Genomic DNA, 57,671 nt, shown 5'->3' with positions numbered 1-57,671 from the left:
CATCGACATAATCTGAAGCAACCATATAACCTAATATTAAAGCCATCGCCCTGCTTACATTCTTATATAAGCAAGGGGATGGCTTTTTTTGCGGAATGAAGGATGGTTGGACAGGTTTAAAATATGATACAATAAAAGACATGACTTTGTGGAAGCGAGAGGAAAGTGAGAATGAGCAAAGCATTGGAACAAGTGCTGGGGCAGGAAGTAGATAAACGAAGAACGTTTGCGATCATTTCCCACCCGGATGCAGGGAAAACGACATTAACTGAAAAGCTGCTTCTGTTTGGCGGAGCTATTCGTCTGGCAGGTTCAGTAAAAGCTCGTAAAGCGAGCAAGCATGCAACAAGTGACTGGATGGAAATTGAGAAGCAACGTGGTATCTCTGTTACTTCTTCAGTTATGCAGTTTGATTATAATGGCCACCGGATCAACATTTTGGATACGCCAGGACACCAAGATTTCAGTGAAGATACTTATCGTACTCTTACAGCCGCTGACAGCGCTGTGATGCTGATCGACGTGGCGAAGGGTGTCGAGGCTCAGACGATCAAGCTTTTTCAGGTTTGTGCCAAACGTGGAATTCCGATCTTTACCTTTATAAATAAACTTGACCGTGAAGGCAGAAGTCCATTTGAATTGATGGAGGAAATTGAGCAGGTACTGGGTATTCGTTCCGTGCCTATGAACTGGCCGATCGGTATGGGTCGTGAACTGTGCGGAGTGTATGACCGGATGAATGATCAAGTTGAGTTATTTCAAGGCGATGACCACACAACGATTCAGCTTAAAAAAGTGGATGGTTATGAAGATCCGGTCATTCGTGAAATGGCGGGGGATTTTCTGCATGATCAGCTGTGTCAGGATTTAGAGCTGCTTGATGTAGCTGGAGACCCGTTTGATCTTGAGAAAGTAAAACGCGGCGAGCTTACGCCTGTGTTCTTTGGCAGTGCGGTCAACAATTTTGGTGTTCAGACGTTTCTGGAGAATTTCCTGAAGCTAGCTCCTAAACCTGAACCACGCCGCAGCACGGAAGGACTTGTAGAACCGACTAATGAGAAGTTCTCAGGTTATGTTTTCAAAATTCAGGCCAACATGAACCCGGCTCACCGGGATCGTATCGCTTTTTTACGGATCGTTTCGGGCAAATTCGAACGCGGGATGACGGTGAAGCATGTAAGAGCAGGTAAAGAAATTAAGCTGTCTCAACCACAGCAATTTTTGGCGCAGGATCGCGATATCGTATCAGAGGCATATCCTGGTGATATTATCGGTTTATTTGACCCGGGTATTTTTCGGATTGGAGATTCTTTAAGTCAAGGTAGTGAAATTGTATTTGATGAGCTTCCTACGTTCTCTCCTGAAATTTTTGCAAAGGTAACGGTTAAAAATGCGCTCAAACATAAGCAGTATCAAAAAGGGATCGATCAGTTGACGGAAGAAGGAACGATCCAGGTGTTCACGACGGTTGGCTTCGAGGATACGCTGCTTGGCGTGGTCGGTCAGCTTCAATTCGAGGTGTTCGAATACCGAATGAAGGGTGAATACGGGGTTGATGTACAGCTTCAACGTATGCCGTTCCAGTTCGCGCGCTGGATCATTGCTGACAAGATTGATCCTTCCAAGTTCCGTATTAACTCGACTTTGGTGAAGGACAAAAAGGGTAACTATGTGGCTCTTTTCGAGAATGAGTATGCAATGCGTACGGCTATGGAAAAAAATCCGGATGCTAAATTCCAGGAGATGGCTCCATAATCATAATCATAAGAACAATTCAGCATGATGTTTAAATTAATAACAAGCCTTCTAATTGGCCGGGTATGGCCTGAAGAAGGCTTGTTATTTTTAAGACGGGCATTGTTTATTTCAGCGGTCTGAGATTCGTGGCTTCAAGCTGGTTGCTGAGAACAGAGACTAATTCATCCTGCTTGGTGTGATCGATATTTTTCCAGATGACCTCAAAAACAACCCCTAATCCGGGTAATGCTGCTTCTTGAGCATCGATGGAACCTTCAATCATATCCTTTAGTCCATCCTGGTTTTTACCTTGGATTTTGTGCATAACGGCTTGACGCAAGTCCATTGTGATTGGCACGGAGTATCCCTCCTTGAAATAGTAATTGCCCAAAATTTAATGTTCCCGATCTGCGTCCTGGAAATTCAGGACTATAAAGGGGCAAATACGCAATTCATTGGTGATTGTGGTATACTTAGTCGAATCCATTTTGTCATGGGGTGATGAAAGTTATGGCACACAAAGCTGCGAAAAAACAATATGCCGTTATCGGCATGGGGCGGTTCGGTTTTAGTGTTGCTAATGCGCTAAGCAGTATGGGATTTGATGTTCTAGCTATTGACTCTGATGAACATAGTACCCAAGCGGTATCCAATATTGTAACACATGCGGTAACTGCAGATTCTACGGATGAAGAGGCGCTGCGCGCCCTTGGTATTCGGAATTTTGACGTTGTCGTTGTAGCGATTGGTGAAGATATTCAAGCAAGTATTTTGACCACGTTGATACTGAAGGATCTTGGTGGGCCATTGATTGTTGTTAAAGCTCAGAACGAGCTGCATGGTAAAGTGCTTAATAAAATTGGTGCAGATAAAGTTATTTTTCCAGAGCGTGATATGGGGCTTCGGGTTGCGCATCATTTGACCTCGCCTAATATCCTTGATTATATTGAGCTGTCGGATGAGTACAGCATTGTTGAGCTAAAGGCAACGAAAGCGATGTTTGGACAAAACCTGAAAGAGCTTGATATTCGTGCACGCTTTGGCTGTAACGTTATGGCGATTAAACGAGGGACCAAGATGAATATTTCACCTGCCGCAAGTGATAAGCTTGCTGATGGAGATATTCTAATTATTGTTGGTGAAAAGAGCGACTTAACGAAGCTCGAACTAGCTTATTCCGAAGAATAAATACAGATATAAGGATGAACAAAGTGATGGAAATATTGTCATCGCAAAATTCCCGGGTTAAGGAATGGGCGGCTCTGCTTGAAAAGAAGCACAGGGACAAGCAAGGTAAATATATAATTGAAGGCATTCATCTCGTGAAGGAAGCGCTGACTGCCAAAGCGGATATTGAATGTATTTGTTATGATTTGGAAAAAGGGATTCCCAGTGAACTTTCAGAGGTTTCAGCGGGCGGTCTTGATGTAGAGTGGATTGGCGTATCCGCAGCTGTTATTGGAAAGTGCAGCGATACTTTGTCACCTCAACCTGTCTTTGCCGTAGTACACAAAGGCAATCCATCGCCAGATGGGCTGTTGAAGATTCCTAATGGACTAGTTGTTGTATTGGACGGAGTTCAGGACCCCGGCAATGTGGGTACAATTATTCGCAGTGCAGATGCAGTTGGAGCAGATGGGGTCATTGTTGGACGAGGTTGCGCTGACATCTATGGTCCGAAGGTTATACGTTCAACGATGGGATCTTTGTTCCATTTGCCTGTTGTGCCGTGTGATTTGAAAGAGATTTTGCCACAGGCGAAAGAGCAGGGCATTCGTCTTGCCGGGACAAGTCTGCAGGCGAGCGGGAACTGCTTCACCTACGACTTCACAGGAGCAGTCTGGTTGCTGTTCGGTAGTGAAGCGAAGGGGCTGAGTGAGGAAGTTCGTGAATTAATGGACGACGGCTTGCTCATCCCGATGCATGGACAGGCTGAGTCATTGAATGTGGCGATGGCAGCTTCTGTGCTGCTGTATGAGGCATTGCGGCAGCGGTGTTATAATTAATAAAAAAATCCTGATGTGAGTTATATCGTAAACCGAGACTTATTTTAAGATAGTTTGAGAAAATTGCAACATCAGAATGAGACAATCAAATGGCGGCAAAATCTTGTAACACAAGGATTTGCTGCCATTTGGTTTGCTATAAAACGTTAATTTGATAAAGTAATCAAGGATTATTTGCAACGTAACGATATTTTCATGCAATGTCATCCAAGCAACCTATCTTACATTTGCACAGGTAAAAAAATCTATTATAATTTAATTAAAATTTAGAAAATAAAGGAAGAGTGGAGCGCAATGATGATAGTCTTATATATTTTCATGGGAATCTTTGCACTGTTCCTTCTGTTAGTCTTATTACTTATAGTACTTAAAAAAATAAATGATAAAAAAACAGAGCAGGATGTCCTGAAGTTTATTGTGAAAAATCCGGATCGGGCATCTTTTTATGTTATGGAAAATGGTAAGATATTGGTCAATACGGGTGCTGAGATTAAACGTCCTTTAGCGAGTGTTGTCAAAATAATGGTGCTTGCTGAATTTGCTGAACAGGTTAGTGCAGGGATGATCGATGTGGCTGAAGAGGTACACTTGTCATCCTTAAATCGATTTTATATCCCCAAAACAGATGGTGGAGCACATTCGAAGTGGTTAGATAATCTTAAAGAACAAGGTTTAGATTTGGAAGCTAAGTGTACATTGAAGGAAGTAGCTCGCGGAATGATTCTGTATAGCTCTAACGCTAACACAGAGTTTTTAATTGAGAAACTTGGACTTGAAGCTATTAATCATAGAATTCAGGAATGGGGGTTAGAGCAGCATGATCTGATTTATCCCTTATCTTCTTCAATGCTGATCCCTTCTTATTTAATGGATACGTTAGATTTATCAAAAAAACAGGTTGCTGCTTATATTGCAGACATATCTTATTCCGATTATGCAAACAAAGCTTCAGAAATATTTAATTTATTGCAAAGTGATGAAGAAGGCAAGTGGATTGATCAATTGAATCGGCAAGAAACGAGTGGATTGAAGCTACAGGAATTGTGGTCAGCAAAATTACCAGGATCAACCGTTCAGGAGTATGCACATATGCTGGCGGATATTCAGGAAGGGAAGCTACTCAGCGAGCAAGCGCAGCCTATTTTTCATGAGCTTATGGAGATTAAGCTGAAGAATCCCGAGCCCTTCATTTATGTAGGCCAAAAAGGAGGATCATCGATCAGTATAATTAATCAGGTAATCTATTCTGAGGATATGAATGGAAATAAGATTCAATTTGCTTTATTTATTCATGATCCATTTGGCGCGGATCGAATTTGGCTGAACAAGAAATTTGACTTGTTTATTAATAAATTTTTTAAGGATGAGCCCTTTAAACAGCAAGTGGTTGAGGCCTTGGCGTAAGAGGGGCTGTCCCAAAAGTAGGGTTAGTGTCAAAACTAGAAATAGCGGTGCAAGGAAGATGATCCCTGCACCGCTTGATCCTGCCACACATTCTATGACCGTATCTCAAGTGTAATAGTGTCATGATGCGGAATTCCTGAAATTGCTGCAAATGTGCAGGCTTTCTCTAAGGATTCTCTTCAAACTAGTCTATTCTGAAACATATTCCTGCATTTTTGCATCCTTTTCCTGATATCTTGCCATTACACTGCTAAACAAGAAGCGTCCCTCAAAGTTATCTTAGATAACTTTTGGGACAGCCTCTTCATTCACCTAAAGTACTCAATACCGTTGCGATTAGAGCTAGAATTTCCGCTATTTAGGTACTAACTGCGGCTATCTCACTGTACGGACAGCCCTTTTTGAATGTTAGTGCTACTTCCACCACTCATCAAAAGGCGTAGTAGGCAACTCCCGTTTGTGCTGTGTAATGTTGTAGCGTTGCTCGATTTTTGCTTGAACCTCAGGATCAACAGTTTTGCCCAGGAGATAATCGTCGAGAACATTATAGCTAATGCCAAGCTCGGTTTCATCGGCTTGTTGCGGTTTGTTGTCCAGCAGGTCAGCGGTTGGTGTTTTCAAATAAATTCGCTCTGCGGCGCCAAGCTCTTTCAACAGCTCGCGTCCTTGACCTTTAGTAAGTCCGGTAAGTGGAAGGATGTCAGCACCGCCGTCACCAAATTTGGTGTAAAATCCAGTGACGGCTTCTGCTGCATGGTCAGTTCCTACAACGAGACATCCGCGTTCTCCTCCAATGGCGTATTGAGCGATCATGCGCATTCTGGCTTTGACATTACCTTTGTGGTAGTCAGATATAGGACCTGTCGTGGATTCAACAAAGGTGTCTGCCAAGGCAACTACGGATTTTTCAATGTTGAATGTTAAGGATTGGTCCGGCTTAATAAATTTCAGCGCCTCTTGTGCATCGTCTTCATCGTGTTGAACTCCATAAGGCAAACGAACGGCGTAGAAGATAGCTTCATATCCTTCAGCACGAAGCTCTTCAACAGCAAGCTGAGACAAGCGTCCGGCAAGAGAGGAATCCTGACCTCCGCTAATTCCGAGTACAAAACCTTTGGCATGTGCTTTTTTGCAATAAGCTTTTAAGAAGTCAATACGGTTGCGAATTTCCTCTTGTGCATCAATGACCGGTTTAACATTCAATGCCTTAATAATTTGTTGTTGTACGCTCATGATCAACACTCCTATCATTTATTTATATAAGTTGTGAGCTTTCATATAATCGTAGCATTCATCAGGAACTAAATACCGGGGTTCTCCGCCTTTTTTGAATTCATCCCTAATGTAGCTTGAGCTAATTTCCATCGCTAGACCTTTATCTATGAGGTGGAAGGTATGTCCGTCATCTGCATTTCTCAGGATCGGGGACTTACTGATCGCAGACAGCATGTTAATGCCATCCCTGGCCATAACGATAAATTTGTTTTCCTGAATTAACTCTTCGGATTTCTTCCATTTTCCTTCCCCGATATCAAGCAGCAGATCAGCCCCCATTATAAAATAGATCTCATCATCAGGAAATTCCTCTTTAAAATGCTTGAGAGTTAAATAGGTGGCGATTTCCCACACCATTTGCTTCATTTCATAATCATCGGCTACAAATTTATCGTTCCCTCTGATAGCCATTAATATCATGTTCCAGCGATGCTCGTCACTGATATTCATCACTTTGTCCGGACGTTTGTTGGAGCAAGGCAGGAAGATTATCTTATCCAGCTTGCAGCGGTGGGCAACTGTGCTTGCAGTCCAAAGATGGACATTTGTGATGGGGTCAAATGATGAACCGTATATCCCGATTTTCGCCATAGTGACCTCCTTAAAGACTTATTCCTGAATCCGTTGATACACTTTTTCCCGAACTTCTTCGATCAGTTTCATTTTATTATTCCAGCAATTCTGACTTAAATTGACCGGATATTCCGCTGGATTCAGCAGGCGTTTATATTCATCCCACAGCACATTCAGGTTTTCCAGTACAAAGCTTTGAATCTCCTGAATCGTAGGTATTTGATACACTAATCTGCCGTTTTCAATGATGGTGTGATGAAGCTCTACTGCTTCGAAATTAGTGACGAATTTGGCTATAAAAGTATGAACTGGATGGAACATTTTGAGGCGATTTTCGTTTTGCGGATTTTCGTCCTCCAAGGCAATGTAGTCGCCTTCCGATTTATGATTTGTTTTGTTCATAATACGGTAGACTTTTTTACGACCAGGTGTCGAAATTTTTTCAGGATTGGCGCTAATTTTAATGGTATCCACCATGTTGCCCTGTTCATCTTCAATGGAAATGAGTTTGTACACGGCTCCGAGAGCAGGTTGATCATACGCTGTAATTAGCTTAGTGCCAATGCCCCAAACATCGATTCTTGCACCTTGCGTCTTCAAGTTCATAATGGTCCCTTCGTCGAGATCGTTCGAAGCGTATATTTTTGCCTCAGGAAAACCTGCTTCGTCCAGCATTCTACGAGCTTCTTTCGACAAATAAGCAAGATCACCGCTATCCAGGCGAATGCCTTTAAAATTGATTCTGTCACCAAACTCCTTAGCCACCTGAATGGCAGTAGGTACTCCAGATTTGAGCGTGTCATACGTATCGACGAGAAATACACAGTCTTTATGGCATTCTGCGTATTTGCGGAAAGCTGTGTATTCGTCGCGATAAGCCTGAACCATCGCATGGGCATGTGTGCCAGCGGTTGGAATACCGAAAACTTTACCCGCTCTCATGTTCGATGTTGCTTCGAATCCTGCGATATAAGCAGCTCTGGTTCCCCAAATAGCCGCATCCATTTCTTGCGCCCTGCGAGTGCCGAATTCCATGCTGATTTCATCGCCAATAACCTGTTTGATCCGCGAAGCCTTAGTGGCTATAAGTGTCTGGTAATTGATGATGTTTAGAACAGCAGTTTCGATCAGCTGAGCCTCTGCTAAGGGAGCTTCAATACACATGATGGGTTCATTCGCAAAAACAAGCTCTCCTTCTTTCATGGACCGGACGGTTCCCGTAAAACGAAGCGATTCCAGATAAGCAAGAAAATTCTCTTCATATCCTTCTTCTCTTAAATAAACCAGGTCACTGTCTGTGAAGCGAAAGTCATGCAAGTAACTAATTACTCTCTCGAGGCCCGCAAAAATGGCATAGCCGTTCTGGAAGGGAAGTTTGCGGAAATAGACTTCGAATACAGCTTTTCGTTCATGTATGCCATCCTGCCAATAGGCTTGAGTCATATTGATTTGGTATTTATCTGTGTGTAGTGCCAGGCTGTCGTCAGCATATAGCGGCTGAGGGGGGTGAATATTCGCTTGAGTGTTCATATGAAATATCCTCCTTTACTATTGAATGCTCTTACTGAATTTGAATGGTCGCACCAAGCGAGCCTTTAAAATGCCGCAATGCCCATGCATGACCTTCTTGGTCAAAGCTAGCTACCGCATCCTCGTGAATAACTAGATTAAAACCTTTGTTGTAGGCATCCACTGCTGTGTGAAGAACACAAATATCGGTGCAAACTCCTACGAGATGCAACTCAGTAATTCCTCTAGCACGAAGCTGAAGCTCCAGATCGGTACCTGCAAATGCACTATATCTCGTTTTATCCATCCAATAGACGTTATCAGCATTTTTGTTGTCCTGATACACACGTTCCAGCTCTCCATACAGCTTGCGTCCATCCGTCCCTTCAATGTTGTGAGGAGGGAACAGCCTGGTTTCAGGGTGAAGAGTATCTCCGAGCTTATGAATATCGATGGCGAAAACGACGTAATCATTGTTTTTGATAAACTCGTTAGCAATGTCCACAATCCGTCTTTCGATCGCTTGCCCCGGCTCTCCACAGGTTAAAGCACCGTCAGCAGCCACAAAATCATAAGTGTAATCAATATTGATTAAAGCTTTTTTGGCGTTCATTTTAATCCCTCCCTATTATAAAAACTTGATTTACTTTTTTGCATGATAGATCGTGTTGTTTACCTCTGCGTCCACAAATCGGTATAGCTGAGTCGGTTTTTTGGATGTACGGGTTGTCTTTTGGCCTGATATTTCTTGGATAAAAGGTAATGATTTTATTTTTCTTGCAAAAGAAGCATCTGACGAAATAGCAGAATCATTAGTGACGGTCAACAGAACGGCTTGCAGCTCAGAGTAAGTAAAATGTTCGGGCAAAAACTCTTTAGCTACGGTTGTACTAAGTAACTTTTGCTCGATGATAGAAATCGCATCTTTGATGATCCCCTCATGATCAAATGCAAGATCCAGCTCCAGTACATCTTTTACAGAGAATAACTCAACTGCACTTGCGTCATCATTAGCCTGTCGGCCTGCAAGCTGGTGTTCGGGAACAATTGCGTAATGGGCATTGGAGATAATCCATCCTCTTGGATCGCGTCCAGGTTTATCATAAACTCCAAAATGCTCCAGATGAATATGATCTACTCCGGTTTCTTCTCTTAGTTCTCTTATAGCTGATTGAAAAGCGGTTTCGTTAGGATCAACAAATCCGCCGGGCAATGCCCATTTGCCTGCTTCAATATTAGGTCGACCTTCACTATCTACCATACTGCGCTGGATGAGCATAATTTTAAGATCCATGCTAGGTGGCTTAAAGGCTTCTGTGTGTGTAGAAATAATGGTGAATATTGCAATATCTGAAGTGTAACCGTCAGGTGTTCTGTATTTTTTCACATCATATTGTTCGAGCGCTTGTTCGTTTGACATGAGTCCAATACTCCTTTATTGGTTTTTAGTTAACATTTAACATATTGTTAATTGAAGTATAGCAAGTTGAATCCTTATTGTCAACCACATTTTCCCATTGTTAGGACAACCTCGACGTAGTATCCTCTTTAGGAGCTAGGTAAATTCATGGTATTATTAAGCTATTAAACTCTTATTAGATTGATATGAAGGGAATAGACAGATGAACTATAAAATGATCGTACTTGATTTGGATGATACGCTACTTCGTGATGATCGGACAATCTCTCCCCGTACGAAACAAGCATTAATGGACGCACAAGAGGCAGGAGTAAAGGTGGTCCTGGCATCAGGTCGTCCTACATTTGCGATGAGACATATTGCTCAAGAATTAGAGCTTGAGAAATACGGAAGCTTTATTCTATCTTTTAACGGAGCCAGCATTATAAATTGTGCAACTAACGAGCAATTATTCAGCAGTACCTTATCACCAGCTACTGTACATGAACTTTATAATATGAGTAAAAAAGAACAGGTCTGGATTCATACTTACGTAGGGGATGACATCGTAACACCCGCCAATAACAAATATACCGATATCGAAGCTGATATTACGGGAATGCCTATTATAGAAACAGATCAGTTTATCGAAGCGATTCAAGAACCCGTGGTAAAAGTTCTGATGGTAGAGGCACCTGAAAAACTTGTCTTATTGGAACAGAAATTACAACAACAGCTCCAAGGAAAATTGAATGTAATGCGTTCGAAGCCATATTTCTTAGAATTCACTGAAGTGGGTGTAGATAAAGGGACAAGCTTGCATCATCTCAGCCAGCAACTAGGTATTGAGCAGCATGAAGTCATTGCTATCGGAGACAGTTATAATGACCTTGCGATGATTGAGTTTGCCGGATTAGGTGTGGCTATGGGAAATGCACCTGATGATATTAAACAAATTGCCAACTATGTAACAGATAGTAATATGGAAGATGGCGTGGCCAAGGTAGTGGAGGAGTTTATTCTAAGGGAGCAGGTATTGCCCCGAAGTTGACTTGCTGAACATCTGTTTGCGAAGTTTAACCGGAGATTTGGGTAGCACAGGATTGAACTATGGATATATATTTTAAGGCCAGCGCTAGGGGATATCCCAAGCCTGGCCTTTGTTTTCTAGCTCGAAGGATTCATTATGCTTAGTACTTTTTTATAACAACTTTTGATGGAATAGATGAAATTTGAATTAACTTTCTTTTGATCCCCTAGATAGTGGGATTTCGGTTGCTTTTTTACTACTTAATAAATATTTATTCATCTATAATCTCTGTATATTATGTAGCGTTGTTCTATCTACATATTTCATATAAGTAGGGGGGGAATTTATGAGGCGCAGTGTTGGAACCAAAATTGGTATGATCGTGATTGGAATGATGATCGTATTTGCTGCCGCGATAGCTGTTGTGGCTATAGAACAGATGGAGCAGGGAATTAAGACGTTTGCTGAGGAAAAGGCAAAAAGTGATCTAGAATTAGCTAGTCAGTTTATCGATAGTAAATACGCGGGTGATTGGCTGATTCAAGACGGAGAGCTCTATAAAGGTAGTTTGAAGATAAATGGAAATTTTGATCTTGTTGATGAAATTGGTGAAATGACAGGCGACACTGTGACGATTTTTCAAGGAAATACAAGGGTAGCCACAAATGTGATGAATGAGGGCGAAAGAGCGGTAGGAACGACCGTATCCGGGAAAGTGGAGAAGACCGTTTTAAAAAGTGGGCAAAAATACTATGGCGAAGCGGTTGTGGTTGGTCATACATATCAAGCTGCTTATGAGCCTATCATAGGCGCAGACGGCCAAATTATCGGTATTTTCTATGTAGGGGCGTCGCAAAGTTTGATCAACGAGATTACATCTTCGTTTATTAGCTGGTTTTTTGTAGTTATAGTTATCGCAATTGTTGTTGCGATTGTCCTGATCGTGTGGTATATCGGCAGAATGAAAAACAGGCTCAGAACATTAACTAAGGCTATGGAACGCGCGGGTGAGGGGGATTTCACTACAACTATCGATGGGCTTGGCAAAGATGAGATAGGGGAGTTGGCCTATAGCTTTAATAGAATGGGTGAGAATCTAAAGGAGCTTGTTCAGCACGGATTGCATGCTTCCGGAAAAGTAACGACAGCTACGGATCAACTTGGGGAGATAGCCAAGAAGACAACTGAAGAATCGTCTCGGATCGTTAACTCCATTGAGCAGGTAGCTAAAGGAGCAGACAGTCAGACACAGAGTACGGCTGAGAATGCAAAGGCTGTTGAGGAAATCGCTTTTGGGATACAAAGTATAGCTGAACATGCAGTCGATGTCTCCGAAGAGATGGGACTGGCTCAGCAACATGCGTTAGTTGGTAACGGCTATGTAAAGAAGACCGTACAGCAGATGCATATAATTGATCGATCTGTTCGGAATACTGAGTTTATGATAAGACAGCTTGATGAGAAATCGCAAGAAATTACAGAAATGCTAGGGATGATTCAAAATATTGCGCAGCAGACAGGCCTGCTGGCTTTGAATGCTTCTATTGAAGCTGCCCGAGCGGGTGAAGATGGAAGAGGATTTGCGGTCGTTGCTTCCGAAGTGCGGAAGCTCGCTGATCAAACAAATCAGGTATCTGAAACGATCGGAAATTTGCTAGGTGATATTAATTCGAATACGAAGTCTTCGATAAGAGCCATGACTGAAGCAACACAAGAAGTACAGCTTGGATTAGAGTTAACGAACAAGACAGAGGAGAGTTTTGACGAGATTGTTGAATCGAGTACACAAATAGCAGAGCAGATGGAGCAGCTTGCCGCTACGGCAGAGCAAATGTCTGCGGGAATTGAACAAATTACTGCTTCGGTCACTATGATTTCAGAGATTGCTCAAGCTGCTAGTGCAAGCTCTCGGCAGGTGGCGTCAGCAACAACTAGCCAGCAGGGAGCGATCGAAGAGATAAATTCCGCCTCATCCAGTCTGCACGAAGTTTCCAATGAACTGAAATTAGCGTTAGGAAAATTCAAAATAATAAGTTAATCCAGGAGAATCTTCTTTTTTTACCCTGTCCCGCATAACTTGTATAAGTAGTAATCGGCTGCCGGGGGAGGGAGAAGATGTTTAGAAGACGAGGGTGGCGTAGCCGAAGAAGAAGACCGCGTGGAAGAAGAAAATGGTGGCTCATTATTACAATCATCATGATCTTCAGCTTTATATATTTTTTTCAATATGTCGAGAGCCGGATGAGAGAACCGATTATGCATTTGGCCAAAATACGTGTAAAACAAATCGCCACTGAATCGATTAATGATGCGATTGCTGCACAAGTAGCGAATCACGGTAATATTGATGAACTCATTAATTGGAAGACGGATGCATCGGGTAAAGTGTCTGGTTTTATGCTGAATTATTCATCACATATGAAAATTACTTCTGATACGATCCAGACGGTTCGTTCGGCGTTGGATGAGGTATCCGGATTATCGGAGCATATTCCGCTTGGTCAGGCATTAGGGAGTCCGATTATTGCCTCCTTTGGACCGAGTATTCCGATTAAGATCGAGCCCAAAGGTGATGTGAAGGTAGATTTGAACACCCGGCAAGAGGATGCGGGAATTAATATGATTCTTGTTGAAGTGTATTTGCGTGTAAAGACCGAGCTTGCAGTTGTAGTTCCTTTTGATATGGAGCCACAGTCTGTTGAGACAGAAATTCCAGTGTCTTATTTGCTCGTTGTTGGTGATGTTCCGATGTATTATTACGATAGCAAAGGCAACCCGGTTGGGGATAAGGCCAATGCTCCAAATATCTCTATTCCGGCACTTCCTAATAACAACCAGCAGTCAGAGACTGGTCTGAATTCAAATCCGCAGCAGAGTAATGATCAGAAAGAAGGGAAGAATGGAAGTAGAGAGCATTAGAGTGGGTGCTTAATGGGATGAAAGATAAATTAAATGGTAAATTGTGAGATTTTATGCCGACTAACAGCTCGTGCAGAGAAATTGTTGTAAAAGAGAAAGTGCATCTTTTTTCTCCTCAGTAGCCTATCTCCTTTAAAATTCGCTTCTTGTTTAGCAGTGTAAAGGCAAGATATCAGGAAAAGGATGCAAAAATACAGTTTTTTTAAAGTAGCCATGAAAGGATGAACCATATTCCTGCAAAAATGCAGGAATATGGTTCAGAATAGACTAGTTTGAAGAGAATCCTTAGAGAATGCCTGCACATTTGCAGCAATTCAGGGCGTTTAGAGGCTTTACATAAACAAAGCCTGTATATTTGCAGGAATTTCAGAAATTCCGCATCATGACACTATTACACATGAGATACAGTCATGGAATGTGGCGGAATCAAGCGGTGCAGGGATCATCTTCCTTGCACCGCTATTTCTAGTTTTGACACTAACTCTACTTTTGGGACAACCCCTTTTCTTTATGGAGAGTGTTGCTGCTCATAAAAACTGTAGGTTTGCAGTTTTTTGTCCCTACTTCTTTCCTTTCTTGATACGAACCCACTCTTCCTTCTCCCATTGACGTAACAGTGGATAAGGATTAAACGCCCACTCGGTTGATCCGGTGTCACGGTATATTCCGTAGTGGAGATGAGGGGGGAATCTGCCTTGCGTTCCGGGAGGACCGTACCCACTGCTGCCTACCCAGCCAACTCCTTGTCCAGGCTTCACTACATCACCGATTTCAATATTTTTTTCGTAGCCTTGTAGATGGGCATAATAATGATATCGGTTGGACAGGTCGCGAATACCGATTCGCCATCCGCCGTAAGGGTTCCAGCCTTTAGTCTCAACAATTCCGTAGCAGACGCTGCGAACAGGAACTCCATAAGAGGCGAAAAGATCTGTTCCTTCATGAGTTCGCAGCCCGCCCCATCCCCGTCGATCTCCCCAAGTATCCCGGAAAGTGTAGATACTCTTCACGGGAAGCGGAAATGCGCTGGCTGACAGGTCGATCTGGTTAAAGGTTTTGTAAATTTTGGCGAATTGACGGATTCGGGAGACAGAAGAGTCGTTTTGGTAGTACCGCCACAAAGCGATACGAAAATCCTCATCATCAAAGCCAAAGCCAAGCAAATAGGAAGCCATTGTAAATAAGGCGTCCCGGTCATTTCCGGGATCTGCATTTCCGTCAGCAGTAGCGTCTCTGCCAAGTCCCCCAAACAGACTGATCGTCGCAGGATTCATATCACCGGGATTCGGATTGAGTGCGCCGGCCCATACTTCATCCTTAAATTGAAGTCCTACCAGTCGCTCCTTATCCTTTTTCGCTACCTTGCCACGAGGTGTTATCGTACGCTCATATTGATCGACTGCGGCGAGCCAATACCATGGAACTTGCGTGAGGATACCGATTTCCTCGTACAGGCTTCGTCTTAGTTCGTAAACACTTTTGCTGTGTGTTGAATCTGGAGTTCCAGGAGCTTCGGCTGCAACTGCTCCAAATCCGGAAATGGTGCACAGGAAAGAGATCATGACTGTGCAAATGAGACAGCGGATACTTTTTTTGCCGAACTGAACATAAGATCTCAACGGAAGATGTCCTCCTTTGAATTTTAAAACTCGCACCCCTTAGGTTGGACAAAACTTGTGTTTTTATTCCAATTCAAACAGTAGGTTTTTCCATCTGATTCATGGTATAATAAATGGCGCTATAGCTATTCCACGAGAAGGAAGGTCTCTTGCCTTGTCTAAACATGTCAAAGAACCTAAACCGGATTGGATCCGAATCAAACTGACAACCGGAGATAACTATCAGAACATCAAAGAAATGATGCGATCCAAAACGTTGCATACTGTATGTGAGGAAGCACGTTGTCCGAATATTTATGAATGTTGGGCAAATCGAACAGCTACTTTTATGATTTTGGGTGATATTTGTACGAGAGCATGTCGTTTTTGCGCTGTTAATACAGGGATGCCGACGGAGCTTGATTTGGAAGAGCCGAAGCGAGTTGCTGAAGCTGCCGAGAATATGAACCTGCGTCATTGCGTTGTGACTAGTGTTGCTCGAGATGATTTGAATGATGGGGGAGCCTTCATTTTTGCGGAGACAATTAAAGCTATACGAGGACGCCTGCCACTATGCTCTGTTGAGGTGCTAATACCGGATTTCCTAGGAAATGAAGAATCGCTTCGTGTTGTGATGGAAGCTAACCCTGATATTCTCAATCATAATATTGAGACTGTGGAGCGCATGTCTGACCGAGTGAGAGCCAAGGCTAAATATCGTCGTTCTCTTGAGCTTCTTAAGCGGGCAAAGGCGATGAAGCCGAACATACCAACGAAATCCAGTATTATGCTGGGTGTAGGTGAAGAATGGGATGAAATACTGCAGGCAATGGATGATTTGCGCGAGATAGACTGCGATATTTTGACGATAGGTCAGTATTTACAGCCATCACCGCAGCATTTGCATGTTGAGAAATATTATACACCTGAGCAATTTGCCGAGCTTAAGAAAGAGGGCATGAAACGTGGATTCAGTCACGTAGAATCGGGACCATTGGTTCGTAGTTCTTATCATGCGCATGAGCAGGTTAATTCGGCAAAAAGCCGTCGAGAAGGCGCAGCTGCACCCAATTAGGTGATGGTGATAAGGGAGGTAGGCCAGTGATTCAAATTGGCGGCAGAACCTATGAATTGATTCAAAACTACAAGGATGCCTGGGATGCAGAGGCATTTAAGCAGAGATATAGTGAAGTGTTAGACCGATACGATTACATTATTGGTGATTGGGGCTACGAGAAGCTTCGTCTGAAGGGCTTTTTGCGGGATAATCATCCAAAGGTAAACCGTGATACCGCTTTTTCAGGTATTACAGATTACATTAATGAGTATTGTAATTTTGGATGCAAGTACTTTGTACTGCAGAAGACCAAAGACAATTCAAAAGATCAGGCAAATTCTAAAGTAGCTCCTAACGGAGAAGAAACAACAACGGTTCCCGAATAAGGAACCGTTGTTTTATTGTGAATTATTATTTTGATAGTTTAAGTACTCCTTGTTGATAGCTCCATTTGACGTCCGTAAATTTTTTCTGAAAATCATGCAGTTCAATATAGGATTGACTATCCACCATTTTGGCGCTTTTCGCAGCAATGCTGAAGCCGCTTTTCTTGCCGCTGGAGTCGGTAATGATCAGCTTTTGGTTAATGTTGTCCCAAGTGACAGAACCTTTTACGAGCGAACCGAGAACGCGGGAAGAGACGTATACTTTATTGCCGCTCTGAATGATATCGATAAATTCTCCACCGAATGAAGCACCGTTAACACTGAACGATGAAGCAGTTGCTTGAATATCGATGGTTCTTAATCCTGCTTTATATAATCCAGTAATTAGCTGAGCGACTGAGCTGTTGCTAACTTCAATATCTGGTGTAAGCCCGGTATGGTTAAAGTCCAACTTGTTTGGAGTCAGATAACGCTGAACAGTCAGCTTCAGAGAACTTCCATTGGATAGTGTAAACAAATTCTGAATACGCGCTTTGCCATAGGTTTGAGAACCGATGACCGTGGCTACACCGTTGTCATGCAGTGCACCTGTCAGTATTTCAGATGCACTGGCGGTCAATTCGTTGGTTAATACTACAACCGGCATCCCGATGTTTTCTCCATCTGTGATCGGAATCTCTTCCAACACTCCACTTTGATCAGCGGTATACATCAATGTTCCATTCTTTATGAAGCGTTTGGCGATATTCTGAGCAACCTCAACATATCCGCCAAGATTATCACGAAGGTCCAGCACAATAGATTTCATTCCTGCCTTGCGAAGCTTGTCCAACTCACTGTCAAACTCCTGATCGGCGGTGTCCGAGAAGGAAGTGATTGCAATATAGCCAATTCGGGTAGAAGGAATCATGGAGCCTTTAACCGAAGGCAACGTAAAATGTGTTCTAGTGACAGGGATTGCTAATGTTTTATCCCCTCGTAAGATGGTGATCGCTACCTTTGAATCCTCTTCACCGGAAATTAACATGATATCATCTATGCTTTTGACAGCTTGTCCATCGACCTTTTTGATAATATCGTTCTGTTTAAGACCACTTTTACTGGCAGGTGATCCAGCAAGAACCTCTGTTATGTACAGGTTGTTGTTATTGAAACGTAGTGTGACTCCGATTCCGACGTATTCCTGATTAATGCTGTCTTCAAATTGCTGCAGCTCTTCCTTGGAATAGTAATCGCTATAAGGATCATCAAGTGTATACACCATTCCGCGAATGGCATTTTCCAGTAACAGCTCTCTTTCCGCACCTTCAATATTGTAAGCTTCCAAATAATCAAGAACTTCCTGAAGGATAGCCATATCAGAGGACTCGGCAACATTGGTTGCTTCGGCAGCCCCAGCCGCTGCTGGAAGAGCAAAAATTGAAATAGCTAGCAAAGGAATAAGTGCTTTTTGACGTAATTTGTACAAGTTCATTTAAGACGTCCTCTTCATTTTATTTTAATCAAGAAATGCATTGCGAACTCTATTCCAAAATGGAAATGGCCTATAACGAACGAAGCTGATTTTTTGCTTGGCTACCTGGCATCGAACTGAAATCAAATCGTCAGTAGGTATATTGATATGATCAATCGTCAGAATAAGGCTCTGCTCTTTACGGGAGTAAATATCCACGTGATGATGCTTAGGTAATACGAGTGCAGATCCCATTGTTCTGAATACCCGATTGTTGATTGAGGCGATTTCAGTAATTTGCAATGCCTCGATGGATGGGTGGATCATGGCTCCTCCAAGACTTTTGTTATAGGCGGTACTTCCTGAAGGAGTAGACACACATATGCCATCGCCCCGAAACATTTCAAATAGCTCGTCGTTAATATCAACCTGCGCTACAACAGTTCCCCCTACGCCCTTTAAAGTAAATTCGTTAAGGCAAATGTATGAGTTTGTTCCAGACTTCTTCTGAATTTCCAGTTCAACAAGCGGATAACGGACGATTCTTGGCATGAGCTGGCCGGAGTCGGAATGACCACTCATCATAGTTATAAGCTCCGGAATCTCATCTGCTTTCCAATCGGCATAAAAGCCCAGATGACCCGTGTGTATTCCAACAAATGCGATCGAAGGAATACGGTTAATGAAGGTATGAAATGCATGGAGCATCGTGCCATCTCCGCCGATAGACACAACAATATCAGGGGATTCAGCATCTAGTTGCAGCCCTTGCTCGGCCGCCATTTTATGAAAGGACTCGGTTAATCGAACGGATAGTTGATCCCCACGGTCCAAAACGTAATATCTCAAGATGATATGCTCCTTTGTTTTTCCTTTATAAATAAGATCATAATCAATTATGAAACATAACACAACGGTTCATTTACCAATTTGTTACCTATCTTCGGAATATCATCAAATGAATGATTCTTATGAGAAGGGACACAATTAACATGGAAGAAATAATGATTAACGAAACGGTTAACAGGTCAGGCCACAGGCTCCATGCCGAGTCGGATCTAGTCAGCAAGAACGAAGGGATGAATGCAGGCAGATGTATGCCAAGAGGCTCCCATAGCAAAAATACGAAGATTGTTGATACAACAGAATGAAGTATTCGTGCAAACAAAAATGGCAGATAACGCAAGTCTGCGCCGTTCAGGATGCTAGCTACTTGAGCATGAACAGAAAGCCCGCCCCATGACAATATAAAAGCGGCTGCTGCTGCCTTGAAAACGAGAGGGACTCCTGCTGGAGCGGCCGCTGCTTTAGCGCCCAAGGTAACTTCAAAGAGCCCGCCGACAAACGGTTCGGCAAGTTCTGGGGGGAGGGAGAGCACATGCAAAAGAAGACGAATACCGTGATATAAAATGGACATAGCATTGGATACAGTTAATACCTCAAGAATAACGGAGAAAAAAACAACAAGTCCTCCAACTACAGCCATAAGCTGCAAGGAGGAGGTAATAGCTTGCTGTAACAATTCTCCCAAGCCTCTTCCGTCTGCGACCCGTGCGTCATGCATTGCTTTAACAGCAGCACGCAGGCTGAAAGAGCGGGCATCAGATTTTGCTTTGGATTTATCAGATTTCTGCTTCATGGTTTGTTGTGGAGTTTCGTTAGAACCTCCGTAAAATCTCATACAAATACCTACAAAAATAGCACTCCCATAATGGGCCACTGCGAGAATTCCAGCAAGCTTAGGATCACCAAAAAATCCTACGGAAACAGCGCCAATAAGGAAGATGGGATCAGATGAAGTGCTAAAAGCGACTAGCCGTTCACCTTCGACACGGCTCACGAGTCCTTGTTCCCTTAGCTTGGTGGCAAGCTTGGCACTGACCGGATAGCCTGAAGCAAATCCCATTGCGGCGACAAAGCCGCCACTCCCCGGAATCCGGAACAACGGCTTCATTAGTGGATCAAGCAGTTTGCCTAAAAAGTGGACAATACCGAATCCGAGCATAACTTCAGATATTACAAAGAATGGAAACAATGATGGGAACAGGACGTTCCACCAAATGCCAAGGCCTCTTGTCCCGGCAATCCAGCTGGCCTGCGGATAAGATAACATTAATATGCATAAGACTAGTACAATCAGTAGCAAAAGAGGGGGAGTCCACCTTGTAAACTTCATTTCAACGCCTCCAGTTGGATCATAATGAAGTGTATGTAGAGGGGAGGACAAACAGGACAAAAAATAAAAGAAAGCGGTTACATTTCGGCTGTTTTTTTATTTTTTTTGTGATAAAATATTTATATAATTTGTGATCTAACAATGATTTTTGAATCCTTTTTCAATTAATTATGGATGGGGTGTTGATTATGAGTATTGTTGCAGGCGTTCTCGTTTGTGCTTTTGTGTACGTTATCCGCGCCTCTCTGGTCCGCACTGGTGAAGAGGACTGGCGCAGCTACTAACTTTACACACTCCAAACAGACTTTACATTTAAGTAAGAGCTCCTCAGGGAGCTTTTATTTTTTTTTTGAATATCTTTGTTATAATAAGGAGAGTCAGAATTATGGGATTGAAATTACGAGAGGAGAACGCCTATGGAGCCTGGCTTAAGTATTTACGACAATCTCGGCGGAGCCGATGCAATTCGTCGTTTGGTAGAGGCTTTTTATCCTAAAGTTCAGAATAATCCGGTTATCGGTCACCTTTTTCCAGAGGATATTGAACCGGTATTGGAGAAACAATATATGTTTTTGACACAGTTTTTCGGAGGACCTTCGTTATATTCGGATGCACATGGTCATCCCATGATGAGGGCGCGTCACCTCCCCTTTCCGATTACACCAGAGCGGGCGGAGGCCTGGCTTGGTTGTATGTCTGCTGCACTTGAGGAAATCGGAATAAGTGAAGAGCTTCGTGATTTTGTTTTGCAGAGATTGTCTGGTCCAGCTTTTCATTTTGTCAACACACCATAGAACCATAGAACAAAACTGACTGATTCGCCTATAGGCGGGTTAACGGAGAGGGAGTATACATAATGGAACTAGAGCCTCTATATCTAATTAAGGTGACCTGTGTTTATTGCGAGCATGAGTTTTCAACTTCACGTGTACGGCCGAGCTTAAAACGGGCATCTAAGACGGACTCCGATTTTTGTAAACACTATCAGAAAGAAAATCCTGATTTCTATGTCGTACGAGTATGCCCTTCTTGTGGTTTCGCTTCGACTGAGAACTCTCTTGAAAGTCTGAATGATCGGCAGAGGAAATTGTTTGTGGATGGAATTGGAAGTAAATTTATTCAACGGGACTATGGTGGCAAGCGGGACTGGACTGCAGCCTTGGAGACATATAAATTAGCTTTACTATGCGCTCAGACTATCGGCGATAAGGAACGTATTATAGCGAGCTTGCTGCATCATATTGCGTGGTTGTATCGTTATAATGAAAATCGGGAGCAGGAGATGCGGTTCTTGCAGTTTTCTCTTGAATCGTACATTCGGGTATATGAAAATGAGGACCCATTTGGTAACGATGCAAAGCTGATGTATTTAATAGGTGAATTGCATCGTCGAGTCGGAGATTATAATAATGCAGTCAGATGGTTCTCGCGTGTCATCAATGACAAAAAAATTATGGATGCTGCGATGATCCGGGCTTCACGGGAGCAATGGGCTGTACTGCGTGAGGATATGCTAAATGTAGGGCATGAGCTGCCGGAGGAAATGCATAGCTAGCTAATTAAGAAGGGGGTGTTCTTCTAGAAGAACACCCCCTGACATGCTCTGGAACATGGTTAACGACGGACTATAGTATCCGTCAATAAGTAATCGTTATCGCTGTCCAGAACGACAACTTTATTGCCGCAGCAGGGAAACACCAGCAGTTTTTTCTTGCCTTCACGTGCCAACAATACATCTTCCGGTTTGATTAGCAGGAGTACTTGATCCTTTTTACAAAAAGGACACTCCGGCACATAAACATCGCCCATAACGAGATCATAGGGAAGGGAACGTTCAAAAGGTATCATGATGACGGATGATCCTGATTTTTCTCTGTGTTATTGTGTCCAGCTTCCTCTTTGGCTAGCTCGGCTATTTTTTGCAGTAAAATATGCTGAGGCATATGCATAAGATGTTCAATGGGCACTTTCAGCTTAGCGGCTAATTTTACTGCTGTGTCGGGGGATATTTGTAATGGCTTCATGGTTTTTTCCTCCTGTCTGTTTAATAATAGTTATACACCTATATTCTGATTACTATCAACATTGCAGTTAGAAAGGATTGATGCAAGAATGAAGCAATTAACCAATACACTGTCGCAGGCGTGGAATTTGGAAAATATTTTCCCGGGAGGATCTTCTTCTCCAGAGTTCAAATCGTTCCTTGATCAGCTTGAACAAAATATTGCTGGCCTGAATATCCGCCTTAAGGAGATAACGGCTCCAGCAACTGTAGAAGATACGAAAAGTTTGGACAGCATTATAGAGGGGATCCAGGCAGCGGAGTCGCAAATTATTGAAGCGGGCAGTTTTGTGGAATGCTTAACCTCAGAAAATCAACATGATAAAAAGGCAGTTCAGCTTACTACGAAGGTCATTACCATTCGTGCATCTTTCGAAAATTTGCTGACTTCTTTCCAAAATGTGTTGAGACTAACTGAGGATGATGTATGGGCGGGATGGATGAGCCGTGAAGAGATTGCCTCGATTTCTTTTGTATTAAGTGAGAGACGCGATGCTGCCAGGGAGAAATTGGCACCTGAGCTGGAGAGCCTTGCTGCTGATCTGGCTATCGATGGTTATCATGGTTGGGGACAACACTATGATACGATCGTATCTAAGGTAGGCATTCCATTCAATACTAAGGATGGCGAGACAGTAACGCTGTCAGTCGGACAGGCAGCGAATAAGCTGGATGATACGGATCGCTCAGTTCGTGAGGAAACCTTTGCAAATTGGGAGAGGGCTTGGGAGGATGTGGAGGATTATAGTGCCGACACGTTGAACCGACTTGGCGGTTTCCGTCTGAAACTGTATGAGAAACGTGGTTGGAATGACGTTCTCAAGGAGCCGCTTGCTATTAATCGGATGTCACATGAGACATTAAATACGATGTGGCAGGTTATCGAAGAGAATAAGTCCACCTTTGTATCCTATTTGGAGCGGAAAGCAAAGCTGTTAGGTCTGGAACAATTGAATTGGAGCGACGTTGATGCGCCGTTAAATAATGTTTCCGGAAAAATTACGTATGAGGATGCTGCCAAAGAAATCGTCAAGCAGTTCAGAAATTTTAGCCCTAAGCTTGCCGACTTTTCGGTAGATGCTTTTAATAACCAGTGGATCGAAGCTGAGGATCGACCTGGTAAACGGCCTGGCGGATTCTGTACTTCGCTTCCAGTAAGTAAGCAAACTCGTATATTCTTGACCTTTGGCGGAACAGTCTCCAATATGTCAACGTTAGCTCATGAGCTTGGTCATGCTTATCATCAGTATTTGATGGATGATTTGCCTGCATTTAATCAGGATTATGCAATGAATGTAGCGGAAACGGCTTCGACATTTGCGGAGATGATCGTTTCGGACGCACTGGTTAAAAATGCTTCAAATGATAAAGAAAAAATTGGATTGCTGGCGGATAAAATTCAAAGCTCGATTTCCTTCTTCATGAATATTCATGCCCGTTTCCTGTTTGAGACCCGTTTCTATGAGAAACGGAAGGAAGGAATGCTGGATGCTTCTGAATTGTCCTCCTTAATGGAAGAGGCGCAGAAGGAGGCATACCATGATGCTCTTGGTCAATACCATCCACATTTCTGGACATCCAAGCTCCATTTCTACATTACTGATGTTCCGTTTTATAACTTCCCATATACCTTTGGTTATATGTTCAGTACAGGCATTTATGCGCTGGCTCAGCGTGAAGGTTCTGGATTTGCTGACCAATACGACGCATTGCTGCGTGATACTGGAAGAATGACAGTAGAAGAACTAGCTGCCAAACATCTGAATGTCGATCTGACCAAACCGGACTTTTGGCGTGACGCAATGTCTCTAGCTGTGGCTGACGTAGAACAGTTTCTTGAATTGACGAAATAGCTGCTTTAAGGAGGCTGTCCCTCAAAGTTATCTAAGATAACTTTGAGGGACGCTTCTTGTTTAGCAGTGTAAAGGCAAGATATCAGGAAAAGGATGCAAAAATACAGTTTTTTTAAAGTAGCTATGAAAGGATGAACAAAAGCCTGCAAAAATGCAGGAATATGGTTCAGAATAGACTAGTTTGAAGAGAATCCTTAGAGAAAGCCTGCACATTTACAGCAATTTAGGGCATTTAGGGGCTTTACATAAACAAAGCCTGCACATTTGCAGGAATTTCAGGAATTCCGCATCATGACACTATTACACATGAGATACGGTCATACAATTACTGGTAGGATCAAGCGGTGCAGGGATCATCTTCCTTGCACCGCTATTTCTAGTTTTGACACTAACCCTACTTTTGGGACAGCCCCTTTTTATATTGTTTGCATCAGAAATTTCGTCAGAAATAATGTCAAAATAAAAATGACTTTGTCGAACTGTGAAATAAAAAGAAATATTAGTAAAATTTACATAGTAATTATTACCCATTTTTGCTTTTATATGTTGATAATTGTATATATATAGCATATAATGAGACGCAAGCCCTATATATAGGGAACTATATTGGAAGGGAGGGTGAATATGCAATATACCGATCAAATCTCACTCGCAAGGCAAGTGGATATGGTTTTTAAGGAATTAGATACTGAGCTTGGCGGAATGACATCGGGCACCGTATTCATCCAAATCAGAAATAATGCTATAGGAAAATTCGGTATCAGGCATAACCCTATAGCAGGCCGTAATGGTCAAATAACAGAAGAGGAACAAGGTCTTAGTGTAGAGCAACGACGATCCTTCAAGGCTATGGCAATAGAAGTGCTTAAATACAAAAGGTATTGGACTCACGGGGAAATCAGCTATGAATTTGCGTTGCGGCAAAATACAGTTATTGTTGATGCTATTCTTGAATCAAACTACAATATGGCAAACCTGTTGATTCAAAGATATCCTAAATCCAAGAATGCCGCTAATACATATCATGATGTTGCTTCGGATGTATGATCTAGAAGTGGTTACAAAGTAACAGGAACCGCCATCATAATTGATTACATACAAAGACGAAAGACAGGTGGCCTGTATTACAGGTCACCTGTCCTGCTATGGTGTAAATAGAGGAAATTGCAATTATTGACTGGAACGTCCCGACAATTGTTGTTCTGCCAATTGAACCAGACGTTTAGTGATATAACCCCCGAGGGAGCCGGTTTCGCGAGAAGTGTGGTTCCCGTAATAACCGTCTTGCGGAATTTGAACGCCGAGCTCCTGTGCTGCTTCATACTTCAGTTGCTGCAAAGCTGCTGTAGCTTGAGGAACAACCAGGTTGTTGGAACGGCTTCCGCGGCCTTGGTTTTGACCTGCCATGTTTGTCACCTCCTTTGGCCTTTGTGATGTTAGTATGGTTTCTACGAACAAAAATATGCGGCATAACTTCTATGTTTTTTACTGGTAATTGTTGTGTTATTATTTGATATCCAAAATAAGAAGGGCTGTCTTAAAATAAGACAACCCTTCTTATTGATTTAGGTCTATTGTTACTTCATATTAGTTGGTCTACGCTTCAGCAGAAGGGTAGATGATCTCCAGATTGACGTTTAACTCTACGACTTGACCAGGCTGCAGGTCTATGAGGCCTGTCTCCTCTGTAGGGAAAGGTAAATTTGGAGCATCAGGCAGCCAGGTGTATGGTTCAATGCATAGAAACTGGTCAGCTTCCCCTTTGGTATACAGTACCCAATGCTTGAAATACTGTGGGTCTGCAGAATAACGAAGTCCATATCCATCATTTCGGAGAAGGTCTGCCTGTACAGGCAAATCGTCAATGCTTAATGTTGTATCAAAATTTGTTCCTTTTAAATTCAAGCCAGTGTTAAGCTGATCCAAGGTTTCATCTAGTGGAGCCTTTATTCCGGTAGGAAGCAGTTCTTCATCAAGCGGGTACGTACCGGATACTGGCAGCTTTAAAGTCCACTGCTCGGGAATACTATCAATAAGGAACCATGTATGAAGCCCGAGACCAAAAGGAGCTGGCTTGTCACCCAAAGAGGTAATCTTAAAGGTTTGCTTCAAGGAAGCACCCTGCAGGCGGAATGTCACTTCCAGCTTTAATGGTACTGGATATTGGCGAATCCAGTTAGGATCGTCAGTAGTTGTGAATTCTGTCGTAATCGCGCAACCATCATCGTCTTCTTCTATGTCGCTGACACACCATGCTTGTGTACGATGCAATCCGTGAATGTGATTGTTATTTGCTGTGTTCTGATCAAATTGATAATCTTGACCACCGTAGTTAAAATGACCTTTGCGAATTCGGCCCGGTGGGATTAACAGTGGAATGCCGAAATGATATGGCTTTTGCAGGTAAAAGTCGAGATCACCTTCATCTGGGCGGCGCAGAATCTCACGTTGCTGAACATGATCCCAAATGCGAATGACGTTATTTCCAAGTCGGGGCAGTAGTGTGACTTCAAGTTCGCGGCTATGTAAAATGTACGTATCGTAGCCGTTCCAATGTCCTTTGGTCACCTTTTTCATATCGTTACTCCTTTTCCCACATATTCATCAAATTAATTTAGCTTTAGACCTATAATAACACTTTTTCTTAACAACGAAAAATGGATTTGACATTACAACTAAGTGACAATTATGATATTATGTATAATCAATAAATACAATAATTAATTGAACGCGATGATAGGGATTAGTAGACAATGCATCATCTTCCTCAGAAAGCCGGTGGTTGATGTGAACCGGAGAAGACGCATATGTTGAATTGGACCCTGGAGTGCCGAGCAGAACGATAAATTGAGAAAATTCTCTATTTTATAAGTATGCCGGTCGACTTGTTCCACGTTACGGAATGACAAGGTTGTCAGATATTGTTTTCGTTATGTCTGTCAACGAATAAGGGTGGCACCACGGTCTCACGTCCCTTGCGGATGTGAGGCCTTTTTTGTGTTTAAATTCGTATTCTCAGGAGGTAGAAAAAAATGAAAACCGTTTTTTCAGGTATTCAGCCTAGTGGAAATTTGACGTTGGGAAATTATATCGGAGCAATAAAGAACTTTGTTACTTTGCAGAACGAATATAAGTGTAACTTTTCGGTGGTTGATCTTCATGCGATTACGGTGCCTCAGGATCCAGCAGCTTTACAGGAACAATCAGAAGCTGTGGCCTCCATCTATATTGCAGCTGGTATTGATCCAGGCAAAGCTAATGTATATATGCAATCACATGTACGCCAGCATGCACAGCTCGGATGGTTGCTAACTACACTCACTTCTATGGGTGAGCTTGAGAGAATGACGCAATTTAAAGATAAATCTGCGGGCAAGGAATCGGTGGGGGCCGGGTTGTTCGTATACCCTTCGTTGATGGCAGCGGATATTTTATTATACAATACTGATTTGGTTCCTGTAGGAGAAGATCAGAAGCAGCATCTGGAATTAACTCGTGATTTGGCGGGAAGATTCAACAGTCGGTACGGAGAGTACTTTACTCTTCCTGAGCCTTATATTCCTGAAGTAGGTGCACGTATCATGTCTTTGGATGATGCGTCGAAGAAGATGAGTAAGAGTAACCCTAACCCTGGCAGTGCTATTGCACTTCTTGATACACCTGATGAAATCCGCAAAAAAATCAGCCGTGCAACTACTGACTCGGGTCGTGAAGTAAAATACGATCCAGCAAACAAACCTGAAGTAAGCAATCTCATTACGATTTATAGCCAGTGTGCTGGTCTGTCGATCGCTGAGGTTGAACAGCGCTATGAGGGCCAAATGTATGGACCATTCAAGAAGGATTTGGCAGAAGCTGTAGTAGGTCTTTTGGAGCCGATTCAACAGCGTTACCGTGATATCAGAGAATCCGGTGAAATTCGCAGCATCATGCGACAAGGTGCTGAAAGAGCCTCTGAGGTGGCAGAACGAACGCTTCAAGATGTACAGAAGTTAATGGGCTTTTTACCTGAATAGTCTGCTATAGGAACAATGCAAGGAATTCATCCAGACCTGGGCAAAATAATGCTCAGGTTTTTGTTTTAAGTCACTGAATTGTCAAAATAAAGAGACCTTTATCAAATGATTGTCAAACACTTTTAGGGTTGGATGTGATAAAGTTTATATCGAGAGAAGAATTTATTGAATTTTTCGTGAAAATTCACATATTTAAAATTTGAATTTAGGAGGAAGATTCACACATGGACAAACCAATCAGTTACCATGCTTCTTCGGAAACGGCAACCTTGTCCGTGAGACCGACCCCTCCAGGAGAAACTGCGACTTGGAAGGATTTTATTGCTCTGACCAAGCCGGGGATTTTGCGTTCCAATCTAATTGCAGCATTTGCAGGATTTTGGGTAGCCTCTCACTGGGAGTTGGAGTATGGAAAACTCATTTTGACTTTACTTGGAACCATGTTGATCATGGCTTCTTCTTGTGTATTTAACAATTATTTCGATCGTGAGCTGGATACAAAGATGGACCGTACGAAAGATCGCGTGCTTCCAACAGGTAAGCTGGCTCCAAAAATTGTATTGTGGTATGCGGTGATTCTCGGTATTATAGGTCTCTCTGTATTGTTTGCTTTTTCCGGTCCGTTAGCTGGCGTATTTGGCATTATAGGCATGCTTGTCTATGTCGTTATTTATACGCTTTGGCTGAAACGGAATTCAACCTGGAGTACCTCGGTCGGTGCAATTTCGGGGGCAATGCCTCCTTTAATCGGTTATGTCGCTGTATCCGGCTCTGTTGATTTAGGAGCGATCCTGCTGTTTGCATTACTATTCTTATGGCAGCCGCCGCATTTTTGGGCGCTTGGCATACGTCGTGTAGAAGAATACCGTGCCGCCGGGTTCCCTCTCTTGCCCGTTGTTAAGGGGATTCCAAGAACAAAACTTCAAATGATTCCTTATTTGGTGCTGTTAGTTCCGATCCCGATTCTTATGTATATGTACAATTACACGGGCATATGGTTCCTTGTCATCGGTGAAGCTTTATCTTTGATGTGGCTATTTATGGCACTCAAGGGGTTCCGTTCACAAGACAATGACGCTTGGGCAAAGAAAGTATTTTTGTTCTCGATTAATTATTTGACGATCAGCCTGATCGTGATGATACTTGATACCGTACGATTGTAATGGAGGAGCCGGAATGACCCTTTTGAAAAAGTATAAATGGACCTGGATTTTACTGGCGATATGTGCTCTGCTTGCGGGGTATTTGCTCTGGGATACGTATTCCAAACCGAAGCTTCCTGTGATAGGTCCAGTAGCAAGCTTTAGCATGGAAAATGTAGACGGCGGTACTGTATCGCTTGAAGATACCAACGGCAAAGTTCGGCTGTTTTATTTCTTCTTCTCAAATTGTCCGGATGTTTGTCCGATTTCTACCTTCCGTCTGAGTCAAGTACAGGACTTGCTTAAGGAAAAAGGGTTATTTGCAAAAGACGCGGCAATCGTGTCAATTTCATTTGATCCTGAAAGGGATACTAGAGAGCAGATTAAAGCTTTTGGAGACAAGTTCAAAGCGGATTATTCGGGATGGTATTTTCTAAGGGGAGACCAGCAGAAGACAATCGATTTGGCAATGAACTCATTCAAAATACTGATTAATCAAGATAAGGACGGCAATTTCGTCCATATGGATCTCATTGGGCTTGTGGATCGGGACGGAAATTTACGTGAAATTTACCGTCCAGAGGTAACGGCTACAGAAATTGCACAAGGCGTTGCAGATCTGGCTAAAGAATAGTGGAGTTATTGTTAATAAATAATCGATCATATAAAGTCGGTTGAGGGGGGATACAGAATAAATTCCTCCAGACCGGCTTTTTCTAATTGAGCTATGACATATTCATCGGGTGTTCCTTCGACACCGGCATATCCTTTTCTCGTATACATCTGAACGGCGTCAGGGAATAGATCCCTTAAAATGCCGCGTATTTTTTTGCCGGAGGAATCGTTATCCATAAAAAGATACACTTCATCATCACCAACATGCTTGCGAAGAGATTCCATTTTAAGCGAGTTCAGTGTTCCGTAGGTACAGTGGATTCTAACATCCTCCTGAATTAATCGGCGCAGCTTGCTACGGTCGTTTTTGCCTTCGACAATGATACTGATCGACATGGGAATCACCTCGTCTAGTAGGGTAGTTGGAGTGGGCTTAGTTAACATTGTATCCTTGTACAAGGGCAAGTGCAAAGGCAAACGGCCTGCCGGGATGGCAGACCGCAATTCATGTTTGCTTTTTTATAATCCAAAAGGAGTGCGGAGGATGATCACCAGCAAGATGTACAACACCAGGATCGTTCCAGTTGATGTCCAGAAGCCTGCACCCAGTCCAGGTCCGCAAGGATTAACGTTTCCCATTTCTTTTCACCCCTCTTTCAGGTCGGGTCGTTTGCTACACCATATACTATGTGGAACCCCAGTTGTTGCTCTGTGCAGCTGCCTAAAATGATCAATTACAATTACATTCGGTTTGTAGGCAAGCTTACTGGCGGAGGAGTGACTTGTTGTCTGGACCAGGGCGGGATCAGGATTAACACTAGCATTAGCAGAACAAACGCCAGAAAGTAAGGGGATGAATAATTATGCAGCAATCCTGCAGCGATAGGCCCGATGAATGATCCGATGGACATTGCGATAGATTGCAATGAGAATACTGTGCCCAGCCGTTTGCCGCCGCTGAGATCAATAAAAAGTGAGGCAATGGCCGGGAAAACAACTCCTTTAGACATACCTAGAAAAAATAAAGTTACAGAGATCGGAACAGTGTCCAGAGCAGCTAATGAGAAAAAGGAAAGTGCAATGCCCAGAATTCCCACGTGAGCTCGTAAATATGGAGAATACCGATTTAGGAACAACATCGATAAAGTAACAAGCGCTCCCAGACTTATAATGGAGAAATATAGTCCGGTATGCAGGATGCCGGAGGCTCCGCCAGCCTGCAGCGGAAGTTCAAAAAATAAAATACCTTGGGAACAGGATACAGCAAGCGGCAGCAAGTAGTGTCTCAGCGGGATGATGTTGATTTTAACTGGAGCATTAGCAGCAGCTGGTATTCCTGTGCGAAGGGAAGCCTTTGGCTCATGAATGGTAAATATGGCAATGACACCTGTAGCGATCAGAAGCCAGCCAAGGGCTTGAAATGTCTGCGAAAATCCGGCTTGGGCAACTAAAAATGCACCCGCTGCAGGAGAAACGACAGAGGCCAGGGTATGCATTACTCCATGTCCAGCCATCAGTTTTCCCTGATGAACAGGATTTCGGGATAAAGAGGCCAGCAGCGCAAGACAAGCCGGAGACAGAAAAGCCAGCACGAATCCACTGATAGAACGCAGTATAAGTAGCTGCCATGGTTCAGTGACATGTGCTTGAAGCAATAAGATACATCCTGCAGATAAGAGACTGAATATCATGTATCCGCGGCTTCCGTAGCGATCTACTCCTTGACCCGCTAATAAGTTACCTGGCAGATGTGTGAGAGCATAGATCCCCATCATCCATCCAATAAACGTTGGTGTTGCGCCAAGAGAAAGAGCAAAAGGAGTAAGCACCGGATACTGGGCATGCAGATCGAAGAAAGCGAGGAACATAAAAAAGTAAAGCCAGAAAGCCATTTTCATTGCCTTGCCCTCCTGAAGTAAAGTCATTATGCTCTACTTGTACGTTTCAGTGGACGAACTTATGCCCTTTTTTTGGTTAAGCTGACATGGCATAGGGCCATCATGTATAATGTATTAGCATCACTGTTGCCGACTACCTCTGATCAAATTGGACATAGGAGTGTTGTAAATGCTGGATATGGATTTTCAGGTATGGAGTGAATTTTTTAAACAGAATTGGCTGGTTATCGTGGGCGCCCTCGTTGTTTTGTTTCTGGTCGTAAACTTTGTAAAAACGGTAATCAAATGGGTACTCGTTCTGGCTATTGTGGCGTCTGTTATTATCTATAGCGGGATATCGCTCAAGGATATTGGGAACGCGGTAACTACGGTTACGGACCAGGCAGTTAGTATCAGTAAATCAGAAGCGCTGAAAATGATGAAAAATGAAGCTAAGGATGCGAAGCTAACTCAAAATAACGATGGAAGCTATACAATTACTACACCAAATCTGGAAGTGACCGGTGAAACGGGTAGTGATAAAGTACAGGTTACTTTCCGCGGTGTATCTCTTGGTGAATGGTCAATGAATGATACACTTCAGGCATTTATTACGGAGGCAAAGCGCAACTCCCCGTAATACTATCTAAAATATGCAGGATGACACCAAGACTGGGGGCTGACATGGCAGAAGATTGGATTCAAAGTTTACTGGAATTTAATTTGGTATCGGTATTACTGTTATTTATTTTGCTTGGGTCCGTGCTACAAGGACTGCTTCGCGGCGCATCGCGGACGGCTGGCAGGCTGTTCGCTCTTGTCAGTGGCGGGGTGCTGACGCTCCTGAGCATCGTTGCATCTATTCCATTAACATTGTGGTTATCTCCTAAAGTGCAGACATGGTTGTCAGCTGTAGTTCCTCCTGAGCGGGATTTAGCAACCTGGGAGCAAGTATATTATACGTTAGTGACTGCAATACGGGATTTCCCATTAATGCGCTTCGCTGTAGTATTTATTATCAGTTATTGGCTGATCCGTTCGGTGGTTGGCCTGATTTCGGCCTTTGCACTAGGCGGAAGTTCTCTATTAGGATCGATGGTCTTTGGTGAGAACAGGCCAGCTTCCTTTCTTAGTCGGATTACTGGAGCATGCATCGGAGCGGTAATTGGCGGAGCGAGATGTCTGATGATCATTGCGGTGCTGTTCATTGTAGTTACGATATTTCCCAGCAGCGGCTTTAGTCGATATATAGAAGCTTCACCTGTCTATCAGCAGGGAGCGCGAAGCGTTATCGAGCCGTTATCGGGCAATCTGATCAAGGAGAAGCTCCCGGTATTCACTCGTAGTGTTGAAGCCGAGCTTAATGGCATTCTTCAGCGCAAATATGAGTTAATTGATGCAGAGGTTCCACAAAATATCGAGCTCGCAGCGGCTGAAGTCACTAAGGGAGCAAGTACGGATGAAGAGAAGGCACGGAAGCTCTATGATTGGATCGGATCGAGGGTAAGGTACGACTACGGTAAAGTGGAAGATTACGAGGAACGTGGGATTTGGCACGAACAGACACCTAAAGATACCTTTGATACGAAAAAAGGTGTGTGCATCGACTATTCACGCTTATATGCAGCCATGGCCCGTTCACAAGGCCTACAGGTTAAAGTAGTGACCGGATTAGGTTATGATGGTCAGGGTGGATACGGTCCACATGCTTGGAACGAGGTGTATTTAACGGAGAAAAATAAATGGGTCCCTCTTGATTCAACATGGGCAAAGAGCGGGAATTGGTTTGATCCTCCTGCTTTTTCAGAAACTCATGTGCCTGACACCATTGTGTAGGATGCAGAGTAGCAGGCAAGCAGAGAGATTTTCTAAATATTCCATCTTTAATTTTAGGAAATCTCTGTTCTTGCTGTAACTTGGTGATGGCTTTATTCGTTATGTTAATATATATTTTATGTGGTATGACTCAGAAGGGATGAAAGAGGAGAAACGAAAATGAAAAGGGTATACTCTGACGATCCGCACGAGCAAGAAGCCGAGATGCAACGTCATTTTAATATTCGATTGAATATGTTCTTTTTCAGTGCATTTGCTATTTTTACAGTTATCATTGTGCGGTTGGCTATTTTACAGTTTGTAGAAGGTCCAAGCTTATCCCAGCAAGAGAATAGTCTCCGGGTTAAGGATGTTCCATTACCTCCTACTCGTGGATCGATTATTGCAGCTGGGGGCGAGAAGCTTGCGTATTCCACTCCGGTTCAATCGCTATATATTACATTACAGAAGGATTATAGTAAGAGCACAGATCGGGGGAAGTCGAATCGACCCGAAGCGATGGCGCTTGTCGATAAGCTGAAAGAGGTTTTTGATAAATATGGAAATCCAAACGTCGATAAGATGACCAAGGAAGATATCATCAAAGCGATGGACTTGGAGTATAAACAAAGCGGCGGTTTTTCTCCACGAAGAATCAAGATGGATTTAAGCAAAGGGGAAGTTGCCTATTTTCTAGAACGAAAGGATCAGTTCCCTGGGATAGAAATTGTAGAGGAGAGCATTCGTCATTATGATAAAGGTACCGTAGCGGTACAAACGATCGGTTATTTGAAGAAATTCAAATCAACGACCGATTTGAAATGGTATGACTCGATCAGAGAGGCTAATAAAGCAGAAAATGCTGATCCAGCTCTCACATATACCGATGAAGAATTTGTAGGAATCGATGGCCTTGAGATGCAATATCAGAATGAACTTCGAGGTAAGAACGGCTTCAAGAGTGTGCCTATTGATCCACGTAATATGGCTACAGGAATACCTGAAGTAACTCCGCCTGAGAAGGGCAATGATTTGCATATAACGATTAATAAAAATGTTCAGATGATTGCCGAACAGGCCATACTGGACCAAATCGATTGGGTTCATAAAAATCGAGTGTCCGGCGAGACGCATCCAAATGCGAAAACAGGGTACGCCGTAGCGATGGAAGTGGACACAGGTAATATTGTTGCCATGGCCAGTATGCCTGATTATGATACGAACGTATGGCAATCTGGTGGAATATCTTCTGAAGATTGGAATAAGATAATCACCAATTATCAGAATGGAACGATTACACCAATAAGTTCGGGTCGTTCAGGGCACAATTTCGATTCTGCTGTTCTACTTGGTTCTACTATCAAACCATTGTCCGTATTGATTGGGCTTAACGAGGGGTTGTTCACGACTTCCACTTATTATCCTGATACGGGGATAGCATATTTCGGTAAAAACGACTCTTCTAGTGTTCGAAACTCAGGCAGACATGCATATGGTAGTATCAACCCTACTCAAGCAATCCTCCATTCTTCCAATACTTTTATGGTTGATATGGTCGGTGAAAAATTGTGGAAAAAATACGGTTCTGAGGGGATCGATGTCTGGGATAAATACATGAAGGAGTTTGGGCTTGGTGTCTCGACTGGAGTGGATCTTCCCAAAGAATATTTAGGTAACTTAAACTATTTGAAGGCAGAATCTGAGACATCATTATCACGTTTGGCGTATGCCTCTTTTGGTCAGCAAGCAGGTTATACGACATTACAATTAGCTCAATATACAGTTGCATTAGCAAATCGTGGTGAACGAATGGAGCCACATGTCGTAAGCAAAATTACAGACGAGAACGGTAATGTTATTAAAGAATTTACTCCAAAAGTGCTCAATAAGATTGAGTTCAAAGATTCTTATTGGGATGCAGTTATTGACGGAATGAGGACTAATGTACCAGTATTTGCTGGATTTCCTTATGATTTTGCTCGTAAAACGGGGACCTCACAGCAATGGGGAGATGGTGCTAACCGGGATAACGGGGTGTTTATCGCCTTTGCTCCACGTGAGAATCCAAAGCTCGCGGTTGCAGTGGTAATTCCTGAAGGTGGGTTTGGAGCCCATAGCGCCGCACCTGTCGCACGGAAAATTTTTGATGCGTATGATCAGGAATATGGGTTGGATGGTGTTCCTAAGAAAACTAAACAACAAAATACCGGTTCGGGAGACACATCTACGGTGAATAACGGTCAATAAAATAGTGAGAAAAAAGAAATCGAAGCAAGAGGAAAAAATCCTCTTGCTTTTTTTTGTATTCCTCTTTAAAATTTGCCTTAGGGAAACTTTTTTAAATAAGACCATAAAATAGGGTTCAATGAAACAAATGTAGACTTGTACAACAAATAAATATGAATCAGATGCCATGGAGGGATTGGAAAGTGGAGAAATTGAAGGTGAAGAAAAGTCCTATGCAGAGGGCGAAGATGACGTTAAGTGTTCTGGTGCTAATTCTTGTTGCAGCATGTTCTAAGGTTGAGGGAGAAGCGGGTCACAAGCAGCGTGTCCAGGATGGCAGCAAGATTCAAATTGTGTCTACGATAGGGATGATTAGCGATGTCGTACAAGAAGTTGGCGGAACTGAAGTGGAAGTTACCGGACTTATGGGTCCGGGAGTAGACCCTCACTTATATAAGGCTTCTCAAGGAGATATACAAAAGCTGGATGATGCCGAGATTATTTTTTACGGCGGATTGCATTTGGAAGGTAAAATGACGGAGATTTTTGAAAAGCTGGAGAAACGCAAGCCAACAGTGGCTGTATCTTCCAACATCGATCCCTCAGTGCTTAGATCAGGAGCAGATGCGGGTGGTTCGCAATATGATCCTCATATTTGGTTTAATGTGAAGCATTGGGTCTCCGCAACGGAAACGATTCGCGATACGCTCTCCTCGTATGATCCTGCTAATGCTAAGAAATATGAGGAGAATGCGACGAAGTATATCGCACAGCTGAACGAGCTCGACGAAGAGATCAAATCCAGAATTTCTGAAATTCCGGAAGCTGGACGGGTGCTTGTTACCGCGCATGATGCTTTTGGATATTTTGGAGATGCATATGGAGTGAAAGTAATGGGCCTTCAAGGTATTAGTACAGCTGCCGAATATGGCTCCAAGGATGTCAGCAAGCTGCGTGATTATCTTGTGGAAAATAAAGTTAAAGCGGTATTCGTGGAATCCAGTATTCCTACAAAATCAATGGAAGCGGTCATTGCCGGTGCTAAGCAAATGGGGCATACAGTAACAATCGGGGGAGAGCTGTATTCTGATTCTATGGGAGAGCCGGGCTCGGATGCAGATACTTACATTAAAATGGTGAGGCATAACGTAAACACCATTGTTGAGGCGCTGAAATAAATTATATAAGCCTAGTGAGAAAAGAGGAAAACAGGATGGAGACTTATCCTTTAGAGGTAGAGCGGTTGACGGTTGCTTATCAGAAAAAGCCTGTGCTGCGCTCCGTATCGTTTGGCATTCCTTCCGGGAAATTAATCGGCGTATTAGGTCCAAATGGAGCGGGCAAATCAACGCTTTTAAAAGCTGTGCTTGGGTTAATTCCAAAAGTAGAAGGAAATGTGAGCATTTACGGACGCCCTTATCAAGAGCAGCGGAAGATTGTAGGGTATGTGCCGCAACGTGAATCGGTGGATTGGGATTTTCCTACGAATGCGCTGGATGTAGTGATGATGGGGCGGTATGGTCATCTTGGCTGGTTCCGACGCCCGGGGAGCAAAGAGCGTGAAATTGCGATGGAATGCCTGACTAAAGTCGGTATGGCAGATTACGCTGGAAGACAAATTAGCCAACTGTCGGGCGGACAGCAGCAACGGGTTTTCCTTGCCAGAGCACTCGCTCAAAATGCGCAGCTCTACTTTATGGATGAGCCGTTTGCAGGGGTTGATGCTACAACTGAGAAGGCGATTATTAGTTTGTTGCATGATTTGAAAGAACAGGGTAAAACTGTACTGGTTGTCCATCATGATCTTTCAACGGTAAAAGAATATTTTGATCATGTATTACTGTTAAACGGAGAATTGGTTGCAGCTGGTCCAACAGAGGATACCTTTACCTCTGATAATTTACAAAAGACCTATGGCGGACGAATCGCGATGCTTCAGGATTTTGGGGCCGCTACGGTAGGGACGGTGTAGCAATATGCTATCTACATTGATAAATTGGCTTATGGACCCCAATATGCAGTGGATTCTGATGGGGTCTCTGCTCTTGGGGCTTGGAAGCGGAGTGATTGGATCCTTTACATTCTTACGCAAGCAAAGTCTGTTAGGGGATGCATTGGCTCACGCAGCTTTACCGGGGATTTGTATCGCTTTTATGCTGAGTGGTGTTAAATCTGTAGGATTGTTTATGATTGGTGCGATCATATCTGGTGCATTGGCTACATTCGGTATTCATGCTATTACTCGTTATTCGCGAATCAAGCAGGATGCTGCTTTGGGTATTGTATTGTCTGTCTTCTTCGGGGCTGGCGTTGTGATGATGACCAAAATTCAGCACAGCGGCAACGGAAATCAGAGTGGGCTGGATAAGTATATGTTCGGGCAGGCTGCTTCGATGGTCATGACAGATGTGTATCTGATGGGGATTGTATCGCTCATACTGGTTATCGTGTGTGCTCTTCTTTTTAAGGAGTTTAAGTTGATTAGCTTTGATCCCGGGTTTGCAAGAGGGATGGGCATGAAGGTAGCACTCTTAGAACAATTGATGCTTCTAATGACAGTTGTTGCAGTCGTTGTAGGGATTCAGGCGGTCGGTGTAGTACTCGTTGCAGCCTTGCTTATTACTCCGGCAGTTGCGGCAAGGTATTGGACGGATTCGTTAGGCATTATGGTCATCATGGCAGGAGTTTTTGGAGCATTGTCGGGAGTGACCGGAACGCTGATTAGCGGAACGGTATCCAATTTGCCAACTGGGCCTGTTACTGTGCTGGCAGCAACGTTACTGTTTCTTGTTTCGGTTACATTTGCGCCTAATCGAGGCCTTCTCGCCAAATGGATACGTCGTCTCCGTACTCGTAATGAGCTTCGAGGCAAAATGGAAATGGTTGTGATTCACCAAAGCACTCAAGGTGTAGAAAGGGGGGCGGAGCAATGACAGATTTTTGGATTATTTTAACGGGTACGCTTGTTGCTGCATCTTGTGGTGTACTGGGTTGTTTTCTCGTTTTGCGTAAAATGGCGATGGTCGGGGATGCGATTAGTCACTCCGTACTCCCTGGAATTGCGATTGCTTTTCTAATCAGCAGCTCAAGAGATTCTTTGTTAATGTTGATTGGTGCAGCCGTTTTTGGACTTATTACCGTATTTTTGATTCAGGCTCTTCAGCAGGGCGGCTTACAATCGGATGCATCCATTGGGATTGTCTTTACAGCACTGTTTGCGATCGGTGTGATTCTCATTAGCCGTAATGCTGCAAATATAGATCTTGATCTCGATTGCGTCCTTTTTGGGGAGATCGCTTATGTACAGTGGGACACCTTAATCTGGAATGGCTATGATCTTGGTCCGATTGCAGTCTGGATGCTGGGGGGTACATTTTTGATTATTCTGGCTGCAATAGGACTATTTTATAAACAGTTCAAGCTGTGCGCTTTTGACCCTGCTCTTGCAGCGGCGTTAGGAATCCCGGTGGCTTTGTTTCACTATCTGTTGATGGGACTTGTTTCACTTTCGACAGTTGCTTCCTTTGAAAGCGTAGGGGCTATTCTAGTAGTAGGTATGCTGATCGTACCTGCATCTACGGCTTATTTACTTACAGATCGGCTGAGTGTGATGTTGTTGTACAGTATCCTTATTGGTGCAATCAGTTCAGCGGCAGGCTACTATGTGGCAAAATGGCTGGATGCCTCTATTGCAGGAAGCATGATATCGGTCGCAGGTCTGTTGTTCTTGCTGGCGTTTCTCTTTTCCCCACTGCACGGTCTTATCGTGCGCATGAGAAAACGCGGACGTTTAAAGACGGTTGAAGCGTCTTGACAAGATCAAATCACAGAAATGAAAAGCCTTGGCAGCTATTTGCCGGGGCTTTTTTCGATTGTAAAAACTGTCTACTTTGTTGACCTCAGGGATTATGATAAAATGGCGATATGTCATTTAGGGTAGGTAAAGGTTGTTAAATACTATAGATTGAGAAGTTTGGATGGGGGAACAAGGTTGAAATACAAATTGTTGGCACTCGATATGGACGGAACGCTGTTAACGGATAATCATGACATTTCACCAATAACGGAAGAGTGGATACGTAAAGCGATGGCTGCGGGTGTTCATGTCTGCTTGTCTACGGGGAGAAGCTACGATGAAGCAGTTCCTTTCGGTAAACAGCTTGGACTCAGCACACCGATGGTGACGGTAAATGGAAGCGAAGTATGGAAAACACCGGAGGAGCTGTATCATAGGGATCTGCTCGATAGCAGCACTATCGCTAAAATGTATGATATATCCCGGAAATACGGCGTCTGGTTCTGGGCTACCTCAGTGGAAGGCAGTTATAATGAACAAAACTGGGATTCGACATTGCTGGAAAATAGCGAGTGGATGAAGTTCGGTTATTTTACTCAGGATGATGATATTCGCCATCGTATTTTGATGGAGCTTCAGGATATGGGTGGACTTGAGATCACAAATTCTTCCCCTTATAATCTGGAGATTAACCCTGCAGGAATCAACAAGGCGAGCGGGGTTCAAATGGTTTGTGAATTGCTTGGACTAGCCATGTCGGAGGTGGTAGCGGTTGGTGACAGTCTTAACGATCTGGCTGCGATTCAGGCGGCAGGTCTTGGCGTAGCGATGGGCAATGCACAAATCGCAGTAAAGGAAAACGCAGATGTGGTGACAGCTTCGAATAATGATGATGGTATTGCACTTATAATACGTGATTATATTTTGAAGTCGGAGGAATGAGTCAATGGTTGATGTGCTTGGCTGGATCATTGTCATTGCATTGTTTGTTGTCGGTATGGCAGGGGCGATATATCCGGTGCTGCCGGGTGTTCTGGCTATATATTTTGCTTTCTTCGTCTATGGTTGGTTCTTCACCTTTGAAGAGTTCGGCCCGTTTTTCTGGATTATCCAAACCCTGATTGTCGTCGTTTTGATGGTCGCAGATTATTTGGTAGGGGCTTGGGGAGTCAAGAAATTCGGTGGAAGCAAGCTGTCTGTATGGCTCAGCACAATCGGGATTATTGTGGGACCTTTTGTTATTCCGGCATTTGGTCTGGTTATTGGTCCGCTTGCAGGTGCGCTTATCGGTGAGTTAATTAGAGGAGAATCCTTCTCCAAAGCGATAAAGGTAGCCTTCGGTTCAGTTGTGGGTCTTTTCAGCAGCATCGTTGTAAAAATCATTTTGCAGGTAGCCATGATTATCGTATTTATCATCTGGATTATCTAGTGAGGAACAAGAAAGAAGGAATTGTCGTTGTCCACCAATAAGGAGTCGTTTATAAAAGGTACGCTTATCCTTGCGGGTGCTGCGTTGATCGCGAGAGTGCTTGGATTGTTTCAACGTGTACCGCTTGAGCATATTTTGGGGGATGTAGGTAATGCTGCATATGTGCAAGCAAATGGGGCCTATTTTATGTTGCTAACATTAGCAACTGCAGGAATTCCCAGCACGTTAAGTAAAATGGTGTCCGAGCGGCATGCGCTTAACAACCCTTTAGAAGCGAGAAGGATTTATCATGCAGGGCTTATGTTTGCCGCAGTTGCTGGAGTGGTTATGTTCGTTCTGTTGTTTACCATGGCTCCATATTATGCAGCGGTAACGCGTATTCCAGAATCGGCTGTAGCAATCCGGGCTCTAGCACCGGCGCTGCTGATTTTTCCATTGATTGCGATTATTCGCGGATATCTGCAAGGCAGAAATATTATGATTGCCGGCGGGGTATCTCAGGTTATTGAGCAAATAGTTCGTGTTACTACAGGTATTATACTTGCATTTTTGTTCTATCATTGGGGTTTTTCCGGAGAAAAGATTGCTGCCGGAGCTACATTTGGCGCTGTAATCGGCGGGGGAGCTGCTCTAATTGTCATGCTGGTGTATAACGCAAAAGTGCGGCGTAAGGATAAAGTGGATCGACCGGGGACATTATCTGACGATGCCAAGCTGCCCTATAAAAAAATCTACATTGAAATTTTCAAGCTGTCTATTCCTATTGTGCTTACGGCCATGGCAATACCTGCTGTTAATTTCATTGATAGCTCGATATTAAAACCATTATTGACAGGATATATCGGATCGGATGAAGCAACATATGTGCTGGGAATTTTAGGTAATCGGGCGCAAATGATTGCAGGTATTCCGCCAATTTTGGCTATCGCATTGAGCCAGTCGCTGGTACCGATTATTTCGGCTGCGTTTGCCAGAGGGGATAAGGATCATTTAAAGAGTCAGGTAACCCTAGCGATGCGCGTGTCTGTACTGACCGGGATGCCGATTATTTTGGCCCTGGCTACAGCATCGTATTCTGTGAATGGTCTTTTGTTCAGTACGCGTGACGGAAGCAGCATTATTGCGTTATTAACCTTGATGACGATATTCCAGATCACGATGATGACCAGCAACTCGATTTTGCTAGGGATCAATAAAGCGACCCGATCAATGGTTCACGTTGCGATCGGTATTGTGGTAAAGCTGATTGGGAGTTATGCTTTGGCTCCTTTATGGGGAATTTACGGAATCGTGACTGCGACAGGGCTTTGTTTCCTGGTTATTACGATTTTGAACATCAGAACCATGAAAAAAATAGTACCGTTCTCCATCATGGGCAACCGTTGGCCAGGCTTTATTGCAACGATTCTTGTATTGTCTGGTGTAGGCTATGGATTAAATCAAGCAGGTATTCAGATGGAAGCATTTATGCCGGGCCGAGTTGCTTTTTTCCTTACCTGCTGTATTGTAGGCGCGGTGGTCGTTGCGCTGTACCCGGTGATGCTGGTAATTCTTCGTGTTGTTCGCAAGGACGAGCTGGCAAGCTATCCGAAGCCGCTTCGCAAGCTGCTGTCACCGCTCATGCGGCTGCAGCGGTCACGTTCGAGCCAGACGAACTCGTCGAACGGCTAGGTCGGCTCGTCGGCCACGGCATCGTGGGCGAGCGCGGTTTTTAAGATGCCGAGCCTGTGCTCGCGACTGATGTCGCACAGGTAAGGCGACTGGGGCGGGCTGATGCCATCCAGCGCGCCCCAGTCCTTGAGCCAATCCTCGCGAGTGATTGGCTCGTAGGGCGTGTCGCCCCAAGCGTCAAGCAGCTTGGGGCTATAGAGACGCTCGCCCGGCGGCAGCGTCTCGCCTTTAAGAAGCTCTGCCCCCTGCAACGAGGGGGTCAGAGCTTCTTTTACATTGGCCGTGAAGAATTCCGGCCAATAGTCCTCGCGCGAGCCGGTGTGCGGCACGCTCTCGGCGAAGCGCTGCGCGCCGCTGCGCACGGCGCGCAGACCCATGAGCATCGCGTACAGGTTTTTACCTAACGCGATGCGGGCCGTAAGGCTGCCAAAGTCGGAGACGACACGCCCCGCAAGGCGGCGCACTTCGCCGTCTCCTCGGCAGCCCTCTGCCAGCAGGCCATATGCTGCTTGGCATATGGCCTCAGCGCTAATCTCATCATCCGATGCAGCATCCTCCTGTTCAGATGTCGGGCTAAAGCTATTAGCAGCCTCGTCCTCCTTGCCAGCCTGCACACACTCGCAATCCTCCATGAGCGGAAATACAACCTGATTCAGCCCTGTAATACTGCTGATATGAAAATGCGCTTTATCCGTAACGTATTTCTGATAATACGGATGGCGAATGACTCTTTTTTCAATGTAATTTTGCTCGTTAATTATAAGTCCAACCGTTAGAAGGGTACTTCCCCGGTCGATCCAAAATCGTTCCCAAAAAGGGCGCATAAATCTGGAAACGTGAAAATAAGACAGGAGATGAAATCGGCTTGACCCGAGCTCCCTGCTCTTTATATACAGGAGTAGCTGCGGATAAGCATCCTGAAAAATGAGCGCATTGCTGCGCTCAATAAAACGATACATCGTGCGCTTGGTCTCTTCGTCCAATATATCGCATACTCTGCTTCCTCTTAGGTCGGTCATATTCCAGCCAGCGTTACGTGATACCATGTGAGCAAGAAAAGCCCAGTGCAATTCCGGGTAGGCTTGATAGCTGGCCAAATAAGCTTCTGTGCGAGTAATGTTGCTAATCCCTGCCCGGCTGGTTGCGAGTGAAATTTCTTCAACAAGTGCACGATCGGCATCGTTCAGGGTTTCTTCCTCTGATCTTGAAGTGACCCCACGACGGAGAATGTCCTCAATTTCAGAAATGACCGTTCTGGCAGATGCCTCGTTCCAATCTAAAGTAATTCTCTCCTCACGAAGTCGACTGGAATCCGCGATGCCTGCGGCTTTGCCTTTCACAATCTCACTAATTGCAGCAGGCAGTCGACGGATGAATTGCTTGATGCCGGATTGTGATTCAGGATTCTGCGGATCTTGTGGGTTTTCCACCATGGACTCACCTCACTTCTTACTTAGCTGAATGATATTACAAGTATGGCCAATAATTTGACTTCCACTCCTCATTTTGGTTGACTTAAGGAGAAGATTCGACTAGATAGTCAAACATAGAAAGGAATGAAGATGATGAAGCAGATGAATTCAGCGGGAGAATTTAATGTAAGCATTCAATCCAGCAATTTGATCGTGGCCGTATTCAAGGCGGACTGGTGCGGAGATTGCAAGTATATTGATCCTTTTATGCCAGAGGTTGAAGAGAAATATAGTGACAGACTTACTTTGATTGAAGTGGATGTAGATAAGGTTGGCGATGTTAGCCAGGAGCAGAATATTTTAGGAATTCCAAGCTTTGTGGCTTATGCGGACGGACGCGAACTCGTTCGTTTTGTAAATAAGCTGCGCAAGACACGCGAAGAAATCGAAGACTTCTTAAATAAGGCATTAGATGTTTATCATACTCTCCATGATACGGCAGAGAGAAAAGAATAGTTAATACAGGAAGCTCGAAACGGTCATATCAACCTCAAAAATCACATTTTCCCTGCTTTATACTCAGGTGAAGATGTGATTTTTGAATTTTTTATCTAGTTTCTCTATGATTGCTATAGTCTTATCGGGTATAATGAAATGTGATTTATAAAAGTTTTAATTTTTTCAATGATCACGATTCCTTACTATTTTATGTAGCGGGTGAGAATTTTTGAAGACGAAGCAATTAAAATGGCTTAGCTATCTTTCCTGTTTTGTAATGTTTCTGGCCACATTGGGCGGTAGTGTTGTAACTAAGACGGAATCGGGACTTGGTTGTGGAAGCGAATGGCCATTGTGTCATGGCAAGTTCGTGCCTGCCCATACACTGGCGTCCATGATTGAATATTCGCACAGGGCAGTTAGTGGTGCTGCTGGATTGCTCTCTCTTGCAGCGTTTGTGGCGTTTTGGATGTACCGCAAAAATCGTAAAGATTTGCAAGCGTATTCGTTCCTTGCGTTGTTATTTGTAATGGTGCAAGCTTTTATGGGGGCTATGGCTGTTGTTTATCCAACCTCCTCACCAGTAATGGCACTTCACTTTGGCTTTTCACTGATTGCATTTGCCAGCTCGATTATGCTCGTATTGGGTATTCGTGAGGATGAGTCGAGAGAAGGCAAGCCTGTCTCGTCTATCGTTCAGCCACGTGTGTCCAAAGGCTTTCGTAATTTGACCTGGTTTGCAACGGCCTACACGTATATTGTTGTATATATTGGAGCGTACGTTAGCCATACGGATTCAGCCGGAGGCTGTACAGGATGGCCGTTATGCAATGATCAACTTATCCCGGAAATGACAGGCGGAGTTGGCATTGCTTTTATCCACCGGGTTGCTGCGGCTTTGCTGCTTGTGGTGATTGGGACCGTCGGACATTTTGCTTACCGGAAACATCCTGAACACAAAGAAATTCGGAGCCTTGGTGTTGCAGCGACTATTTTGGTCGTTATTCAGGTGCTTACGGGTGCGGGGATAGTATTTACGCTAACCAATTATGAAGTATATCTGTTCACGTCACTTGCCCATATTATCGTGCTTGCAGCATTGTTCGGAGTGCTTTGTTATATGAGTGTAAGGACATGGCAATTAAGCAAGAAATCAGACCGTCCTGTTGAGGGCTAACAAATATAAATTGTGACACAAAAGTCCACGGATTGTCGGGGGCTTTTGTTGCTTCAAGACTCTTGGAATGAGTATGGACGGATTCGGGAAGTTTTATAGAATAGGAATGAAGAACGTTTCGAAGTTTATCCGGAGGAATAGTTACCGCAATAGGCGATTTCTGTGATGATCAAATACATATTTACGAAAAGAGGAGATGTCATGCTGCGAATATTGCTTGGCGAGCCGCCAAGACAAAACGAGGGTCTGCTAGGCAGAACCATCGATGCAATGGTACAGACAACCAGGCTGCTTAAGAAGGAAATTCAGCTTCATCAAGACCCTTCCCATGATTATCGCAAATTGGAGGTCTGGACAAGGGGGTTGATTTCCTCTCTTGATGAGCTGGAGCAGTGTCTGTATGCCGCGAACTTTTTCCGCAAAAAAGTAGTACATAATTATGAGCAGGATATGACCACCACTGAACGTGGCGACTACGCGAGATATGTATTTTTTTATAAAGATGCATTTATTCGGGTGTTCTCTACACTGGACAAGCTTGGCACGCTGCTCAACGAACTGTATGATCTGAATACCACTAAGGTGAAGGCACATTTTTCGTATTTTACCGTCCTTCGCCAGTTCCAGTATTTTAAAGTGTATGATGATCTTGGAGGTCGTTTAGTTGCAATCAAAGAAAATTACCGTGAAGCACTATCGATTCTTCGTCGGAGACGGAATACGGAGATCCATTATATGAACCATGAAATGAAGGATGATTTATGGCAGCGTCACCAGACTTTATACGGCAAAATCGAACTTGAAGACCTGGATCAGCATATTCATGAGCTGGAGCAGGGCTTTCAAATGGTATGTGAAACGTTGGAAGTGGTATTTATTTATACCAATCAAAGATGGAAGAAGCTTATTTCTAACTAAGGGGATGATATATTTGTTTGATGATAATCACAGACCTTTTTCCCACTCTGCTGATCCATACGGTGCCAAGGCTAATTTTGATACAAATCAGCAAAAAATGCACTCTGAAGGTGTTCCGGGATTATGGAGACAAATCACTAATTTGCTTATTCTTGTTGGAATTGTGTCAATTATTATTATTTTGATCAAAATACTATGAATTTATCGTTAAAATGCATTATTTCCCTTTGACAAAACACATGAAAGAATCTATACTCTAAAATAGTTTCTGAAAGCTTAATCACACTTTCAAAGTATAATTTCATATTTTCTTATCGAGAGAGGCGGAGGGAAAGGCCCGATGAAGCCCAGCAACCGATTCGTTTATAGCAGTAAGATTGTATCCTTCTGCACGAATGTCATGGTGCTAATTCCTTCAAAACCGTACGGTGACGTATATGGGTTTTGGTAGATGAGAAGGCATTGTCTTTACGTAAAGAGAGCCCTTTGATTCTGCAAAGGGCTCTTTTCTGTATATTGAACTCATATTTTAGCCAACCCTTGAACAGGAGGCGTCGAATTGATCGAACTTAAAGGTCTAACCAAAGTATATGGCAGTAAAAAGAAAGTAACTACGGCATTGTCCGGACTTAGTCTAACGGTTGATAAAGGAGAAATTTTCGGAGTGATTGGTCATTCCGGTGCCGGAAAAAGTACACTTATTCGTTGTATTAACCTACTTGAACGCCCTACTGAAGGGGAAGTTTGGGTTGGGGGCGTTGAGCTTACAAAATTGGGTAAAAGAGAGCTGCAGCAGAAGCGGAGCAAAATCGGAATGATTTTTCAGCACTTTAACCTGCTGTCCTCGGCAACAGTATATAACAACATCGCTTTTCCTTTAACACTAAATGGGACACCTAAGGCGGTTATTAAGGAAAGAGTAAATGAACTTCTGGCTTTAGTTGGTCTTGAGGAACATAGCGATAAATTCCCCGCTCAGCTATCTGGCGGGCAGAAGCAGCGGGTAGGGATTGCACGGGCGCTTGCCAGCGATCCGGATGTTCTGCTCTGTGACGAGGCTACTTCTGCGCTTGATCCGCAGACAACGGACTCCATTTTGAATTTGCTCCTCGATATTAATAAGAAGTTTAAGCTGACCATCTTGTTGATTACTCATGAAATGCATGTGATTCAGAGCATTTGCGATCGGGTGGCGGTTATACATGAAGGCGGCATCGTTGAAGAAGGGCCAGTGAGCGAAGTGTTTTTGAAGCCAAAGCATTTCGTCACCAAGGAATTCATTAACCGCGATTCGGTGGGAGATGATGGAGTTAAATTAGCTGCTTCCGTACCAAGACCGGAATGGGCTAAGTTGGTTAAAATTACGTTCCTTGGCGCTAAAACATATGAATCTGTACTGTCCCAGGTAGTACGTGAGACGGGAGTAAACTTTGCAATATTGCAAGGCACAATATCAACGATTAAGGACGTCCCGTATGGGAAATTGACAGTTTCCTTTGAAGGGGAAGACAGTGCTGTTGACAAAACGCTGAAGCTGCTTCAGGAACGGGACCTTGATGTGGAGGTGATCGGGTAATGCTAGGGCTGGATTTTTCCAAAATCGATTGGGCTGAAATGGGTAAAGCTTCAGTAGACACGCTTCAAATGATGGGCTACGCTACCTTGTTCACATTCCTGATCGGTTTACCGCTAGGTGTACTGCTATACACTTTTTCTCGCTCCAATTCCTTGGTATTAGGATTGATTTACAGGGTTCTGTCACTCATCGTGAACATTGTCCGCTCGGTTCCGTTTATCATTCTTATCGTCGCTCTTATTCCATTCACTCGTGCAATTGTGGGTGTTTCCTCAGGTGTTGAAGGAACGATTCCTCCGCTTGTGATCGGGGCTGCACCGTTCTTCGCTCGTCTCGTAGAGACTGCACTTCGTGAAGTGGACCGCGGTGTTATCGAGGCTTCACATGCGATGGGGGCTTCGACTCTGCAGGTAATTCGCAAGGTACTTCTTCCTGAATCTCTGCCTGGTTTAATTGCAGGGATGACGATTACCGCAGTTACGCTTGTCTCTTACACAGCAATGTCGGGTATGGTCGGCGGAGGTGGACTTGGTGACTTGGCAATTCGTTATGGATACTACCGATATGAGAAGGAAGTTATGATCATCTCGGTTATCTTTATGGTCGTTCTGGTGCAGATCCTGCAAATGCTGGGAGACCGTCTCGTTATTTATTTTTCACGGAAATAAGGAAGTACTAAATATATATTTTATCCTTATTCAAAAAATCATGTTCTAGGAGGGCATACTGTTATGAAAAAATGGTCACTATCTTTACTTACTTTAGCGCTTGTTCTGGTATTGGCAGCTTGCGGCAACAACAATGCGAAGAACAATACGGCAACTAACACGCCAGCAGCAGAAGGCAATGCAGCAACGGAAACTCCGGCCGCATCCGAGTCAGTTAAATTGGTAGTAGGTGCTACTGCGCCTCATGCGGACATTCTTAAATTCATCGCTCCAAAATTGAAAGAAGAAGGCGTTGAGCTGGAAGTTAAAGAATTCACAGATTATGTTCAACCGAACGTACAAGTGTATGAGAAACAACTTGATGCTAACTATTTCCAACATCAGCCTTACCTTGATGACCAAAACAAACAAAATAAATTTGATTTGGTTTCTGTTGTAGGCGTTCATGTTGAGCCATTCGGTGCATACTCCAAAAAATATACTGCTGTAGATCAAATTCCTGACGGTGCAAAAGTAGCGATCCCTAACGATGCAACTAACGGCGGCCGTGCGCTCCTGCTTCTTGAAAAACAAGGCTTGATCAAGCTGAAAGAAGATGCAGGACTTGATGCAACTAAAGTTGATATCGCTGAAAATCCGAAGAAACTGAATTTTATTGAAGTTGATGCAGCAATGCTTCCTCGTCAATTGGAAGAAGTTGACTTTGCTTTGATCAATACAAACTATGCACTTGAAGCAGATCTCAATCCGACAAAGGATGCTCTGTTCATCGAAGATAAAGATTCACCGTACACTAACATTCTGGTAGCTCGTCCTGACAATAAAGACTCCGAAGCGATCCAAAAGCTTGCTAAAGCACTGACTTCTGATGATGTTAGAAAATTCATCGAAGCTACTTACAAAGGTGCGCTCGTACCAGTATTCTAAGAAATATGATTGCGATCCCGCTGCTCAGTGCAGCGGGATTTTTTGTCTGTGCTAGAAGTTGAATTGAGCAATTAGCCGTTGCCCCGCGTTGGCCTGGGCGGTGGCGATGGGCATGACGGTGGTGAAATGGCCGGGCTATTTTTTGAGTCATTATTTTTACTAGTCTAAACTACGTGCTTAGCTTTAAACAAGTGAGTCGCATGTGTTACATTTACGAAATGAATGCTGGAATGCTGTTTGTGGGAATCCTTTAAATCTTTTATACTTGAATAGAGGTTTTTAAGAGGAGGAGAAGGACTTTGATGGGAAAAGTCGCCCTGATTACCGGGAGCGCCAAGGGACTTGGCAAAAGAACTGCACTGACGCTGGCGGAGCAAGGATGTCACATCGCATTGAATTATGTACATAGTGAATCTGAAGCATATGCCCTTCAGTCCGAAATCGAGACCATGGGCGTACGCTGTATTGCCATACAGGCTGATATTTCCCACAGGGAGGACATAACATTCCTTGTCCGGCAGGTGAATGAGAAATTGGGGACCATCGATATTCTCGTTAACAATGCGGGACCATTTATTCGTGAACGCCGATTGTTTGCTGATTATTCGCAATCAGATATTTTGGCAATGATTGACGGTAATTTTGTAGGTACGATCCTTCTTGATCATCTGGTTCTTCCTGGGATGAGGGATAAGAACTGGGGGAGAATTATACATTTTGGGTTTGGTCATGCGTCAGAATCACGTGCTTGGCCACATCGTGCGGTATATGCGGCTTCAAAGACCGGACTTGTCTCTTTTACAAAGACGTTGGCAGTAGAGGAAGCTTCACATGGAATTACAGTTAATATGGTGTGCCCTGGAGATATAAGAGGCGGCAATAAGGAAATTTCGATTTTAGAAGCCCGTGAGCTGAGAGACGGGGAGACACCGTTGGGTCGTCCTGGCAGCGGTGAAGATATTGCCAGAGTTATTTCATTCCTGTGCCACCCGGATTCAGACTTTATTACGGGCAACATCATGGATATATCCGGAGGACTCGATCCGATTCGGCCTTGGGTGAAACCTTCATAACAAATAAACTCGGCCCTTCCATTCTATCGTGGAGGGGCCGAGTTCACAGTTATGCTGTATATTTCATTAGAATACTTGAACAACCTCTTGTACGCCTTCCACTTCTTCAAACAGGGCGCGTTCGATACCTGCTTTAAGAGTGATTGTGGAGCTTGGGCAGCTGCCGCATGCACCCATCAGCTTCAGCTTAACGATACCGTCCTCAACGTCCACCAAATCAACGTCGCCGCCGTCACGTTGCAAGAAGGGGCGAAGTTTATCCAGAACTTCCAACACTTCATCATACAATTTATCTTGTACGTTTTCGCTCATTGTCTTCAACTCCTTTCCTGTATATTATATTACAAATATCTTTAAAATTAAATGCTTTGGAAACGGAGGCAACTTACATTGAGGCCAATTATTGAATACTGCACGAACAACTCCGGATTTGGCACGGATGACATCATGAATAAGTTAAAAGAAAATTATGACTGTGAAGTATACGAGTACGGTTGTCTGACTGGCTGCGGAATGTGCTACTTGTCTCCTTATGCGTTGTTTGATGGTGATACGGTAGAAGCAGAAACCGCCGAGCAATTGTATGATTTGATTGTGAAGAAAATTAAAGAAAAGGAGCAGAATCAAGCAAAAGAATAGTCTGATGATTAATTGCTCCTATAACAGGTATCTATGTATTATTGCCTATCCGATATGACGTTTGGACATCCAGAGCACGCCGCTTTTAAGTAAACGCGGGACTCTTCCGGTAACCTGGGTTTTGCCCATTAGCCCAAATCCAGTTTTTTTGGAAAGTTTAGGTTCCTCGCCATGCCACATTGAGGAAATAATATGCGCGATTTGATGTCCTTGCCCTTCTGCTGCCTGAGCACTTGGTGCAAAAGGAAGACTGGCGCAATCACCGCAGACAAAAACCTCAGGATGGTCTGGAATTTGATAATGACCGCCTAGTACGACACGTCCTTGCTTATCTTTTGCTACAGTGAGGTCCTGAACGATTTTTACTGACTGAATACCAGCGGTCCAAATGGTTACATCAGAATGAATGTCGCCGCTCTCAGAAGGCCCCTCAGTGAAATGGATCAATCGTTCATGCAGATCAAGCGACAGAACTTCGCCATACTTGATGTTCAGATCCGAATATTCTGGAAATGGGACTCGAAGTTCATTGTCTGATGGTCCCTTCTGCCAGGACACCGGCTATCCGGTGTCCACTACGAGGCCTTATTCATACACTTGAATTTCGTTATAAAAGGTGTCCCGTTCAACAGGGATTCGTCCTGCACCTTGGATAAGCCAGATTAACTCTTTACGTGTAATACCTTCCGGAGTTACTGCGCCAGCAGCATGGCTGATCTTCTCTCTAACAATGGTTCCGTGCACATCGGAGGCTCCAAAGGAGAGCGCTACTTGAGTCAATTGAACTCCGATATTAATGAAATAAGCCTTGATATGCTGAATATTATCGAGCATCAAGCGACTGATTGCGATCGTTTTTAAATCTTCATACGCGGAATTCCGACGCATAATGCCTGCATTTTTGTTGCGCGGCTGCATGGATAGCGGAATAAATACCATGAACCCACCAGTTTCATCCTGAAGCTCACGAATTTGGATCATATGGCGAATACGATCCTCATGCGATTCAATAGAACCATACAACATCGTTGTATGTGTCTTCATACCAAGCTGATGTGCTGTGCGGTGTACGTCGAGATACTGATCAACGTTCGCTTTTTCCACCTTCATCTTTTCCCGATATTGATCAGACAAAATTTCAGCACCGCCGCCGGTAAGCGATTTTAGGCCAGCCTCTTTCAGAGCGAGAAGCACTTCTTTTGTACTCATTCCGCTAATCCGGGTGAAAAACTCAATTTCTGCAGCAGTGTAGGCCTTGAGAGTGACGTTAGGAAAACGTTCATTCAATGCCTTGAGCGAATCTACATAGTACTGAAAAGGTACGTGTTGATTATGACCCCCGACGATATGAAACTCACGAACACCAGGGTGGATATGCTGCTCGACATAAGCTACCATTTCCGCGCCGGACAGCGTATAGGCTCCTTCTTCGCCTTGATCTTTACGGAAGCTGCAAAAAGCGCAGTGAGATTCACAGATGTTTGTGAAATATAGACTCATATTTTCGATAAAATATACTTTCTTTCCGTTTTTTCTCATGTTAACTTCATTAGCTAACTGCCCGATCGTTAACAGATCGTCGCTTTCATATAGATATACCCCATCCTCAAGGGTGAGACGTTGTCCTAGCCTAACTTTTTCAATGATTTCAGCCATTTTTTTATCCGTATTTGGAGTAGCTACCGCAACCATTAAAGTACCTCCGTTTCCACTTTACGCAATACGCTCCCTATCATTTAGGAAGGATTGACTTATTAGACAGTATGAATCACTTTCCTATTATAAACCTCGATTTGCAAGGCGGCAATAAGATGAAAATTGATGTTTGTGATTACTGCAGTACTAAATATCACATTGCTTGAGGCGAAGAGAGATGTGGAGTATACTTTTTATATAAAGGAGGGCTTAAAATGATTGAAATTTCTGACAGTGCTATTAATCGGATTAAAGATATGATTGCTGGTGAAGAAACTCAAGGGATGTTTCTGCGTCTCGGCGTAAATCCGGGTGGCTGCAGTGGTTTTTCATATAGCATGGGGCTTGATGATCAAGAGAGCGAAAACGATGTCTTCATGGACGTCAAAGGAGTCAAAGTCGTTGTAGGCAAGGAAAGCATGCGCTATTTGAACGGTCTTGAAATTGACTTTCAGGAATCCGGCATGAGTGGTGGGTTCACAATCCATAATCCTAACGCCATCGCTTCTTGCGGCTGCGGTCAATCGTTTCGTATGCGGGATGAAGAGGGCAAGCCTGAGGTATGTGATTAATCCGCCAGTAACTGCGAGAATGGACATTTAGAATTGCGGATGGCGGCATAAATTGAGCGGAAGCTATCCCGATTCATGTACATTAACACAACCTTAAAATCGATGTTTATAGGTTGTAGAACATGGCCTCTATGGCGTATACATACGCTATGGAGGTCTTTTTGTAGTACAAGAAAACTCAAGTTTGGCCCTTTCTCGTAGTCACTCATATAGAATAATGAAATAAAGGCGGCAATATTTCTAAGGATAACCAGCACTTTCAAATGCCACAGGTTTTCTGTTATATTTATTATTATAACAATTGTTGTAATAAAACGGAGGTGTTTATTATAAAAATCTTACAACTAACTATGGACGAAGCAGTTGAAATAAGCAAAGTTATCTCCAACGAGCATCGGATGAACATACTGAAAATATTAAGTACAGGTCCACATAACGTAAATGAATTATCAGAGAAGCTTGGGCTTCCGTTCTCCACGACAGCCGTAAATGTAAAGAAGCTGGAAGATGTCAATCTGATCATTACCGAGCTGGTTCCTGGACGGGGGACGCAAAAGGTCAATTCTAAAAATTACGATCGAATTATTATTGATTTATTTACGGAAGATGTAGAGAAGGATAAAAACGTGATTACGATCGACATGCCGATTGGCGAATATGTAGATTGTCAGGCTGAGCCAAGCTGCGGTCTAGTTAGCGAAAGCGATTATATCGGCATTCAGGATGATCCGCGTTCATTCTACGAGCCAGGACGGAGAGAGGCTCAACTGTTATATTTCCGGGTGGGCTATGTCGAATATCGGTATCCAAACCGCATTCCTTACGGGAATATAGCGTCTGAAATTCAGTTCAGTGCGGAAATATGCTCGGAGGCTCCTTATCATAAGCTGGATTGGCCGTCGGATATTACTGTCTGGGTCAATGATATAGAAATCGGTATATGGACTTCGCCTGGAGACTTTGGGGGAGAAAGAGGTTTCAACACTCCAGATTGGTGGCTGACGTATTTTACCCAATACGGGCTATTAAAGCATTGGAAGATTAATTCTAATGGTAGCTTCATAGACGGAGTGAAAATTTCCGAGGTCACTGTAAATGATTTAAACATCAACGAGAAACCGTTTATTTCATTGCGTATCGGAGTGAAGAGAGATGCAGTGAATGCAGGTGGATTAAATCTATTTGGACCTAATTTTGGGAATTATCGACAAGGAATCATTATGAATGTTCATTATTGATTGTTTTATTACAATAAAAGTTGTTATAAAACAAGGATAAACGCGCTTTTACGACCCTTATTATTGAGAATAATAAGTATTATGTGTAAAAAGGCACAATCTTAGTGTGCTTTTTTCTTTTTTTATATTTTTATTACAAATTATATTGATATAAAACATAAATAGATGTTATAATCGGTTTGTAAAATAAATCAGCTTTAGGGGGATTGGGTTATGAAGAAAGTGATGTCTCATTTTGTACTGCTAATCATGGTAGTAAGCTTGGTGCTGAGTGGCTGCTCTAAAGGAAATAATTCGGCTCAGAAAAATGAAGGCGCTTCCAATGCAGGGGATGAAAAAACAGCCAACGTAAGCAAAGAAGTCATTGAACTTAAATATTGGGTTCCGTTCAGTGGATCTGACGGAGAATACATGGAAAACATGGTGAAAGCGTTCAATGAATCTCAAAGCGAGATTAAAGTCGAGTTCATGAATAATAACTGGGACAATTACTATCCAAAACTCTTATCTTCACTTGCAGCAAACTCTGCACCTGATGTGGCAGTCGCACACGTTTCGCATTTGGCTGAGCTAATTCCAACTGGCATGATCCAGCCGCTTGACGAATTGGCAACCGAAGCAGGACTTGATTGGTCAACCTACGGTAAAAACCAAGAAACCTCTGTCATTCGTGATGGACAGCATATCGCAGTACCTCTTGATACTCATGCTGTGGTTATGTATTACAACAAGAAATACCTCGGAGATGCAGGTCTCCTGAATGAAGATGGAAGCATCAAGATGGAGCCAGGGGCAGAGGGCTTTACCAAAATGCTTGAAACGTTAAAAGGTTCTCTCCCAGCTGATGTATCTCCACTTATTATCGGCAGCAACAACGTCTTTACTTACTGGATCTGGTACGCACTCGTTCAGCAACAAGGTGGTACTTACTTTAAAGATGGTCAGCCAACAATTGATACACCTGAAGGTAAAGTAGCGATGGAATTGATTAAATCTTGGATTGATAAAGGTTTGGCGCTCCCTGATATTGGTGACAACAGCTACGACATTTTCAAAACATCCAAAGCAGCTGTTACATTCACTGGTGTATGGTCAACAGGTAACTTCGAAAGTGAAAAATCGCTTGATTTTGCAGCAGTTCCATTCCCGCAATTATATGCTCAACCAGCAGCATGGGGTGACTCTCATACATTAATCGTACCTAAGCAGGATAATAAGGAAAAACAAGTTGCAGCAGTTAAATTCGCTGATTGGTTAGCTGATAACGCTGCTATGTGGGCAAAAGCAGGTCATGTTCCATCCAAGCCAGCTGTATTGGAATCGGAAGAATATAAAGCGCTGCCATACCGTGCAAGCTATGCAGCTGTTATGGATATCGTGAAATATATGCCGGATTCCACGAAGCTCAGTGCAGTAAATGATGCGGTTCTTGAATCGCTTGTAGAAGTGAACTATGGAATCAAGTCGGTTGAAGAAGGATTGGCAGCAGCGCAAAAGAATGCGGACAAATTAATGTCTAAATAGTTAATCCAAAATGGAAGACTACGGGATATTTCATATGAGTATCCCGTAAGATCTCCATTTGAAGGAGAGCGATAGATTTGAAAATGAAAAGCCACATATACAAAAACTACTTAACTGCACTTGCCTTTTTGGCTCCTTTCATGATCCTCTATCTAATATTTTGGATCTATCCAATTTTTAAAGGATTTCTAGGCAGCTTGTCATCCGGGACCTTCGGCGCGGAGAAAACCTTTGTAGGATTGGATAATTATCGATACATGATGGAAGATGAGAAGTTCTGGAGCGCGTTGTGGAATACACTGTACTTTATTTTGATATCCACACCTTCCATTGTCGTTTTGGGGCTCGGAATGGCTATATTGGTCAACATGAAATTGAAAGGTACTACGATACTTAGAATGGCCTTTTTTATGCCATACATGCTCTCAGTATCTGTTATAGGTAGTATTTGGGTATTTATCCTTCAATCCAGAACAGGTCTGATTGCTGAAACATTAAATTCATTTGGGATTACGATGGGAGTATCGTTTTTTGGAAGCTGGGGAATGGGATGGTTGTCCATCTTGATCGCCACGCTCTGGTGGACAGTCGGATTTAATATGATATTGTTCCTCGCAGGCTTACAAGAAATTCCTGAAGACTTATATGAAGCAGCAGATATCGATGGCGCCAACAAATGGGCTCAGTTTCGTTTTATCACCATGCCTTCGCTGAAGGGAGTAACTGCGCT

General features: G+C 43.5%; 60 protein-coding genes, 1 pseudogene, 1 riboswitch and 1 other annotated feature (2 of these 63 cut by a window edge). Of the genes and pseudogenes, 40 read left to right on the top strand and 21 right to left on the bottom strand.

Features of this window, described 5'->3' with window-relative positions:
* Both zwf and BLS49_RS07740 read left to right on the top strand, forming a co-directional pair.
* Positions 1-11: the end of a glucose-6-phosphate dehydrogenase gene (zwf, locus tag BLS49_RS07745; protein WP_091228106.1), read on the top strand. Its footprint begins 1,540 nt before the window's first position; 11 of the gene's 1,551 nt are visible here — the last part of the coding sequence; the start codon falls outside the window, past its left edge; it ends in the stop codon at positions 9-11.
* Between the two features lie 160 nt (positions 12-171).
* Positions 172-1,755, top strand: a complete 1,584-nt coding sequence (locus BLS49_RS07740) for a peptide chain release factor 3 (protein WP_091228104.1) — start codon at positions 172-174, stop codon at positions 1,753-1,755.
* 106 nt (positions 1,756-1,861) lie between these two features.
* Here BLS49_RS07740 and sspI read toward each other — a convergent pair whose 3' ends face one another.
* The gene (gene sspI, locus BLS49_RS07735; protein WP_091228101.1) at positions 1,862-2,095 is read right to left on the bottom strand and encodes a small acid-soluble spore protein SspI; all 234 of its coding nucleotides are present in this window, start codon (positions 2,093-2,095) and stop codon (positions 1,862-1,864) included.
* Between the two features lie 152 nt (positions 2,096-2,247).
* On the opposite strand from sspI, the gene BLS49_RS07730 reads away from it, so the two are divergent.
* The 3 genes from BLS49_RS07730 to BLS49_RS07720 all read left to right on the top strand — a co-directional run bounded on the left by BLS49_RS07730 (position 2,248) and on the right by BLS49_RS07720 (position 5,147).
* A complete protein-coding gene (locus tag BLS49_RS07730) occupies positions 2,248-2,925 on the top strand; it encodes a potassium channel family protein (protein ID WP_091228099.1) in 678 nt (225 codons plus the stop codon).
* Positions 2,926-2,951: 26 nt separating this feature from the next.
* Positions 2,952-3,743: a TrmH family RNA methyltransferase gene (locus tag BLS49_RS07725; RefSeq protein ID WP_091228097.1), complete on the top strand. Its 792-nt coding sequence runs from the start codon at positions 2,952-2,954 to the stop codon at positions 3,741-3,743.
* 294 nt (positions 3,744-4,037) lie between these two features.
* Positions 4,038-5,147, top strand: coding sequence for a serine hydrolase (locus BLS49_RS07720; protein ID WP_091228094.1), 1,110 nt, complete (start codon positions 4,038-4,040; stop codon positions 5,145-5,147).
* Between the two features lie 414 nt (positions 5,148-5,561).
* On the opposite strand, the gene nadE is transcribed toward BLS49_RS07720, so the two are convergent.
* Genes nadE through BLS49_RS07695 form a run of 5 tightly spaced genes read right to left on the bottom strand, consistent with a single transcriptional unit; the run spans position 5,562 to position 9,924 of the window.
* Positions 5,562-6,380 (bottom strand): ammonia-dependent NAD(+) synthetase, encoded by an 819-nt coding sequence (gene nadE, locus BLS49_RS07715; RefSeq protein ID WP_091228092.1) that lies wholly within the window; start codon positions 6,378-6,380, stop codon positions 5,562-5,564.
* An 18-nt stretch (positions 6,381-6,398) separates the two neighbouring features.
* Complete coding sequence (nadD, locus tag BLS49_RS07710) at positions 6,399-7,013, bottom strand: nicotinate (nicotinamide) nucleotide adenylyltransferase (protein WP_091228090.1); 615 nt, start codon at positions 7,011-7,013, stop codon at positions 6,399-6,401.
* Positions 7,014-7,031: 18 nt separating this feature from the next.
* Positions 7,032-8,525, bottom strand: a complete 1,494-nt coding sequence (locus BLS49_RS07705; protein ID WP_091228089.1) for a nicotinate phosphoribosyltransferase — start codon at positions 8,523-8,525, stop codon at positions 7,032-7,034.
* Positions 8,526-8,556: 31 nt separating this feature from the next.
* Positions 8,557-9,117, bottom strand: coding sequence for a cysteine hydrolase family protein (locus BLS49_RS07700; protein ID WP_091228087.1), 561 nt, complete (start codon positions 9,115-9,117; stop codon positions 8,557-8,559).
* 30 nt (positions 9,118-9,147) lie between these two features.
* The gene (locus tag BLS49_RS07695) at positions 9,148-9,924 is read right to left on the bottom strand and encodes an NUDIX domain-containing protein (protein WP_091228085.1); all 777 of its coding nucleotides are present in this window, start codon (positions 9,922-9,924) and stop codon (positions 9,148-9,150) included.
* Positions 9,925-10,126: 202 nt separating this feature from the next.
* Here BLS49_RS07695 and BLS49_RS07690 point away from each other — a divergent pair, with 202 nt between their 5' ends.
* The 3 genes from BLS49_RS07690 to yunB all read left to right on the top strand — a co-directional run bounded on the left by BLS49_RS07690 (position 10,127) and on the right by yunB (position 13,852).
* Positions 10,127-10,954 carry a Cof-type HAD-IIB family hydrolase gene (locus BLS49_RS07690; protein ID WP_091228083.1) on the top strand — a complete coding sequence of 276 codons (828 nt, stop codon included), beginning with the start codon at positions 10,127-10,129 and terminating at the stop codon, positions 10,952-10,954.
* Positions 10,955-11,279: 325 nt separating this feature from the next.
* Positions 11,280-12,971, top strand: coding sequence for a methyl-accepting chemotaxis protein (locus BLS49_RS07685; RefSeq protein ID WP_091228081.1), 1,692 nt, complete (start codon positions 11,280-11,282; stop codon positions 12,969-12,971).
* A 77-nt stretch (positions 12,972-13,048) separates the two neighbouring features.
* Complete coding sequence (gene yunB, locus BLS49_RS07680) at positions 13,049-13,852, top strand: sporulation protein YunB (protein WP_091228080.1); 804 nt, start codon at positions 13,049-13,051, stop codon at positions 13,850-13,852.
* Between the two features lie 560 nt (positions 13,853-14,412).
* Here the strand turns inward: yunB and BLS49_RS07675 are convergent.
* The gene (locus BLS49_RS07675) at positions 14,413-15,471 is read right to left on the bottom strand and encodes a M23 family metallopeptidase (RefSeq protein ID WP_245742297.1); all 1,059 of its coding nucleotides are present in this window, start codon (positions 15,469-15,471) and stop codon (positions 14,413-14,415) included.
* Positions 15,472-15,625: 154 nt separating this feature from the next.
* Here BLS49_RS07675 and lipA point away from each other — a divergent pair, with 154 nt between their 5' ends.
* Both lipA and BLS49_RS07665 read left to right on the top strand, forming a co-directional pair.
* Complete coding sequence (gene lipA / locus BLS49_RS07670) at positions 15,626-16,525, top strand: lipoyl synthase (protein ID WP_091228078.1); 900 nt, start codon at positions 15,626-15,628, stop codon at positions 16,523-16,525.
* 26 nt (positions 16,526-16,551) lie between these two features.
* Positions 16,552-16,893, top strand: a complete 342-nt coding sequence (locus tag BLS49_RS07665) for a YutD family protein (protein ID WP_091228077.1) — start codon at positions 16,552-16,554, stop codon at positions 16,891-16,893.
* 25 nt (positions 16,894-16,918) lie between these two features.
* On the opposite strand, the gene BLS49_RS07660 is transcribed toward BLS49_RS07665, so the two are convergent.
* The 3 genes from BLS49_RS07660 to ylbJ all read right to left on the bottom strand — a co-directional run bounded on the left by BLS49_RS07660 (position 16,919) and on the right by ylbJ (position 20,522).
* Positions 16,919-18,367 carry a S41 family peptidase gene (locus tag BLS49_RS07660; RefSeq protein ID WP_091228076.1) on the bottom strand — a complete coding sequence of 483 codons (1,449 nt, stop codon included), beginning with the start codon at positions 18,365-18,367 and terminating at the stop codon, positions 16,919-16,921.
* A 24-nt stretch (positions 18,368-18,391) separates the two neighbouring features.
* Positions 18,392-19,195, bottom strand: a complete 804-nt coding sequence (locus BLS49_RS07655; protein WP_091228073.1) for an NAD kinase — start codon at positions 19,193-19,195, stop codon at positions 18,392-18,394.
* 88 nt (positions 19,196-19,283) lie between these two features.
* A complete protein-coding gene (gene ylbJ / locus BLS49_RS07650) occupies positions 19,284-20,522 on the bottom strand; it encodes a sporulation integral membrane protein YlbJ (RefSeq protein ID WP_091228071.1) in 1,239 nt (412 codons plus the stop codon).
* Positions 20,523-20,938: 416 nt separating this feature from the next.
* On the opposite strand from ylbJ, the gene BLS49_RS07645 reads away from it, so the two are divergent.
* Both BLS49_RS07645 and BLS49_RS07640 read left to right on the top strand, forming a co-directional pair.
* Positions 20,939-21,316, top strand: a complete 378-nt coding sequence (locus tag BLS49_RS07645) for a globin domain-containing protein (RefSeq protein WP_091228062.1) — start codon at positions 20,939-20,941, stop codon at positions 21,314-21,316.
* 62 nt (positions 21,317-21,378) lie between these two features.
* Positions 21,379-22,077, top strand: coding sequence for a DUF2225 domain-containing protein (locus BLS49_RS07640; protein ID WP_091228060.1), 699 nt, complete (start codon positions 21,379-21,381; stop codon positions 22,075-22,077).
* 59 nt (positions 22,078-22,136) lie between these two features.
* Here BLS49_RS07640 and BLS49_RS07635 read toward each other — a convergent pair whose 3' ends face one another.
* Together BLS49_RS07635 and BLS49_RS07630 are read right to left on the bottom strand one after the other, a co-directional pair.
* A complete protein-coding gene (locus tag BLS49_RS07635; RefSeq protein WP_091228059.1) occupies positions 22,137-22,370 on the bottom strand; it encodes a hypothetical protein in 234 nt (77 codons plus the stop codon).
* Positions 22,367-22,546, bottom strand: coding sequence for a YycC family protein (locus BLS49_RS07630; RefSeq protein ID WP_091228058.1), 180 nt, complete (start codon positions 22,544-22,546; stop codon positions 22,367-22,369). Before BLS49_RS07630 ends, BLS49_RS07635 begins: the two co-directional genes overlap by 4 nt.
* Before the next feature lie 88 nt (positions 22,547-22,634).
* Here BLS49_RS07630 and BLS49_RS07625 point away from each other — a divergent pair, with 88 nt between their 5' ends.
* Positions 22,635-24,437 carry a M3 family oligoendopeptidase gene (locus BLS49_RS07625; RefSeq protein WP_091228057.1) on the top strand — a complete coding sequence of 601 codons (1,803 nt, stop codon included), beginning with the start codon at positions 22,635-22,637 and terminating at the stop codon, positions 24,435-24,437.
* A 624-nt stretch (positions 24,438-25,061) separates the two neighbouring features.
* The gene (locus BLS49_RS07620; protein ID WP_091228056.1) at positions 25,062-25,484 is read left to right on the top strand and encodes an O-methyltransferase; all 423 of its coding nucleotides are present in this window, start codon (positions 25,062-25,064) and stop codon (positions 25,482-25,484) included.
* 123 nt (positions 25,485-25,607) lie between these two features.
* On the opposite strand, the gene BLS49_RS07615 is transcribed toward BLS49_RS07620, so the two are convergent.
* Both BLS49_RS07615 and BLS49_RS07610 read right to left on the bottom strand, forming a co-directional pair.
* The gene (locus BLS49_RS07615) at positions 25,608-25,844 is read right to left on the bottom strand and encodes an alpha/beta-type small acid-soluble spore protein (protein WP_091228049.1); all 237 of its coding nucleotides are present in this window, start codon (positions 25,842-25,844) and stop codon (positions 25,608-25,610) included.
* Positions 25,845-26,033: 189 nt separating this feature from the next.
* Entirely contained in the window at positions 26,034-27,014 is a 981-nt protein-coding gene (locus BLS49_RS07610) for an aldose 1-epimerase (protein ID WP_091228047.1), read from the bottom strand.
* A gap of 147 nt (positions 27,015-27,161) precedes the next feature.
* Positions 27,162-27,416: a binding site (T-box leader), on the top strand.
* Positions 27,417-27,469: 53 nt separating this feature from the next.
* Here BLS49_RS07610 and trpS point away from each other — a divergent pair.
* From trpS to BLS49_RS07595, 3 genes are all read left to right on the top strand, one after another.
* Positions 27,470-28,453 carry a tryptophan--tRNA ligase gene (trpS, locus tag BLS49_RS07605; RefSeq protein ID WP_091228045.1) on the top strand — a complete coding sequence of 328 codons (984 nt, stop codon included), beginning with the start codon at positions 27,470-27,472 and terminating at the stop codon, positions 28,451-28,453.
* A gap of 224 nt (positions 28,454-28,677) precedes the next feature.
* Positions 28,678-29,616 (top strand): heme o synthase, encoded by a 939-nt coding sequence (cyoE, locus tag BLS49_RS07600; protein ID WP_091228043.1) that lies wholly within the window; start codon positions 28,678-28,680, stop codon positions 29,614-29,616.
* 13 nt (positions 29,617-29,629) lie between these two features.
* Positions 29,630-30,229, top strand: coding sequence for an SCO family protein (locus BLS49_RS07595; RefSeq protein WP_091228042.1), 600 nt, complete (start codon positions 29,630-29,632; stop codon positions 30,227-30,229).
* A gap of 26 nt (positions 30,230-30,255) precedes the next feature.
* Here BLS49_RS07595 and BLS49_RS07590 read toward each other — a convergent pair whose 3' ends face one another.
* The 3 genes from BLS49_RS07590 to BLS49_RS07580 all read right to left on the bottom strand — a co-directional run bounded on the left by BLS49_RS07590 (position 30,256) and on the right by BLS49_RS07580 (position 32,108).
* Positions 30,256-30,606: a toprim domain-containing protein gene (locus BLS49_RS07590; RefSeq protein ID WP_091228041.1), complete on the bottom strand. Its 351-nt coding sequence runs from the start codon at positions 30,604-30,606 to the stop codon at positions 30,256-30,258.
* Positions 30,607-30,729: 123 nt separating this feature from the next.
* Positions 30,730-30,849, bottom strand: coding sequence for a sporulation protein YjcZ (locus BLS49_RS07585; protein ID WP_091228040.1), 120 nt, complete (start codon positions 30,847-30,849; stop codon positions 30,730-30,732).
* Between the two features lie 101 nt (positions 30,850-30,950).
* Positions 30,951-32,108 carry an MFS transporter gene (locus BLS49_RS07580; RefSeq protein ID WP_091228038.1) on the bottom strand — a complete coding sequence of 386 codons (1,158 nt, stop codon included), beginning with the start codon at positions 32,106-32,108 and terminating at the stop codon, positions 30,951-30,953.
* 178 nt (positions 32,109-32,286) lie between these two features.
* Here BLS49_RS07580 and BLS49_RS07575 point away from each other — a divergent pair, with 178 nt between their 5' ends.
* The 10 genes from BLS49_RS07575 to BLS49_RS07530 all read left to right on the top strand — a co-directional run bounded on the left by BLS49_RS07575 (position 32,287) and on the right by BLS49_RS07530 (position 43,024).
* Complete coding sequence (locus BLS49_RS07575; RefSeq protein WP_091228228.1) at positions 32,287-32,727, top strand: hypothetical protein; 441 nt, start codon at positions 32,287-32,289, stop codon at positions 32,725-32,727.
* Between the two features lie 44 nt (positions 32,728-32,771).
* Positions 32,772-33,923 carry a transglutaminase domain-containing protein gene (locus tag BLS49_RS07570; RefSeq protein WP_091228037.1) on the top strand — a complete coding sequence of 384 codons (1,152 nt, stop codon included), beginning with the start codon at positions 32,772-32,774 and terminating at the stop codon, positions 33,921-33,923.
* A 159-nt stretch (positions 33,924-34,082) separates the two neighbouring features.
* Positions 34,083-36,149 (top strand): peptidoglycan D,D-transpeptidase FtsI family protein, encoded by a 2,067-nt coding sequence (locus BLS49_RS07565; protein WP_091228036.1) that lies wholly within the window; start codon positions 34,083-34,085, stop codon positions 36,147-36,149.
* Between the two features lie 182 nt (positions 36,150-36,331).
* Positions 36,332-37,306, top strand: coding sequence for a metal ABC transporter solute-binding protein, Zn/Mn family (locus tag BLS49_RS07560; RefSeq protein WP_425432128.1), 975 nt, complete (start codon positions 36,332-36,334; stop codon positions 37,304-37,306).
* A 35-nt stretch (positions 37,307-37,341) separates the two neighbouring features.
* Complete coding sequence (locus BLS49_RS07555; protein WP_091228035.1) at positions 37,342-38,100, top strand: metal ABC transporter ATP-binding protein; 759 nt, start codon at positions 37,342-37,344, stop codon at positions 38,098-38,100.
* Between the two features lie 4 nt (positions 38,101-38,104).
* Positions 38,105-39,061, top strand: a complete 957-nt coding sequence (locus BLS49_RS07550; RefSeq protein ID WP_091228033.1) for a metal ABC transporter permease — start codon at positions 38,105-38,107, stop codon at positions 39,059-39,061.
* The gene (locus tag BLS49_RS07545) at positions 39,058-39,942 is read left to right on the top strand and encodes a metal ABC transporter permease (RefSeq protein ID WP_091228030.1); all 885 of its coding nucleotides are present in this window, start codon (positions 39,058-39,060) and stop codon (positions 39,940-39,942) included. Before BLS49_RS07550 ends, BLS49_RS07545 begins: the two co-directional genes overlap by 4 nt.
* Positions 39,943-40,119: 177 nt before the next feature.
* A complete protein-coding gene (locus tag BLS49_RS07540; protein ID WP_091228029.1) occupies positions 40,120-40,866 on the top strand; it encodes a Cof-type HAD-IIB family hydrolase in 747 nt (248 codons plus the stop codon).
* A 4-nt stretch (positions 40,867-40,870) separates the two neighbouring features.
* Positions 40,871-41,353 (top strand): DUF456 domain-containing protein, encoded by a 483-nt coding sequence (locus tag BLS49_RS07535; protein ID WP_091228025.1) that lies wholly within the window; start codon positions 40,871-40,873, stop codon positions 41,351-41,353.
* Between the two features lie 27 nt (positions 41,354-41,380).
* Complete coding sequence (locus tag BLS49_RS07530) at positions 41,381-43,024, top strand: putative polysaccharide biosynthesis protein (RefSeq protein WP_091228024.1); 1,644 nt, start codon at positions 41,381-41,383, stop codon at positions 43,022-43,024.
* On the opposite strand, the gene BLS49_RS07525 is transcribed toward BLS49_RS07530, so the two are convergent.
* Positions 43,021-44,457: a DUF2515 family protein gene (locus tag BLS49_RS07525; protein WP_091228022.1), complete on the bottom strand. Its 1,437-nt coding sequence runs from the start codon at positions 44,455-44,457 to the stop codon at positions 43,021-43,023. The genes BLS49_RS07530 and BLS49_RS07525 overlap by 4 nt on opposite strands.
* A 132-nt stretch (positions 44,458-44,589) precedes the next feature.
* Here BLS49_RS07525 and BLS49_RS07520 point away from each other — a divergent pair, with 132 nt between their 5' ends.
* The 8 genes from BLS49_RS07520 to BLS49_RS07485 all read left to right on the top strand — a co-directional run bounded on the left by BLS49_RS07520 (position 44,590) and on the right by BLS49_RS07485 (position 51,273).
* On the top strand, positions 44,590-44,952 hold the full coding sequence (locus BLS49_RS07520; protein ID WP_091228223.1) for a thioredoxin family protein: 363 nt from the start codon (positions 44,590-44,592) through the stop codon (positions 44,950-44,952).
* Positions 44,953-45,163: 211 nt separating this feature from the next.
* Positions 45,164-46,111, top strand: a complete 948-nt coding sequence (locus tag BLS49_RS07515; protein ID WP_091228021.1) for a COX15/CtaA family protein — start codon at positions 45,164-45,166, stop codon at positions 46,109-46,111.
* Positions 46,112-46,312: 201 nt separating this feature from the next.
* Positions 46,313-47,029 (top strand): Cthe_2314 family HEPN domain-containing protein, encoded by a 717-nt coding sequence (locus BLS49_RS07510; RefSeq protein WP_091228019.1) that lies wholly within the window; start codon positions 46,313-46,315, stop codon positions 47,027-47,029.
* 13 nt (positions 47,030-47,042) lie between these two features.
* The gene (locus BLS49_RS07505; RefSeq protein WP_245742296.1) at positions 47,043-47,228 is read left to right on the top strand and encodes a hypothetical protein; all 186 of its coding nucleotides are present in this window, start codon (positions 47,043-47,045) and stop codon (positions 47,226-47,228) included.
* A gap of 109 nt (positions 47,229-47,337) precedes the next feature.
* A riboswitch (SAM riboswitch) is annotated at positions 47,338-47,487 on the top strand.
* 101 nt (positions 47,488-47,588) lie between these two features.
* The gene (locus BLS49_RS07500; RefSeq protein ID WP_091228016.1) at positions 47,589-48,605 is read left to right on the top strand and encodes a methionine ABC transporter ATP-binding protein; all 1,017 of its coding nucleotides are present in this window, start codon (positions 47,589-47,591) and stop codon (positions 48,603-48,605) included.
* On the top strand, positions 48,605-49,273 hold the full coding sequence (locus BLS49_RS07495; RefSeq protein ID WP_091228014.1) for a methionine ABC transporter permease: 669 nt from the start codon (positions 48,605-48,607) through the stop codon (positions 49,271-49,273). Before BLS49_RS07500 ends, BLS49_RS07495 begins: the two co-directional genes overlap by 1 nt.
* Positions 49,274-49,336: 63 nt before the next feature.
* Positions 49,337-50,200, top strand: a complete 864-nt coding sequence (locus BLS49_RS07490) for a MetQ/NlpA family ABC transporter substrate-binding protein (protein ID WP_091228012.1) — start codon at positions 49,337-49,339, stop codon at positions 50,198-50,200.
* 299 nt (positions 50,201-50,499) lie between these two features.
* Positions 50,500-51,273 carry an SDR family oxidoreductase gene (locus tag BLS49_RS07485; RefSeq protein WP_091228011.1) on the top strand — a complete coding sequence of 258 codons (774 nt, stop codon included), beginning with the start codon at positions 50,500-50,502 and terminating at the stop codon, positions 51,271-51,273.
* A gap of 66 nt (positions 51,274-51,339) precedes the next feature.
* Here BLS49_RS07485 and BLS49_RS07480 read toward each other — a convergent pair whose 3' ends face one another.
* Positions 51,340-51,585: a NifU family protein gene (locus BLS49_RS07480; RefSeq protein ID WP_091228009.1), complete on the bottom strand. Its 246-nt coding sequence runs from the start codon at positions 51,583-51,585 to the stop codon at positions 51,340-51,342.
* A gap of 78 nt (positions 51,586-51,663) precedes the next feature.
* Between BLS49_RS07480 and BLS49_RS07475 the strand changes: the two genes are divergently transcribed.
* A complete protein-coding gene (locus BLS49_RS07475) occupies positions 51,664-51,912 on the top strand; it encodes a YuzB family protein (RefSeq protein WP_091228008.1) in 249 nt (82 codons plus the stop codon).
* Between the two features lie 45 nt (positions 51,913-51,957).
* Here the strand turns inward: BLS49_RS07475 and BLS49_RS07470 are convergent.
* Positions 51,958-52,320 (bottom strand): annotated as a pseudogene (locus BLS49_RS07470) (NAD(P)/FAD-dependent oxidoreductase); the annotation flags it as partial.
* 177 nt (positions 52,321-52,497) lie between these two features.
* Complete coding sequence (gene mqnE / locus BLS49_RS07465; protein WP_091228006.1) at positions 52,498-53,604, bottom strand: aminofutalosine synthase MqnE; 1,107 nt, start codon at positions 53,602-53,604, stop codon at positions 52,498-52,500.
* Between the two features lie 218 nt (positions 53,605-53,822).
* Here mqnE and BLS49_RS07460 point away from each other — a divergent pair, with 218 nt between their 5' ends.
* The 4 genes from BLS49_RS07460 to BLS49_RS07445 form a co-directional block, all read left to right on the top strand.
* Positions 53,823-54,179 carry a HesB/IscA family protein gene (locus BLS49_RS07460; RefSeq protein WP_091228005.1) on the top strand — a complete coding sequence of 119 codons (357 nt, stop codon included), beginning with the start codon at positions 53,823-53,825 and terminating at the stop codon, positions 54,177-54,179.
* A 398-nt stretch (positions 54,180-54,577) separates the two neighbouring features.
* Positions 54,578-55,417: an ArsR/SmtB family transcription factor gene (locus BLS49_RS07455; RefSeq protein ID WP_245742295.1), complete on the top strand. Its 840-nt coding sequence runs from the start codon at positions 54,578-54,580 to the stop codon at positions 55,415-55,417.
* 213 nt (positions 55,418-55,630) lie between these two features.
* Positions 55,631-56,941, top strand: coding sequence for an ABC transporter substrate-binding protein (locus BLS49_RS07450; RefSeq protein ID WP_091228003.1), 1,311 nt, complete (start codon positions 55,631-55,633; stop codon positions 56,939-56,941).
* Positions 56,942-57,024: 83 nt separating this feature from the next.
* Positions 57,025-57,671 carry the 5' portion of a carbohydrate ABC transporter permease gene (locus BLS49_RS07445; protein WP_091228218.1) on the top strand. Its footprint extends 229 nt past the window's final position, so the window shows 647 of its 876 coding nt (coding positions 1-647); it begins with the start codon at positions 57,025-57,027; its stop codon lies off the right edge, out of view.

The organism is Fontibacillus panacisegetis, from assembly GCF_900102215.1.
GTDB classification, from domain to species: Bacteria; Bacillota; Bacilli; order Paenibacillales; family Paenibacillaceae; genus Fontibacillus; species Fontibacillus panacisegetis.
This window is presented reverse-complemented; position numbering and strand designations above follow the sequence as displayed.

Coding starts and splice junctions, on each gene's coding strand:
- BLS49_RS07685 (WP_091228081.1), top strand. CDS start 11,280: ATGAGGCGCAGTGTTGGAACCAAAATTGGTATGATCGTGATTGGAATG.
- BLS49_RS07695 (WP_091228085.1), bottom strand. CDS start 9,924: ATGTCAAACGAACAAGCGCTCGAACAATATGATGTGAAAAAATACAGA.
- BLS49_RS07460 (WP_091228005.1), top strand. CDS start 53,823: ATGATTGAAATTTCTGACAGTGCTATTAATCGGATTAAAGATATGATT.
- BLS49_RS07720 (WP_091228094.1), top strand. CDS start 4,038: ATGATGATAGTCTTATATATTTTCATGGGAATCTTTGCACTGTTCCTT.
- BLS49_RS07490 (WP_091228012.1), top strand. CDS start 49,337: ATGAAAAAATGGTCACTATCTTTACTTACTTTAGCGCTTGTTCTGGTA.
- BLS49_RS07645 (WP_091228062.1), top strand. CDS start 20,939: ATGGAGCCTGGCTTAAGTATTTACGACAATCTCGGCGGAGCCGATGCA.
- BLS49_RS07730 (WP_091228099.1), top strand. CDS start 2,248: ATGGCACACAAAGCTGCGAAAAAACAATATGCCGTTATCGGCATGGGG.
- nadE (WP_091228092.1), bottom strand. CDS start 6,380: ATGAGCGTACAACAACAAATTATTAAGGCATTGAATGTTAAACCGGTC.
- BLS49_RS07705 (WP_091228089.1), bottom strand. CDS start 8,525: ATGAACACTCAAGCGAATATTCACCCCCCTCAGCCGCTATATGCTGAC.
- BLS49_RS07545 (WP_091228030.1), top strand. CDS start 39,058: ATGACAGATTTTTGGATTATTTTAACGGGTACGCTTGTTGCTGCATCT.
- BLS49_RS07615 (WP_091228049.1), bottom strand. CDS start 25,844: ATGGCAGGTCAAAACCAAGGCCGCGGAAGCCGTTCCAACAACCTGGTT.
- BLS49_RS07620 (WP_091228056.1), top strand. CDS start 25,062: ATGCAATATACCGATCAAATCTCACTCGCAAGGCAAGTGGATATGGTT.
- BLS49_RS07580 (WP_091228038.1), bottom strand. CDS start 32,108: ATGAAAATGGCTTTCTGGCTTTACTTTTTTATGTTCCTCGCTTTCTTC.
- BLS49_RS07595 (WP_091228042.1), top strand. CDS start 29,630: ATGACCCTTTTGAAAAAGTATAAATGGACCTGGATTTTACTGGCGATA.
- BLS49_RS07700 (WP_091228087.1), bottom strand. CDS start 9,117: ATGAACGCCAAAAAAGCTTTAATCAATATTGATTACACTTATGATTTT.
- BLS49_RS07455 (WP_245742295.1), top strand. CDS start 54,578: ATGAACATACTGAAAATATTAAGTACAGGTCCACATAACGTAAATGAA.
- yunB (WP_091228080.1), top strand. CDS start 13,049: ATGTTTAGAAGACGAGGGTGGCGTAGCCGAAGAAGAAGACCGCGTGGA.
- BLS49_RS07550 (WP_091228033.1), top strand. CDS start 38,105: ATGCTATCTACATTGATAAATTGGCTTATGGACCCCAATATGCAGTGG.
- BLS49_RS07690 (WP_091228083.1), top strand. CDS start 10,127: ATGAACTATAAAATGATCGTACTTGATTTGGATGATACGCTACTTCGT.
- BLS49_RS07625 (WP_091228057.1), top strand. CDS start 22,635: ATGAAGCAATTAACCAATACACTGTCGCAGGCGTGGAATTTGGAAAAT.
- BLS49_RS07520 (WP_091228223.1), top strand. CDS start 44,590: ATGAAGCAGATGAATTCAGCGGGAGAATTTAATGTAAGCATTCAATCC.
- cyoE (WP_091228043.1), top strand. CDS start 28,678: ATGGACAAACCAATCAGTTACCATGCTTCTTCGGAAACGGCAACCTTG.
- BLS49_RS07565 (WP_091228036.1), top strand. CDS start 34,083: ATGAAAAGGGTATACTCTGACGATCCGCACGAGCAAGAAGCCGAGATG.
- BLS49_RS07570 (WP_091228037.1), top strand. CDS start 32,772: ATGGCAGAAGATTGGATTCAAAGTTTACTGGAATTTAATTTGGTATCG.
- BLS49_RS07640 (WP_091228060.1), top strand. CDS start 21,379: ATGGAACTAGAGCCTCTATATCTAATTAAGGTGACCTGTGTTTATTGC.
- BLS49_RS07635 (WP_091228059.1), bottom strand. CDS start 22,370: ATGATACCTTTTGAACGTTCCCTTCCCTATGATCTCGTTATGGGCGAT.
- BLS49_RS07535 (WP_091228025.1), top strand. CDS start 40,871: ATGGTTGATGTGCTTGGCTGGATCATTGTCATTGCATTGTTTGTTGTC.
- trpS (WP_091228045.1), top strand. CDS start 27,470: ATGAAAACCGTTTTTTCAGGTATTCAGCCTAGTGGAAATTTGACGTTG.
- BLS49_RS07510 (WP_091228019.1), top strand. CDS start 46,313: ATGCTGCGAATATTGCTTGGCGAGCCGCCAAGACAAAACGAGGGTCTG.
- BLS49_RS07660 (WP_091228076.1), bottom strand. CDS start 18,367: ATGAACTTGTACAAATTACGTCAAAAAGCACTTATTCCTTTGCTAGCT.
- BLS49_RS07450 (WP_091228003.1), top strand. CDS start 55,631: ATGAAGAAAGTGATGTCTCATTTTGTACTGCTAATCATGGTAGTAAGC.
- BLS49_RS07590 (WP_091228041.1), bottom strand. CDS start 30,606: ATGTCGATCAGTATCATTGTCGAAGGCAAAAACGACCGTAGCAAGCTG.
- mqnE (WP_091228006.1), bottom strand. CDS start 53,604: ATGGTTGCGGTAGCTACTCCAAATACGGATAAAAAAATGGCTGAAATC.
- BLS49_RS07555 (WP_091228035.1), top strand. CDS start 37,342: ATGGAGACTTATCCTTTAGAGGTAGAGCGGTTGACGGTTGCTTATCAG.
- BLS49_RS07740 (WP_091228104.1), top strand. CDS start 172: ATGAGCAAAGCATTGGAACAAGTGCTGGGGCAGGAAGTAGATAAACGA.
- BLS49_RS07480 (WP_091228009.1), bottom strand. CDS start 51,585: ATGAGCGAAAACGTACAAGATAAATTGTATGATGAAGTGTTGGAAGTT.
- BLS49_RS07630 (WP_091228058.1), bottom strand. CDS start 22,546: ATGAAGCCATTACAAATATCCCCCGACACAGCAGTAAAATTAGCCGCT.
- BLS49_RS07725 (WP_091228097.1), top strand. CDS start 2,952: ATGGAAATATTGTCATCGCAAAATTCCCGGGTTAAGGAATGGGCGGCT.
- BLS49_RS07585 (WP_091228040.1), bottom strand. CDS start 30,849: ATGGGAAACGTTAATCCTTGCGGACCTGGACTGGGTGCAGGCTTCTGG.
- BLS49_RS07610 (WP_091228047.1), bottom strand. CDS start 27,014: ATGAAAAAGGTGACCAAAGGACATTGGAACGGCTACGATACGTACATT.
- BLS49_RS07525 (WP_091228022.1), bottom strand. CDS start 44,457: ATGGTGGAAAACCCACAAGATCCGCAGAATCCTGAATCACAATCCGGC.
- ylbJ (WP_091228071.1), bottom strand. CDS start 20,522: ATGAAGTTTACAAGGTGGACTCCCCCTCTTTTGCTACTGATTGTACTA.
- BLS49_RS07495 (WP_091228014.1), top strand. CDS start 48,605: ATGCTAGGGCTGGATTTTTCCAAAATCGATTGGGCTGAAATGGGTAAA.
- nadD (WP_091228090.1), bottom strand. CDS start 7,013: ATGGCGAAAATCGGGATATACGGTTCATCATTTGACCCCATCACAAAT.
- BLS49_RS07575 (WP_091228228.1), top strand. CDS start 32,287: ATGGATTTTCAGGTATGGAGTGAATTTTTTAAACAGAATTGGCTGGTT.